Source organism: Amycolatopsis sp. NPDC026612, from assembly GCF_040638285.1.
GTDB lineage: Bacteria > Actinomycetota > Actinomycetes > Mycobacteriales > Pseudonocardiaceae > Amycolatopsis.
The window spans coordinates 55,943-110,412 of record NZ_JBEZYB010000020.1 but is presented as its reverse complement, the minus strand read 5'-3'; the positions used below and the strand labels follow the sequence as shown (position 1 = coordinate 110,412).

Below are 54,470 nucleotides of genomic sequence, written 5' to 3'. Positions count from 1 at the left end.
ACGACGTGACGGGGTGGGCCGGGAAGGTCGGCAGGATCCGGGTGATCGGCACCGGGGTGATGGGCCGCGGAATCGTCCAGCTGGCCGCGACCGCGGGGGTGACCGTCGAGCTGGCCGACGTCCGGCGCGAGGCCGTCGCCGAGGCCATCGCGTACGTCGGCGGGATGGTGGACAAGCTGGCGGCCAAGGGCAAGCTGAGCGAAGACCCAGAAGCGGTCAAGGCCCGGCTGGTACCGGTGGACGCGCCCGACGCCGCGGCGGACGGCGTCGACCTCGTCATCGAAGCGGTGCGGGAGGACCTGGCGACGAAACGCGCCCTGTTCGCCGGTCTCGAGCGCGTCTGTCCGCAGGAGACGGTGTTCGCGACGAACACGAGTTCGCTGTCGGTCACCGAGATCGCCGCTGAACTGGCCGATCCCCGGCGGCTCGTCGGCCTGCACTTCTTCAACCCGGTGCCGCTGATGCGGCTGGTCGAGGTCGTGCCGGGCGCGCGCACGCACGACTGGCTGCCCGGCCAGGCGCTCGAGCTGGTCCGCGGCTGGGGCCACGAGCCGGTGCTCGCGAAGGACGCGCCCGGCTTCCTGGTCAACCACGCCGGCCGCGGCCTGAACACCGAGGCGCTGCAGATCCTCACCGAGGCGCTGGCCGAGCCCGCCGACGTCGACCGCATCGCCCGTGACGTCCTCGGCCTGAAGCTCGGCCCGTTCGAGCTGCTCGACCTCACCGGCCTCGACGTCTCGCACGCCGTGCTGGAGAGCATCTGGAGCGGCTTCCACGGCGACCCGCGGCTGCGGCCGTCCTGGCTGACCCGGCCGCGCGTCGCCGCCGGGTTGTTCGGGCGCAAGAACGGCGAAGGCTTCTACTCCTACGCGGACGGCCGGGCGCAGTTCGCCGACGAGCCGACGGCCCCGCCGAAGCCCTCGAGCCCGGTGTTCACCGCGGACGAGCCGCTGGCGCACGTGCTTTCGTCCGCGGGCGTGCACGTGGTGTCCGACGCCTACCCGGACGCGGTGCTGCTCGTCCCGCTCTACGGTGAGTCCACTGTGGACGCCGCCGTCCGCGCCGGGCTGCCGCCGGACCGCGTGGCGGGCGTGGACCCCCTCGGCGGCTACGAACGCCGTCTGACGATGTCGGTGCACCCCGGCCTCGACCCGGCGGCGGCCCGGGCCGCCTGGGGCGCGCTGGCCGCGACCGGCCGCCCGGTGACGGTCGTCCGTGACGGGCCCGCCCCGATCGCGCAGCGCCTGCTGGCGTCGATCGTCAACACGGCGTGTTTCATCGCGGGCCAGCACCTGGCCACGCCGTCGGACATCGACACGGCGGTCCGCCTCGGCCTCGGCTACCCGCGCGGCCCGCTGGCCTGGGGCGACCTCGTCGGCGGCGACGTGGTGCTGCGCATCCTGCGCGGCCTGACCGCGGCCACCGGCGACCCCCGCTACCGGCCGAGCCCGTGGCTCACCGAGCGCGTGACCCTCGGCCTGCCGTTGACAGCGGCCGGGACGACGCCGGCGGGTCTGCTCAACTGACGACCTGGACCTCGTCGCCCTTCGTCAGGGAGGTGTAGAACTTCAGCGACGCCGCGTTCGAGAGGTGCACGCAGCCGTTGGAGTACCTGCTGAGGCTGCCCTCGTGGAACGCGACGCCGTTGTAGAAGAACACCGAGTTCGGCATCTCCGCGTTGTCGAACTCGTGGCTGAGGTGCATCTTTTCCTTGTAGAGCACCTGCCACGTGCCCAGCGGCGTCGTGCTGCCCTTCTTGCCGGGCATGATCTTCACCGGGCCGTAGACGATCTTGCCCTCGTCGAGCAACCAGGCCTGTTTGTCCGAAAGGGACACACAGGCCTTCGCGGTGATCTTGCACGGCACCCCGGCCGCCATCACGGGCTTCGCCGGAGCCGGTTTCGTCTTGGCCGGCGCCGAAGCCGGGGCAGACGTCTCCGGGGCAGACGCCTCCGGGGAGGCGGACGGCGTGCCGGCCGCCAGCCGGACATCCGCGGTCCCGCCCGCCGAACAAGCGGTCAGCACGGCCGCCGCGACCAAAGTGGACAGAACAGCCAGAACGCGCCGGACGCGCATGTGGTCCCCCAGGACTTCGTGTTTCCGCTTTCTGCCCACCAAGACGTGCGGATCGGCCCGGGGTTGGGCGGGCGGGGAAAATCTTCGTGCCGCGAAACGGCGCAGGCCGCCTCCGGGTCCCGGAGACGGCCTGCGCCGGCTTGTTCAGTGCGTCCGGTCGCCCGTCACCAGGGGTAGTCCCGGGCCCCCGTGGCGTTGGTGTACGTGATGTAGCCGCCTTCGAAGTCGCTGCGGTACATCCCGTTGGTCACGTACTCGTCGGTCTTCGGGTAGTGGAGGTAGGAGTACTCCCACCCCATCGCCGCCCACTTCTTCCGGATCTCGCCCTTGACCATGTGCGCACCGGTGGTCGTCGTGTAGTAGATCGAGCCGCCGATGGTGAAGTGGTTGTAGCGGCCGCGGCCGTCCGGCGTGCCGAGCTCGTCGGTCGTCGGGTAGCCGAGACCACGCTCGAAGTCGAGCGCCGCCCACTTCCGCCAGATCTCACCGTAGATCGCGTGCGCACCCGTCGCCGCCGTGTAGTAGATCGACCTGGTGGTGTTGCCGTTCTTGATGAAGTGGTTGTAGCGAGCCACCCCGTCCGGCGTCCCGAGCTCGTCGGTCATCGGGTAACCGAGACCACGCTCGAAGTCGAGCGCCGCCCACTTCTTCCGGATCTCACCGTAAATGGCGTGCGCACCCGTCGCCGTCGTGTAGTAGATCGACCCGACGTTGCCGTTGTTGACGAAGTGGTTGTACCGGGCGAGACCGTCCGGGGTGCCGAGCTCGTCGGTCGTGGGGTAGCCGAGACCACGCTCGAAGTCGAGCGCCGCCCACTTCTTCCGGATCTCACCGTAGATCGCGTGGGCACCCGTCGCCATCGTGTAGTAGATCGACCCCACGTTGCCGTTGTTGACGAAGTCGTTGTGCTGGGCCACGCCGTCCGGGCTCGTCGTGGTGTCGGACGTCGGCGGGCCGAGCACGCTGTGCCCGCCGGACGCGAGGTACTTGTCCAGCACCGGGCCGGTGACGTACTGGGTGCCGGTCGCGGCGCTCCAGTACAGCCGGCCGTTCGCGTAGACCCGGTAGTGGACCGAACCGTCGGTGACCTCGGCCGCCGTCGGCGCCCCGAGCTTCGCCCGCAAGTCCGGGTCGGCGTCGTAGCGCTGGTCGATCGGGGTCGCGTAGTTCGCCGTCAGAGTCAGGTCGGCCGTGCCGACGGTGATGACCCACTTGGTGTCCCCCGGACCGTCCTGCCAGCCGGCGAACTTCGAGACACCGTCGATGGCCAGCGGCGCGGCCTCGACGTCGAAGCTGGCGCCTTCGGTGACCGTGGCCGAGTTGACCCCGCCCTCCACCGGGATGCTCAGCGCCGCGGGCTGCGTGCCGAGCAGGGTGATCCGGTGCTGCCGCGGCAGCGCGGTGTAGGTCTTCGACGTGCTGACGCCCGCGCTGTCGGTCACCGTCGCGGTGAACTCCATCCGCGAGTCCGGGTGTTCGGTGAACGGCTGTGAGAAGCTCGCCCCGGTCCCGCCGATGCCCGGGTGGGCGTGGCAGGTCGCTTCGCTCGGGCAATGCCGCACCGCCGTGGTCCAGGTGACCGGCAGCACGCCGTCCTCGGCGTCGGTCGCGGTGGCGCTCACCGCGACCTCCTGCTTCACCGCGAACGTCGCCGTGGTCCCGGGCGAGGTCAGCGTGAGCTCCGGGGTGTGGTTGCCGGGCGCGACCGCGATGGTGGTGTCGCCGGTCAGCCCCAGCGGATCCCGGACCGTCAGCTTCGCGGTGAACGACTCGGTGCCCGCCGCGTAGGCGTGCGACACCGTGGGGCCGGCATTGGCGGCGGTGGTCCCGTCCCCGAAGTCCCAGTCGTACTTCAGCGCGTCGTTGTCGTAGTCGACCGAAGCCGAGCCGTCGAACGACACGGTGCGGGTGTCCGGGTTCGTCGACGTCGTGGCCTTCGCCACCGGCGCGGTGTTGTTGGCCGAATAGCTCAGCCGGCGCAGGTTTCCGGACAGGATGTCGGAATAGACGATGTCGCCGTTCGGCGCCGCCGCGAACTTCGTCGGGCCGCCGATGGCGGTGAAGACCGGCGGGTTCTCCGGGGCCTGCGTGAGCTTGCCCTGGTCGTCGTACCGCATCGTCCAGATCTTGTTCGCCACGTAGTCGCCGAAGAAGTACGAGCCGCGGTAGGCCGCCGGGTAGCTGGATCCGCTGTAGACGATGCCGCCGGTGACGCTGTTGCCCGTCATGACGCCTTCGCCGTGCGGGAGCTCGAAGATGGGCGGCTGGTTCGCCACACCCGCGCAGGCCGCGAGGCCGCTGAAGCCGGGAGTCGGGTGGTTGCCCTCCCAGCACGGCCAGCCCTGGTTGGCGCCGCGCTGGACGACGTCGACCTCTTCCCAGTTGCTCCAGCCGACGTCACCGGCGACCGGCAGGCCGAGGTTCGGGTCGATGCTGAACCGGAACGGGTTGCGGAACCCGCGCGCGAACACCTTGCTCGCGGTCGAGCCCGGGTTGGCCGGGTCGTAGTACGGGTTCCCCGGCACACCCTTGCCGTCGGCGGTCAGGTGGAAGATCTTGCCGTACGGCTGGTTGATGTCCAGGGCACGCAACGAGTTCGTGTCCATCTGCCGGAAGTCGCTGTTGTCCCCCATGGACATCCACAGCGTCCCGTCCGCGGCGGCGATGACGCCGTTGATGGCGTGGACGTTGAAGACGCCCGGCACTTCGAACAACGTCTGCTCACCGGTCAGCCCGGCCGGCGCACCGGCCGCGTCCACGGTCACCGTGAACCGCGCCATTCGCATGACGAAGCCACCGGTGATGTTGATCGACCGCGTGAGGTAGATGGCGTGCGACGTCGCGTAGTCCGGCGCTACCGCCAGCCCGACGAGACCGAGGTCCTCGTCGGTGCGGACCGGCAGCGTCGCGATCGTCTTGCCGGCCCCGGTGACCGGCAGCCAGCGGACGCGGCCGTCCTTGCCGGTGGCGAGCACGGAGTTGTCCGGCAGGTAGGCGAAGTCCGTGAGCTGGTACTGCCCCAGTCCGGAATCGGTGTCCCGCAGGACGAACCCCTGCGGGAGTGTTGTTGCCGCCGCCGCCACCCCCGTGGACACGACGGGCAGTAACGCCCCGGTCATGACTGCCGCCACCAGAGCGTGGCGCAGTGCGCGAAGCTTTCCCAAGGCCATGTGGCCCCCCTTCCCAAGCGATCACTTATCGCCGGAAGAGGGGGGCCAGTTGCACTCGGCCGGGTGTTTTTACCCGAATGTGACCTACAGCCCGTAACGGGTCCTGACTCGTTACGGGACAACCTGCACGACGTCACCGATGTGCAGCGTGTTGAAGAACTTCAGGGACGCGCCCGCCGACAGGTGGATGCAGCCGTGCGAGTACACCGAAAGGCTGCCGGTGTGGAAAGCGTCGCCCGGGTAGAAGAACACCGAGTTCGGCATCTCCGCGTTGTCGAATTCCTTCGACAGGTGCACCTTTTCCTTCGACAGCACGTGGAACGTGCCGGTCGGGGTCTCGTTGCCCTTGCGGCCCGGCAGCATCGGCACCGGACCGTAGACGACCTTGCCGCCCTCCAGCAGCCACGCCTTGTGCGCGGAGATGTCGACGCAGGCGGCGGTGCCCGACGCCGCGGCCGCCGCCGCGCACGGGACGTCCGGGTTCGGCGCCGGTTGCGGCTTCGGCGTCGGCTTCGGGGTGGGCTTCGGCTTCGGCTTGGCCGAGGTGCTGGTCGGCGCCGCCTTCGAAGTCGACGTGGGAGTCGGCGTCGGCGTCGCACTGGTGGTGGCGGGCGCGGAGGTCGTGCTGGAGGTCGTCGGCGTCCCGCCGCCCGTACCCGCGGCGGCGACGGCGCCACCGCCCGCGTTCGGGCCTGCGGCCGAGCCCCCGCCGGAGCAGGCGGCCAGCACGAACGCAGTGGCCAGCGCGGCCGCTCCCGCCAAGAGCCTTTTCACGATCCGGTACCCCCAGCTGTGTCGATCATCGCGTTTGGACATCGATAAAGACGGCGGTCACCCGGTCGAGGTTCGTCCCCGAAGGTCACGATTGGGTAGCTGCTCACCCTCCGCTCCACCCGCGGGTGGAGTCCGGGATCCACCCGGGCCCGATCCGCGGGCCGACGAAACCGGGCCGCCGGTCGCCGAAACTGGCTGCACCTTCGAACCAAGGGGAGCCCCGGAAATGCCCAGCGCCGCGAACGTCCTGCTCTACGCCGCCATCGCCGGCCTCGTCCTGTACAGGGTCGTCTACCAGCAGATCCGCGGCACGCTGCTCACGCGCAAGGCGCTGGTCACGATGCCGCTGCTGCTCGTCGCGGTCGGCGGCTACCTCACGCTGAAAGCGCTGCCCGGCGCGTCCGCGGCCGAACTGGGCCTGCTCGGTGCCGACCTGCTGGTGCTCGCCGGGCTCGGCGTCCTGCGCAGCACCACGACCACTCTCACCGAGCGCGACGGCACGACGTTCCAGAAGGGGTCGGCGGTCACGATCGGGCTGTGGGTGCTGACCGTCGCGGTCCGGATCGGTGTGGTGGCGCTGGGTACCGCACTCGGTGTCGCGGGGGCACTGACCTCGGCGTCGATCGCCCTCGCCCTCGGCATCAGCATCGCGGTGCAGAACGCGACGACCTACCGGCGCATCCGGCGCCGCGGCCTGCCGCTCGCCGGCCGGCGCCCGGCGCTCAGCCGCTGACGCGCCCCAGCATGCGCGCGTACATCCGGCCCGGGCTGGGCACCGACGCCGGTACCAGGAACCCCGGAAGCGGCGGCAGCCCGCCGACGAACGCGCCGAGCTGCTCGTACAGCGCGGCGGCACCGGCCGGGCGGGCTTCCGGGTCCTTCGCCAGCATCTCGGCGAGCAGCGTGTTGAGCGGCTTCGGGACGCCCGCCACCGGCGGCGGCAGTTCCTTGACCTGCCGCTCGAACACCGCGTACGCCGTGGGCCCGTCGAAGAGCCGCCGCCCGGTGAGCATCTCGTGCAGCACGCACCCCAGCGCGTAGAGGTCGCTCCGCGGTTCGGCACCGCCCCGCTGGATCTGCTCGGGAGCCATGTACGACGGCGTCCCGAGCAGCTGCCCGGCCCGCGTGAACTGCGCCGCGTCGGCTTCCCGGAGCACGGCCAGCCCGAAGTCCATCACCTTCACACCGCCGTCGGGCCCCAGCATCAGGTTGGACGGCTTGAGGTCGCGGTGGCAGACCGCCAGCGCGTGGGCGGCGGTCAGCACCGCGCACGCCTGCGCCGCGATCGCCGCGGCCCACGGCACCGGCAGCGGCCCGTGCTCGGCGAGCAGGTCGGCCACGGTCACGCCGTCGACGAACTGCATGACCTGGAACAACCGGTCGTCGTGGGTGCCGTAGTCGTACAGCGTCGGCACGCCGGGGTGGTCGAGCGTCGCCAGGATGCGGGCCTCCCGCGCGAAGCGGGCTTCCAGCTCTTCGTCGCGGCCCGGCAGCCTGAGCAGCTTGATCGCCACGCGCCGGCCCAGCCTGCGGTCGTGCCCGCCGTGCACCGCGCCCATCCCGCCGCGGCCGAGCGGCAGCTCGTCGAGCTCGTAGCGGTCGGCGATCAGCATCCGTTCCCCTCCGGCTCACTGCCCTCCGGGGCGCAGCCGTCCTTCGACGAGTCCGGCAAAGCCTAGCCGGACCAGGTCACGGCCGATTTCGGCCGCCTGTCGCAGGACGTCGTCGAACTCGGCGAGTTTTCCGAAGACCTGGCCGTATTCGCGCTGGACGGCGAGCGGGACGCGCGGGATCCGCACCCGCCTGCCGTCGATCCGGGTGGACGCGGACGTCGCGGGCAGGTCGGCCGCGCGCAGGCAGCCGGCCAGGAAGCCCGCGTCGAGCCGGTCCGCGTCGACCCGGTACACGGTCAGGCCGGCGCCGACCGGCCGAGACGGTCCACTGTGGACATAAGCGATGCCGGTCACCGACGCGACGACGTCCCCCTCCTCGGCGAGCGGGTACTCGGCGTCCACGCGCACCGCCGCGTGCCTGACCTCGACGACACCGGCCTTGACCAGCTCGCCGATCGTCGTGAACGCCGGTTCGGCGTCCGCCGCTTCGAGCGGCGGGAGCTGCGGGGCCAGCTCGGCGAACCGGGCCCGCACGGCCTGGAACGCCTGCCCGGGGTCCTCGTCCCTGGCGCGGCGGTGGGCCGGGGTGAGATCTACGTCGTCGTCGAGCAGATCGATGATCCGGACGCCGGATTCGGGCCGGGCCAGGAAGGCCCGCCAGCTCTCTTCGACGGTGGACAGTTCGTCGCCCGCTTCGCCGAGCAGCACCGTGGACGGCGCACGCTCGCCGGGAGCCGGCCGCCGCAGCAGCCAGAGGTCAGGGCCCGCCGAGGCCAGCGTGACGACCGCGCGGACCGCACCCGCGCGCAGCAGGTTGCCGCGGATGCGCTTGCCGCTGCGCCGGCCGGCCGCCGCGCCGGGCATCAGGATCGCCACCGTGCCACCGGGTTCGACGTGCGCGAGGCAGTGCTGCACCCAGGCGAGCTCGGGTTCGCCGCGCGGGGGAAGGCCGTACTCCCAGCGCTCGTCGCCCACCAGCTCGTCGTGCCCCCACGCGCGTTCGTTGAACGGCGGATCGCACAACACCGCTTCGGCGGCCCGGCCGGCGAAGGCGTCTTCGCGCAGCGCGTCGACCGCGTAGATCTCCGCCTCGATGCCGCGCAACCGCAGCCGCAGGGCCGCGATCGACGCCGTCATCGGATCACTGTCCTGCCCCAGCACGGTTTTCGCGCCGCTCGCCAGCGCGAGCGAGCCGAAGCCGCACGCCGGGTCGAGGATGGTCGTCACCGGGCCGGCGAGCCGGGCCATCAGCTCGGCGATCGGCTCCGGCGTGGCCGACAACCGCCGTGAATGCGCCTCGAAGTACCGGTGGCACAACAGCTCGAACGCTTCGACCGGCCCCGCCTGGTGCGTCATCTCGCTGAGCAGCGTGAGCAGCTCCGGGTCGTCGAGGGCGCTGTCGAAGGTGTCGAAGATGCCGGCCTGGAAGGCGAAGAAGACGCCCGCGCGGCTGACGCGTTCGGCGAGGTCGAGGTCGTCGCCGAGGGCCCGCAAGCGCTGCCACGCGCGTTCGCCGGCGCTCAGCTCGAACTTCTTGCCGCGCGCGGCGAACCAGCCGGCGACGGCGGAAAGGCCGAACAACGGGCTCGACGCCGTGCCGCCGACCGGCTGCGGGAAGTCCGGGTAGCGGCGGCGCCAGTTGCTGACCGCCGCCCGGCCGACCCCGGCGAGCCGCGCGATGTCGGCCGCGCTGACCGTGGCGTCGTCGTCCATGGCGAGGACTCTATCGGAGGATGGTCCCGTCAACCGACCTGCTTGTGAACTCAGTCAACCAATGCTTTCATGGGGGCATGACACACGATCGGTACGTCCTGCGGTACGCCGCCGGGTCGGACGTCGGCAAGCGACGCCGGGTCAACGAGGACGCGGTCTACGCGAGTTCCCGTCTGCTCGCCGTCGCCGACGGCATCGGCGGTCAGCCGCACGGCGAGGTCGCCAGCGCGACGGCGGTCGACGTGCTCCGTGAACTCGAAGTCGACCTGCGACGGGTCGATCTGACGAACGTGGACCTGGCCGCGACCCTGGCCGGCGTGGTCAAGTCGATCGACGAGCGGCTGCACGAAGTGGTTTCCCAGGAGCCGACGACCGACGGCATGGGCACCACGCTGACAGCCCTGCTGTTCGACGGCGCCGAGTTCGCGGCCGCCCACATCGGCGACTCCCGCGGCTACCTCCTGCGCGACGGCGGCCTGCGCCGGCTGACCCGCGACCACACGCTCGTGCAGGCCCTGGTCGAGGACGGCCGCGTCGCCGCGGAGGACGCCGAGTCCCACCCACGGCGTTCGCTGCTGATGAAGGCGTTGCAGACGGCGGGTTCGGGCGACCCGGACATCTGGACGTTCAAGGCGAAGCCCGGCGACCGTTACCTGCTCTGCTCCGACGGGCTGAGCGGCCCGGTCTCCGAAGCCAAGATGCGCGACGTGCTGGCGGCCGGTTCACCACCGGCCGAGGTGGTCCAGGAGCTGATCGACCTGGCCAACGAAGGCGGCGGCCCGGACAACATCACCTGCGTGGTCGCCGACGTCACGGCCTGAAGCCCGCTGCTCAGACCCACCTTCCGGGTCGCTTGAGGCCATCCGGTATCGTCTTCTGCGGAGGATTGGCCGAGCGGCCTAAGGCGCACGCTTGGAAAGCGTGTTGGGTTCACGCCCTCGCAGGTTCGAATCCTGTATCCTCCGCCGCAGTAACCAGGCGAACGCCGGGCAGCCTTCACGGGCGGCCCGGCGTTCGTCGTTTGGCCCCTTCGCCCGCTCGCGCCCGAGCCGCCCGCGTGGACCCACCGTCGGTATGTCCGGGCGCGTTCGCGCGGCACTTTCGGCCGCGGGGAAGATGAAATGCCTTCAGTGCTGCGGAATTCTCGCCCCGTACGAGGAGTTACGAAGAGGGCTGAACGAAGGGCGTTACGCCGGTCGCGCTAGTCTCGTCCTCACCTCGCCCGCCCCTGTCGAGAAAGGCCGGTAGTGGCACGAAAACCGCTCTGACCTGGGGTAGCGCTGGCCAGCGACTTCAGTGTGCGGCATTGGTGGCGGGACAACCCCCGCACAGACCGTAATCGGCCCGGCCCCGGACGTTCCCACGTCCGGGGCCTTGCTGATTCCGGACCCGCGATCACTCGGCAAAGTCTGATGATCACGCTGAGTCGCTGGATCTGTTTCAATGGAATCCGTCCCCGTACGACACCAGAATTCGAGGAGTAGAGGCCCGATGGCCGGAGTCGAAGAGATCCGCGCTGGCATCGCGCTCGCCAACGAGAAGGCGTCCGCGAGCATCGCCGCCCTGCAGCAGGCAGCGCAGTCTCTCGAAGAAGCTCAGCAGTCGCTCGCACAGGCGACCCAAGGGAGCAGCCAGCACGAAGTGAGCCAAGCGCACGGACTGCTGGCGGAGGCTCTGCAGGGCATCAACGGCCTGCAGAGCACCGTCCAAGCCAGCATTTCCTCCGCCGACTCCTACTCGGCGCGTCTCTAGCCGGATGACGCTCGCCGAACTCCACCAGCTGCTCACCGCTGCCGTCACCGGGCTCGCCGACGCGCGAGCCCACTCCGAACGGGCCACAAGCCTGCTCGGGGAAGCCCGGCAAGCTCTCGTGGACGCCCAGGCCAAGGCCGATCCCTGGCTTCCTTCGCAATACGCACAGGCCGGCGAGGGGCTGGACCAGCTCCTCGTCCGGCTGCACGCTGCCGAGGATCTGGTGAGCGGATACCGGTCGCGCCTGTAATCCTTTCTTGGGGACCACTTTTCTTGGGGACGCCGATGGCCAACAAGTCAGCCGAGCAACGCAACCGCGTCGAAACCGCACTCGACCGGGTCCGCCATCAGATCGGACTGGTACTGGGCGCGGCGGCCGGGGCGCGCCAAGCCGCGGAGGCCGATCTCGCCAAACTCCAGCTGGAGCGGGACATCGTCCGCGTCGGCATGAACCACGCCAGCGCCGAGCAGCAGAACGAGTGGTCCCGCCACCCCGCCGCACACGAGGTGTTCGGCGCGCTCGGCAGCGTGCGAACCGCTTTCTACACCGACTGGAGCCAAGGTCCCGCCACGCTGCGGGAGCTGGTCGCGCAGAACGCACCCGGGCCGGCCGGGCTGCCGCCGGGCGACTGGCTCGGCAAGGTCGGGCACAACGCCGGCCTGACGTCGCCCGGCCTGTGGCGCGTCGGCTCCGCGACCGCCGCGGGCGGCGACGCCACCCGCACGTTCGACGTCGCCGTCCCGTTGCTCGACGAGTCGCACCTGGCGATCACGTCGGCGCCGAAGACGCGGCCCACGATCGACGGCATCGTGCAGAACCTGCTGGTCCGCGTGCTCTCGACGTTCGAGCCCGGCGCGGTGCGCGTGCACCTGTGGGACATCGGGCAGCTGACCGCGATCCTGCCCGACCTCTACCCGCTCAGCCACACCAGCGCGCTCTCGCTGTACGACCCGGGACGGCTCGAGGACCTCCTCGACGAGCTGGCCGGGCACATCCGCCGCATCCACGCCAGCTGCATGTCCGCCGGATTCACGTCGCTGCGGGAAATGCGGAACAAGACCGAGCAGCGGGGCGAGCCGTTCCGCGTCGTCGTGCTGTACGGCAACGGCGAAACCCTCGAGCCCGAACGCGCCCGCGACCTCAAGCGCGTCGCGAGCGGCGCGCTGGCCGCCGGCATCTGCCTGATCATGGTGGACGTGCCGACCGCGGTGAGCGCGCCGGTCGAAACGCTGAGCCTGCTCGACGACCGGCACGCGATCAGCAGCATGACCGGCACCGACCTGGTCGTCGACCTCGATCCCGCGATGCCGTCCGCGCAGGTGATCCGCGCGATCGACACGATCGCCAAGGCACTGATCGCCAAGCAGGGCGGCCCGCGGTCGTTCGACGACCTCCTGCCGGCGGAGCTGGGCCAGGAGAACTCGGCGCGGGAACTGCGGGCCCCGGTCGGGTTCTTCGAAGGCGAGCCGGTCGAGGTCGTGATCGGCGACCCGAGCCCGCACGTCCTGATCGGCGGCCCGTCCGGTTCGGGCAAGACGAACTTCCTGTACGCGCTGCTCGGCAGCCTCGCGGCGCGCTACACCCCGGAAGAGCTGGCGCTGTACCTGCTGGACTTCAAGGAAGGTGTCTCGTTCGCCGGTCTGGCGCCGGGCCGGAAGGACGCGAGCTGGCTGCCGCACGCCCGGCTCGTCGGCGTCAACGTCAACACCGACCGCGAGTTCGGCCTGGCGCTGCTGAGGTTTCTGGCCGACGAGCTGCGCCGCCGGTCCGCGGCCGCGAAGGAGCACGAGGTCACGAACCTCGCCGATCTCCGCGAAGCCGACCCGGGCGGGCACTGGCCGCGGATCGTCGCGGTGATCGACGAGTTCCAGTACCTGTTCGCCGGCCGTGACCAGGTGACCGCCACGGCGACGCAGCTGCTGGAGGACATCGCCCGGCGCGGCCGGTCGCAGGGCATCCACCTGGTGCTGGCCAGCCAGGACGTCGCCGGCATCGAGGCGTTCTGGGGCAAGCCGGCGGTGTTCGAGCAGTGCACGCTGCGGATCGCGATGCCGAAGGCGCGGCGCGTGCTGGCCGAAACGAACAACGCGGCGGTGTCGGCGCCGAAGTGGCACGCGGTGATCAACCACGACTCCGGCGTCGCCCACGGCAACCAGCTGGCCCACATCCCGGACGCGAGCAGCAAGAACGTGTTCGTCCGGCTGCAGCACCGGCTGTGGGAGGAGTACGCGGGCCGCTTCCCCCGGCCGCGCCTGTTCGACGGCGCGCATTCGCCGATCCTGGAACAGTTCCCGGCGTACCTCGACCTCAAGCCGACTTCGAAGCCGCGGGCCCTGCTCGGCCAGTCGATCGACGTCACCGAGACGGCGTGCGGCGCCGACCTGCCGCGGGCGCCGGGCCGCAACGTCGCGGTGCTCGGCTCCGCCACCGCCGAGGCACTGTCCATCATGGACTCGTCGGCGCGGTCGCTGTCCCGGCAGTACGAACCCGGCGAAGTCGAGTTCGTGCTGAGCTGCCCGATCGAGGCGTGCGCCCCGGCCGCCCTGGAACTGACCGAGCGGCTGCGCGCGGACGGCCACGCGGCGTCGCTGGTGGACGACCTGACCGGCGTCCTCGAGTCGATGAACGGCTCGATGTCCGGCGGCGCGAAGGTGCTGCTGCTGTACGGGGTGGACGCGGCACTGCCGGTTCTGGAGACGAAGGGCGTCGGCCAGCTGAAAAGCGGGCTCGACCACCTGCGGGTCATCCTGAAGCAGGGACCGGGCCACGGCGTCCACACGATCGGCTGGTGGCGCAGCATCGCCCGGCTCAAGGACACCCTGGGGTTCGGCGGCACCGACGACATCGGCACTTGGGCGGCGCTCGACGTCCAGGGCAACGAGCTGTCGCCGTTCGCGGCGGGCCAGGTCGTGCACTGGTCGCCGCGCCCGGGCCGCGCGTTGTTCTTCGACCGCACCACCCACGGCGCGCCCGAAGTGATCATCCCGTTCCAGCGTCCGGAGAACGACCGATGACCGATGACGGTGCCACCGCGGCCATGCGGTACAAGGAGATCATCGCCCTCTCCCGGGGGTCGGCGGACAACCTGCGTGCGTGGGAACGGGCGCGGGCCGAGGCACTGGAAGCCGAGCTCGAGGCGGCCCAGACCGCGATCGAGGTGGCCACCGACCGCGAGGCGAGGGCGGCCGAGCGCGCGACGCGCTGGTGGAAGATGGCGCTGCACAACATCCAGGGCCTGACCTGGCTCCCTCCGGGCGACCACCCGCGCCCGGTCACCACGGCGCGCGCGGCCTACCTGGAGCGGTACCTCGAGGAGGTCAAGCCGAGTTACCAGGAGCTGGTCCAGGCGGTGCTGGCGTTGGGGTGGCGGGCCAAGCGGGCGGCCGCCAAGCGGGGTGAGCAGCCGCCACCGGCCTAGATGTCGAACACGGTGTCGCAGGGATCGTCGTCGGCCGGAGCCGGTCTGCGCGGCCGCGGCGCTTGACGCTGCGCCGGAGACGGCCCGGCCGGTTCCGGCCCTTTCCCGGCGGCGACGGCTTCCCGGACGGCGGCGGTGATGGTGCGGCTGAGCGAGACCGCGTCGAACCGCATGGCCTCGGGCGCGAGCCGCACCTCGCTGACGATCCCACCGGGTCCGGCGAGCACGGTGACGCTCCGATCCGGCGAGACGACGGTCGTGTGGTCACTCCCGGCGATCCCGGCCAGGAGGCGCTGGTTCTCGGCCTTGCGGTGTTCGATCTGCCTGAGCTGCCAGCGCAGTTCCTCGACCAGCTGCGCGTTGTTCATGGTCTCCCCTGCCACGGTCCCGGGCTCCCGGGCGGCGCCTGGGGTGGTACGCGGACGAACTCGTAGAACCTGCTGAAGGCGTGCTCTGTCACGCCGTAGCCCCGGCCGTGCGCGACCCAGCGGAGGTCTGCTTCGGACAAGCCGAATTCCACCGTCCGGATGCAGACCCGGTCCCGGCCGTCGAGCTGTGCGGCCAGGCGGGCCAGCTGCAGTTCACGGCGTTCCCGGCCGCGCGCGATCCGGATGATCCGCACCGTCATCGAAGCTGCGAAGAGACCACCGAGCACGAACAGCATCGGCAGGACGATCAGTGGCGAGAAAGAGTTGCCGGCGCGGGCGGCCAGGTCCGTCATCGCGCTGCCTCCCCGCTGCGGAGGCTCCAGGCCACCTTCGCCGTCGCTTCGGCGACCGCCGGCCAGGCGTCTTCGGACTCCGCGATGACCGACAGGATCACCACGGACCGGCCGTCCGGCAGCGGGATCTGGTACTCCGCCTTGATCTGCGTCCGGACGTCCCCTTCGGGCAGGGGGAATTCGCCACCGCTGATGGCGACGACGGCCGGCCCGATCGGCAGCCGCACCGGCTGCACCACCGCTCGCTTGTGCCGGCCGCGGTACTCCTCGGCCATCGCGGCGACGAGGGCGTCCCGGCTGCCGGGCGCGGTTTCCGGCCAGAGCGCCACGCCGAGCGTCAGGGTGGCCACGTCACCCTTCCGTGGGCCGACGGCGAACTTGCCGAACACGCGGACGCCGTTGGCCTGCATGGCCGGCACCAGGGCCATCAGGTAGCTGCCGAACTGTTCGACGCTGGTCCCGGACGCCACGTTTTCGGCGACCATCCGGGCGTGCCCGCGGTTGAGCTGGTCGTCGGTGCCCACCGGCAGGCCGGCGAAGCCAGGCGGCAGGTCGATTTCGAGAGGCATCAGTTCCACACCTCGTCTTCCGTCCGCTGACGTCGGCGCGCCGGCGCGTTGTCGGCCTGTTCTCCGGCATCGGCCGCGTTTTCCGCCGCCACGATCACCAGCGGAGCAGGCCCGGCGACGAGCGCTGAGCTGGTGACCGCCAGCTGGCCCACGTCCTTCGGGACCCAGTAGTTGAGCAAATCGCCGATCGGCCCCTCGAAGTCCACGCCGATCACCCGGGCGCCGGCGTCGGCCTGGAGCTGGGCACCGACGGCCCCGTAGCCGAGGGCCTTCGCGACCGCCGCGCCGCCCGTCGGCAAGAAGCCGCCGATCAGCGAAGTCCCCGCCCCGATTCCGTCGAAGATCAAGGTTTCCCCGGCGACGTCGGCGCCGGCCAGCTTGGCCGCGGCGTGGCCGGCCAGCGCCGCTATCCCGAACGTGGTCGCCACCGCACCCGCAACCTCCTTGAGCGGATCGGGGAGGAACTCACCGGCCAGGCCAAGGGCATTGCCGATGTCACCCACCACGTCCGAGGTCTTGCCCAGCAGTTCCGCGTGGTCCTGGACGAAGTTCAACGCCTCGTCGACCCCGTCGGCGAGGGTGGCCGACAAGTCGACAAGGGCCCCGCCGACGGCGTCGCCGAGCTTGTCGAGGACGTCCGGCTCGTCCGGGGCCGGCTCCTTGGCCCGCCGCAGCTGCTCGGCGACCCGGGCGGCGGCGTCCGTGTGGTCCTGCTGGAGCTGCTTCGCCGCGTCTTGGACGTTCTGGCAGCCGTCGATGGCCGTCTGGAGCTGCTGGCCCGCGTTGTCCAGGAGACGCTGGGCGATCTGCAGGGACGACTGGTCCGGGAACGTCCGGTTGGCCAGCGCGAGGTCCGGGTTCGCCCGCGCCTGCTCGGCCGCCCGGGCCGCGGCTTCCGCGCGCGCTTCCAGCTCGGCCGCGCGTTTCTGCAGGTCACCGAGGTTCTGCGCCCAGCCTTCGAGCGCGTCGGCGGCGCAGGTCATCGACTTGGCCGCATCGTCGAGGTAGTCCGGCAGCGGACCGAGGCGGCGGGCGAAGGCTTCGCTGGCCTCGCCCTGCCAAACGCCCTGCTTCCGGACGATCCGGCGGAGCGAATCGTCGGCCTCGGCCAGGTCGCCGCCCACGGCGCGGTACTTGCCGGCCAGATCGGTGATGCCGTCGAGGTCGCCGGGCGCCGGGTCGAAGCCCAGGGCCGGGAAGTCGCGGGCGCTCACCGGTCGAGGCCGTTCAGGAGGCCGGTGATGCCGCCGGTCGCGCCGCCGCCGACCGGCCCCTCCCCGCCGGTGACACCACCGCCGACCGGGCCTCCGCCCGGCTGCCCGACCACGGGGTAGTGTCCCCGCGCGCCGCCCGGCTGGCCGCTGTCCGGGAGGTCACCCAGCACCGCCGAGCCGAACTTCCCCAGCTCGCCGCCGAACTGGGCCTCGATCTCCTCGTACTTCCGCTTGGCCGCCTCGAGCCGCTCCGTCACCCCCGAAGCCGCCTCACCCAGCCGGCCGATGCCGAAGCTCCAGGCCTCTTCGAAATCTACTCCGGCCTTGCCCAGCTCCGTCGTGCCCAGCGAGCCGAACGCCCCACCGCCGCCGAGCTTCTTGTTCGCGTCGGCCATCCTGCCCGCCGCCGTGCCGAGGTCGTCGATGAGCTTGCCCAGCTCGTCGACCTTCACCGCATACCCGTGCCCGTCCACGCCACCCTCCCCTTGTGGTCCCGTCCACCGTAAGACGGCCGTCGACGCTCCGCGGTTTCGTCGTCACCCAAAGGTGTCAAAAACGAAAAGGGCCACTCCCGGGCAATGCGCCCGGAAGTGGCCCCACCGCAAAGAGAACTACTTAACGAAGACCTGCTCCAGCCAGTCGAGGAAGTCGCAGAGCGCGTCCTCGAGCGGGTTGCCCGCGCCCGGCCGGAACCGGATCACCTGCGGGTCGTGGTCGCTGGCCTGGTCGGCGAACTCCGCGTTGATGTGGACGACGTCGTAGTCGACCCCGCGCGGCGCCTTCGACGCCAGGATGTGGTCCAGCACCTGGGACTGGCCCTCGAAAACGTAGCTGTACCGCTCGGCTTCGGGCACCGACGCGATCAGGTCCTTCAGTGCGCCACCGGCGGTGAGCGTCTGGACCGCGGGCGAGAACGGGTAGTCGTTCAGGTCGCCCGCCACGACGATGTTGGCGCTGCGATCGGCCGCCAGCAAGGAATCGACGAATCCGCGCAGCACCGTGGCCTGCTTCGCCCGCTGCACCTCGGAACTCCGCGACGGCGGCTGGAACCGGCCGTGCGTGGGCTGGTCACCGCCCTTGGAGTTGAAGTGGTTGGCGATGACGAACACCGTGCGGCCCTTGAAGACGAACTCACCGGCAAGCGGCTTCCGGCTGGTGGTCCACGCTTCGTTCGTGGGGTCGACGCGGCCCGGTGACGCCGTCAGGTGCACCTTGCCGTGTTCGCGGACCACGCCGACGGCCGTCGTCGACGTCCCACCCGGACGATCCACAAAGGACACGCGGGCCGGGTTGAACAGGAACACCACGCGGATGTTGCCGCCCGGCTGGCCACCGTCCTGGTCGTTCACCGGGTCGATCGAGCGCCACTGGTAGCGCGGACCACCCTTGGCGACGATGGCGTCGGTGAACTTCTGCAGCGTCTGGTCCGCCGCCACCGTGCCGTCGTCGGTCGCGCCCGTGTTGTCCTGGATCTCTTCCAGGTTAACGATGTCCGGCGTCGCGAGGTGCGTGACGATCGCCTCGCCGAGCCGGTCGTACTTCGCCTGCGGGTCGCCCGGCGCCAGGTTCTCGACGTTGTACGTCGCGACGGCGAGCTCGCCGGAGCGCTGCTTGCGCGTGGTCTCGCCCTGCAGCCCGTTGTCCTTTTCCGTGCCGAGCACGCTGGCGAACAGCGTGTAGCCGCCGAAGTTGCTGTACTCGACCGGGCCCGAGGTCGTGCCGGTCAGCACGTCACCGACGTTGAGCTTCGGGAACGGCCGCTGGTCGAACGGGATCAGCGACGACACCTTCGTGACACCGCTGTTGAGCTGGTCGTAGCCCAGGTAGACACTGCCGCCGCGGACGGACTTGTGCTGGTCCGGCTTGGTCGTCACGTACAGCTCGTTGAACGAGTTCGACGGGCCGACGACGCGGGCGTCGGTGACGCTCACGATCTCGCTCTCGTGCGCCTCCCAGAAGTCCAGGGCGTACTTCGACGGCTCCAGGGTGAGCGGTTCGATGTTCCCACCGGGCGACGGCGCGTACGTCTCCGGCACGGTGTCCGGGTTCAGCACCGTCGGCGCAGGGAGGGCGTTCCCGTGGGAGTCGACCGTCCACTGTGCACTGCCCAGCTCGGTGAGCGACTGGTAGTTCGACGTCGCCGGGGCGTCCGGGTAGAACTCGCGGACGGTGCCGGTCGCGGTCACCGCGTCGCCGACCGCGACGGCCGGGCTCGTCGAGCCGGTGAAGACGAACAGGCCCTCGCTGGTGCGCGGGTCGGCGTCCGGGTTCGGGTCGGTGACCCAGAAGCCGCGCGACGAACCGAACGCCCGGGTCGCGGTGACGACACCGGTGACGCCCGAGACCTTCTTGTCCTTGAAGGGCGAAATCCTCGTGGTGCCCTGGATGTCGTGGATCTTCGCCGGGGTCGGCGCCGGGCCGGGGTCGCCGCCCGTCGACTCACCCGCGGTGTTGGTCGGGGTCGGCTCGCCGACGGTGAAGTCGGCGGCGTTGTCGTCGGTGTCGGCGAGGGCCGTGCCGCGCGCGACGGACGTCGTGTTCGACGGCGCCGCAGCCGGGTTGCCTTCGCGCACGGTCGCCGTGCCGAACCCGGCGAGGTCCTTGATCCGGGGGTCGGCGGCGCAGTCCGCGACGGTCTTGCAGGTCAGCGCGGTGGTGCCGGAGACGAGGGCGATGGTGCCGGCGGTGGCCGACATCGCGATCGCGCCGGTCGCGTCCGGCGTGGGCAGCGCGACGGTGCCCCCGGCACCCTTGCCCTCGGCCACGAGGTAGCGCCCGCCCGGCGCGACACTGCCGGCCAGCGGCGTCACCTGCCAGGTGCTCGACGGGCCGGCCGAACCGGACAGGTACTGGACGCTGAAGCCGGCCAGGCTCGCGGCCGCCGCTCCGCGGTTGGCGAGCTCGACGAAGTCGCTGGTGAGCGTCGCTCCCGAGTTGCCACCTCCGCCGTAGACCTCGGCGATGACCGCGTCGGCGCTCGGTGTGGCGAGCGCGGCCGGTGCGGCCACGCCCCCGAGCACCAGGCCCGACGCGACGGCCACCGTGAAGACGGCCTTGGATCCGTGGGTCTTGGTCACCCTGAGTCCCCTTTGTGCTTGAACAGTCGTGGCATAGTCCCCCGAACAAGTGAGGAGGAGGAAGACAAAGATGCAACGATTCGTAACAACTACTTTCGTCGTCACCCACTCGGCAGAGCAGGTTTCGTGATCACGCTCGTCCTCGGCGGAGACGTCAACATCCAGGGCCGCACGACCCCCTCGACCGCGTTCGACCGGCTGGATCCGCTGCTCGAGGGCGCCGACGTCCGGTTCGTGAACTTCGAGGGACCGATCCACGCGGCGATGGTCGAAGCGCTGAAGTCGGCGGGCATCGACGTCGTTTCGTGCGCCAACGACGCCGCCCACCCGCCGGCCGCGGTGCTGGCCGGCCTCGCGGTGCTCGACGACGCCGGGATCGCCCACTGCGGCGCGGGCGCGAACCTCGACGCCGCGCACGCACCGGCGGTGCTCGAGCGGTCCGGCGAAAAGGTCGCGTTCCTCGCGTACAGCTCACTTCGCCGCCCCTACAGCCAACCCTCTCCGGGGGTTGCGCAAGCGTTTGCGACCACCGCGTACCAGCCGGATCCCCGGGTCGCCGAAGTCCCGGGCCGGCCCCCGGTCGTCCGCACGGCACCGGTGCCCGAGCACCTCGAGCGGCTCGTCGCCGACGTGCGGCAGGCCAAAGCCGGCAACGACCACGTCGTCGTCTCCATGCACTGGGGCCTGCCGGGGCCCGACCTGACCGAGTACCAGGTCACGTACGGGCGCGCCGCGATCGACGCGGGCGCCGACCTGGTCGCCGGGCACGGGCCGCACACCATCCAGGCCGTCGAGGTGTACCGCGGCCGTCCGATCCTCTACAGCCTCGGCAACCTCGTGTTCGACTGGCCGGCGATGCGCGGCCGGCACGTCGACGGGCTGCTGGCCGGCTGCATGCTGGGCGCCGAACCCCGGCTCGAGCTCATCCCGGTGCGTCGGAACGCCGACAACGAGTGCGAACCGCTCGCGGGAGACGAAGCGGCCAAGGTGCTCCGGTACGTCGCGGAGATCTCGGCACTGCGCGCCACGACCGTGACCGTCCAGCACGGAATCGCGTCCGTAGCTGTTGGTGTGTAACGGATCGCGTGCAGCGTGTGACAAGCGCGCACCGGCTTGTCACCCATCCGGCGCATCTGCCTTAAATGCACCTCAAGGACCGGAACAACCTGCGCGAAGCGGCGGTACGGTCTGCGTGAGCCGCCGGAAAAGTGGCACAGACCACTCCCCGACAGCTCTCGATCGGCACGACGCGGGGGGAGGGAGAACGATCATGTGGGGGCTGATTGTTCTCAGCTGCGTGTTCGTGCTGGTGCTGGGGATAGCCGCGGTCGTGGACCTTCGGGACCACGACCGCGGCGAGCACCGGGTCTAGCGCACCGCCCGCCTCCCCTTGTACCGGTCGAGGAGCGTGCGCGCGCCGGCCACCGCAACCCGCCCGGCGCCCTTCGCGCTCGCGGCCAGCACCGTCGTCCAGTCGAAGTAGTCGCGCCACAACACGATCCGGCCCGCCTCGACCTCGAACGTGCCACACACCCAGAACTCCGCTTCCCACGCTCCGCGGCGCAGCACGTCGGTGCGTTCGGTGAGGACGACGTTGCCGTCCGCGGCGATGTGGTGCGTCCGCGCCTCGAACCCGGAGCCGAACCGGGCCATCACGCGCAGCTGTTTCTCGACCGCCGCGATGCCGCGGGCGGGCGGCAACGGCACGTTCTGGTACACGATGTCGCTCGCCGCGAACGTCAGTGCGCGGTCGACGTCCAGTTCTTCCAGAGCCTTCAGGAAACCGGTCACCACTACCCGGGGTTCGTCGGTCATGACTCCAGGCTAAGGCTCAATGCGGCCGGTCGCCCGCGATGGCGACGCGCTCCGCGATCCGGACGTGGGGGTGGTAGTCGTTGACCGCGTAGTGCTGCGTCGCACGGTTGTCCCAGAACGCGACCGAGTTCGGCCGCCAGCTGAACCGGACCTGGAATTCGGGCGTGTGTGCCTGCAGGAACAGGTACCGCAGCAGCCGGTCGCTCTCGGCCCGGTCCAGTCCGACGATGTGCGTGGTGAACGCCTGGTTGACGAACAGGGTGCGCCGCCCGGTCTCCGGGTGCGTCCGGACCACCGGGTGTTCCACCGGCGGGAAGCGCTCCTGCCAGCGGCTCAGCAGTTCCGGGTCGGAGAACCGGTCGAAACCGGGGAGGTAGTCGTGCACCGCGGCCAGCCCGTCGATGCGGGCGCGGACGTCTTCGGGCAGGTTGTCGTAGGCGGCGGCCATGTCGGCCCACATCGTGTCGCCACCGACGGGCGGCACCTCGATCAGCCGCAGCACCGAGCCGAGCGCCGGCTCCGGCCGCCAGGTGACGTCGGTGTGCCAGATGTTCTCGTAGCCGGGCATGGCCGCGGTGCGCTCGAAGCGCGTGACCGCTTCGTCGTCACCCCGCGGGATGAACGGGTTGGTCTCCAGTTCGCCCCAGTTCGCGGCGAACGCGCGTTGCTGCGCCGAGGTGATCCGCTGGTCGCGGAAGAAGAGCACCTTCCACTCGAGCAGGGCCCGATTGAGTTCGTCGCGCAGTTCGGGGCCCAGCGGCGCACCCAGGTCGACGCCGTCGACCTCGGCGCCGATCACCCGGCTCAGCGGGCGGAGGGTGAACAGTTCGTACTCCTCCTGCGGTTCTCGGAGGATCCGGGGGCCTTCGACGATGCCATCCGCGGGCGTAAGGGCCTCGCGCAGCTGAATCCGAGCAGGCAGATCTACGGACATGGTTGTGCTCCAAGGGTTTTCGGGGAGTTCGGACGCCGGTTCGCGTCAGGCGGGCGGCGAACCCAGACGACCGCGCCGCAGCAGGAGCGCCGCGACACCCTCCCCGATCGACCGCACGAAGGCCCGGATCGGCGTACTTTCCGAGGTGGCGGGCATGTGTTCATGGTCGCTGCCTTCCCGGCGTGCGGTCAAGACGTCCACCTGGTGGAACGTCGGCAACGCCGCAGGTCACCGGGATGCGGACGGCTCAGGACCATGAGGCAAGATCTTCCACGATCGGGTGAGCGCCCTTGATGACGGAGGTCCCCATGCCGGAAGGCAGAGGCTCGCGGATCGGTAGTGACAACCCGGAGCTCCGCCCCGAGACCGGGGGCTCCGCCACCCGGACCCCCCCGAAGCGGAGTGACCGGCTGCGCGCCGGAGCCGACCTGCTCGACCAGGCGGCGGCCGCCGACGACAAGGCAGCGGGCCGGTTCGCCGAAGCCCGCGTCGACTCGACGCCGTTCGGCATCTCGCCGCAGGCCCGTGAACTCGCGGCGCGCTGGGCGGCGGCCCTCGCGGCCCGTGAAGCCGACGCGCGCGTCCTCGGTGACGAGACGTCGGATCTGGCGGGCCGGCTGCGCATGGCGGCGGAGAGCACCCGGAGCACCGGTTTCCGGGGGCGGTTGGCGGTGGCGCCGTGACCGCTCTCGGCGAGGTCTTCGAGCACCCGGCCCTGACCGCGGCGGCGGCGCGCCTGACGTCGTTGCGTGCGGCGGCCGGGCGTCTCGGCGTTCCCGACCCGGTCGCGGCGCTGCGGCACCTCGACTGCGCACCGGCGTCGATCCGCACGTCCGCCTCGGCGGTCGACACCGGCGCGCTGGCGGTGACCTCGGCCCAGGCAGAGTTCCGCGCCGGTGTCGACCACGCCGAAAACGGAGGCAGCGCCGAAACGTTCGGCACCTGGGCGGACACAGTGGACGGTCAGTACGCCGCGGCGGCCCGCGTGGCGGCCGAGACGGCGGCGTTGGGTCTCCGGATCGCCGACCGGCTCGACGAGCTCGCGGTGGCTGCGGCCGCGGAGGTTTGCGCGCTGGCCACCGGCGCGCAGGACGCGGCAGCGGCGGTCCTGACGGGCGACCGGTCCGCCGAAGTCGTGAGCGAGGTCAGCGTCGCGTGCACAGCGGTGGTCCGCGCGATCTCCACGAAGATCGCGGCCTTGTCCTCGCTGGCCGAGGAGCTGGAGCCGTTGACGACGCCGATCGTCCAGCTCAGCTGAAGTGCTCGCGGGCCCATTCGCCGAAGGGCCGCGCGGGATGCCCGGTGACCCGGGCGACGTCCAGCGAGACGGGTTCCGGGTCCTCGACGAGCGACGCCCAATAGTCCACCGCACCGGCCGCGAATTCCGCACCCAGGTGGGTACTCAGCTGTGCTTTCGCTTCCTCCGGCGGCTGTTCTTCCCACACGACAGGCTTTCCGAGAGCTTCGCCGATGAGCCGGACCTGTTCCGCCTGCGCAACGGATTCCGGACCGGTGACGAGGTAAACCTGCTTCGCGTGGTCCTCGGTGAGTGCCTTGACGGCCATGTCGGCGACGTCGCGTTCGTGGACGACCGACCGCTTCGCTTGCCCGTAAGGCGCCCGGACCACCCCGGTGCCGGCTTGCGGCGCCCAGGCGAGCGCGTTGGTGGCGAGACCGGTGACGCGGAGGAAGGTCCAGTCGTCCGTGACCTTTTCGATGGCGGCCTCGACGTCTCCCCACACGCCCCCGTCTTCGGCGGACATGGCGGAGAGGTAGACGATTTTCTTGCCCCTGAAGGGTTCCACGGCTTTCTCGATGCCGTCGGCGGCGAAGAAGGGCCAGAGCAGGTAGACGGCGTCGACCCCGGCGGCGGCCTCGGCGGGATCGGTGAGGTCGCCCCGGACGACGTCGACACCTTCGGGCGCCTTCGCGGAATCCCGGACAAGGACTCTCGTATCCACGCCCGCGGCCTTCAGGCCGGCGACGACGTGCCGTCCGGTGTGGCCGGTGGCCCCGGTGACGAGAACGGTCATGGTGCGCTCCTCAAGATCAGCTGGTGCCGACCACCGTCACACTTCAAGAGCACTTCAAGTCAAGCGGACGGCTCTTGCCGTGGCTTCCTGAGGTCCGTCTGCGCCGCATGACCGCTCAGGACACGGCGCGGGCGGTCAGCGGTCTGGGGACCAGACGCCGAGCCATTGTTCGGCGCCGTACTCCACATACCGCTTCACCTCGGTGAAGCCCAGCTTCGCCGCGAGCCGGAGGGAGGCGGTGTTGGCGGTCTGGGTGCGCAACGCGACCGACTCGCCGGGTCGTGTGGAAGCGAACCAGGCAAGCGCTCCCACGCACGCCTCCGTCGCGTACCCCTGCCCCCACGCCGAGGGCAGGAACAGGTAGCCGATTTCGGTTTCCCCCGCATCGCCGCCGTCGAAGGTGATCATGCCGATCATCGCGCCGTCGAGCTCCGCCACGAACGAGCCGAAACGGCGGCCGGGCAGCTCCGATACCGCCCTCTCGACGTCCGCTCGCGGCTGTGATCCGCCGATGTACGTTCCCACTTCCGGTGAAGCGAACAGCTCCACGTACGCCGCGCGGTCGCGGGCCTCGGACTGCCGCAGCACGAGCCGCTCGGTGACGATCGGAGTGGGCGGCCAGGTCACATTCGCCAGCCTAGCGGGCCGGCGTCGCCGGTTGCCACAACGCGCGGGACGTGACGAAGCGCGGGTCAGGGGCCACCGACCGCTGCTCCAGCCGTGCTCAAGCACAACCGGGCGTGAAAGCGTTGCTGCGCCTGGCAAGCGTCCGCAACGCGCTTCCACGACGCACGGCACACGGCCTCCACGGTGCGGCTCGAACTCAAGGTGCCCTTGCCTGATCCGGACGACGAAGACGACGGCCCGGAAGGCACGCTCGTACGCACCTGATCAGGGGGCGTCTGAGACGGAACAGCAAAACGCCCGGCAACCCCATGAGGGTCGCCGGACGTTTTGCGGTAAGAGCGGTGGCGGTGGGATTTGAACCCACGGACGGGGATTAGCCGTCACACGATTTCGAGTTCCGATGCGCCCTGTTCGCACAGGTGTCATGGGGTACTCCCGCCCAGCTCAGAGGCTCACCGGAACAAGGCTGGACTGGTTTGAACACGGGCGAACTGAGACGGGGACTGAGACGGCGTGAGCTGGGACGCAGCAGTACCGCGCAGAAAGCAGACAGACCGCCGACGGGCCAGCTCTGCTTTGACCACTGCTTCCGAAGGGATGGGCTGTAGCGGGGCGGCGCGTGGTTCTGACCTGCAGGTTGTCACGTCCCTGCGATGGTCGCGAAGTCGGCTTGCACACGCATTGCACACCTGTGGTCAAAAGAGGCGGAAACAGCATCATGTGGAGAGCACCTCCACTTTGTCGCTGTTTCAGCCTCTTTCTCGTCTCTCAGTGACTACTGAGACCAGCGCTAGTAGCACGCTGACGAAGAGAAGGGGAGCAATCGTCAAGACTTGTGGATGAAAATCTTTGATCAGGCTGCGACCGGACCTTCCTGCTCGGACAAAGCCTCCTCCATGCCGTCAACGCCCTGCTGCTGGGCTTCCTGCTGTACAGATCGCGCCTGGTCCCACGAGTTCTCCCGCTGCTCGGATTCATCGGAGCGCCCCTGCTCGTCGCCTCCTGCACCGCCGTGCTGTTCGACGTCTGGGGACGAACCTCCGCGCAGTCGGGGCTCGCGGCACTTCCGATCGCACTGTGGGAGCTCTCACTGGGCGTGTGGCTGATCGCCAAGGGCTTCGAGCCCTCACCTGACGACGCGGGTTGAGCGATTGTTCGGAACAGGGCGGTGGGTCAACGGGGACCGACCTGGCGCAGGTACCTCGGTACCTGCGCCAGGTGGGTCCGCACCCGGACTACCGGCTCACACGCGCTGGAGGGCGAAGCGCTGGTTGGCACCGCCGCCCGGGGTCCACTGCGAGATGCGGGCGCCGTCGGCGGTCGACGCGTTGAACACGTCCATCGCCAGGCCGCTCTGGCGGTTGACCAGGCTCACCGTGCCGCCGCCCTGGTCCACCACGCGCCACTGCTGGCTCGCGGCGTTGGAATCGGGTTGCTGGCTGATGTCGGCGCCGGTGCTCGAACTCGCGACCTGCAACACCAGGCCGCTGTGCCGCGCCCGAATCCGGTAGTAGCCGCTACCCGAGTCGACGAAGTCGAACTGCTGGTTGAGCCCGCTGGACACCGACCACTGGATCATCAGCGCGCCGGCCGCGGTGGACGCGCCGTTGATGTCCGCGGCCTTGCCGCTGTGCTGGGCCACCAGCCGGTAGTACACGCCGGTCTGCGGACCGCTGCCGCCGCCTGCCGTCTCCACCGGTCGCCGGGACATCGCCAGGGCCTGGCCGACATCCGGCAGGGGCCGCAGCCGGTAGGTGTAGGAGTAGTCCCGGTTGGCGAACAGCTTGTACTGGTCCAGAGTCTGCGCGCCCCAGCTGTCGTTGCCGCCGACACCCATCTGGCGGTGGTTGAGCCGCAGCACGACCTCCGACCGCCGCGTCAACTGGTAGTCGTGCCGGGCACCGGTCGACAGGTCCTCCGGGGTGAAGTGCGACGCGTTCACCTCCAGCAGCGGTTCGCCGAACGCGAGCAGGCCACGGCCGCTGCCGTTGACCAACGCTACCCACCGCACGTCGGTCTTGTTGCCGTTCTCCTGCGGCCGGATGTAACCGGTCCACTGCCCCGAGACGGTCGAGGAGTACACACCGACGTCGGACCCGCTGTTGCGGTCCCAGTGGTTCTCCTCCGGCCCACGGCCGTAGTAGCGCACCTGTTCCAGGTCCGCGGGCAGGAACAGGATCGTGCCCACCTCCGGGATGTACGGCAGGCTGGTCGCCCCGGGGTGCAGGGTGTTGTCCACCTTGATCTCCCCGTTGCCGTACACCGTGTACGTCGTGGTGTACGTCGACGTGGTGCTGGTCGGCAGGGTGCCGGTGACCGCGATCCGGACGGCGCGGTCCGACGGCTTGCTGACGGAGAACCCGGTCACGGTCCGGTCCAGGCCGGCACGCCGCCAGGTGCCGTTGCGGCTGGGCTGGCCGTTGCCCCGGTCGTTGTCCGTGGGCGCGCGCCAGAAGTTCGGCACCGGGCCGGAGTTGACCAGCCGCACGCCCATCGCGTCGAACGAGCTGATCGTGCCGGTCGCCTTGGCGAAGACGACGGTGAAGTCCGTGCCCGCGACGGTGACGCGGTCACTGGCCTCCGTGACCGTCAACGCCGGCACGTCCGCCACCGGCGTCGGCACGACGGGCGGGCTGGAGAAGTTCACCGGGAGCTGTTGCCGCGCCACCTCGTACCCCGCGTCGGCCCAGGCCGTGGTGGTCGTAAGGGTGAACGACAGTTCGAGGAAGTGCTCCTCCCCCGGCGCCGGGGCGGTCGGCCGCTGCACGGGCAGCTGCACGGTCTTGCTCGTCAACGGCGCGATGTCGAGCTGCGCGGCGGTGAGCGCTCCACTTTGGACGGCTGTGCCGTCGGCGACCAGCGTCCACCGGCCGGTGAACTCGTTGACGTTGGTGAACAGGTTCTCGTTGGTGATCTTGACGACCCCGCTGGTGACGTCCGCGCCCGCCGAGACGGTGATCGCCTGGTAAACCCGCTTGACCTCGGCCGCCTTGCCGGACGGCCGCCGGTCCGCGGTGACGATGCCGTTGGCGCAGAAGTTGCCGTCGTTGGGGTTGTCGCCCCAGTCGCCGCCGTACGCGAGGTAGGTCCCGCTGCCGCCCGAGGGGATCGGCCGGCGCAGGCCCTGGTCGACGAAGTCCCAGATGTACCCGCCTTGCAGGATCGGATAGCGCCGGACGATGTCCCAGTACTCCTTGAAGTTGCCGGTGGAGTTGCCCATCGAGTGCGAGTACTCGATCATCACGTACGGGCGGGTGTCGGAGGTGTCCCTGGCGCGGCCCTCGACCGTGGACGGGCTCTCGTACATCCGGGACCGGATGTCACTGACCTCGCGCCGGTTGTCGCCCTCGTAGTGGACGATCCGGGTCGGGTCGGCCGAGCGGATCGCGTTGCGCATCGATACGAAGTTGCTGCCGCCGCCCGCCTCGTTGCCGAGCGACCAGATGACGACCGACGGGTGGTTCTTGTCGCGGTGCACCATCTGGACGGCCCGGTCCACGACGGCCGCGGTCCAGGCGGAGTTGGAGTCGGGGTAGTTGTCCCGCACGCCGTGGGTCTCCAGGTTGGCCTCGTCCATGACGTAGATGCCGTACTCGTCGGCGAGGTCGTACCACACCGCGTTGTTGGGGTAGTGCGAGGTCCGGACGGCGTTGATGTTGAGCCGCTTCATCAGCTTGATGTCGGTGACCATGTCCTCGCGGGTCAACGCCTGCCCGCGGTCGGGGTTCGTCTCGTGCCGGTTGGTGCCGCGCAACGACACGGGCTGACCGTTGATCCGCATCAGGCCCCCCGAGAGCGTGAACTCGCGGAAGCCGACCCGTGCCGACGCGGTCTGGGTGACCGCGCCGGCCGCGTCGCGCAGTTGCAGCACGGCGGTGTAGAGGTTCGGGTGCTCGGCCGACCAGAGCTTCGGGCCCTGGACGGCCTGGGAACCCTGCGCCGTCGCGTCCTGCCCGACCGGCACCGCGCCCACGTTCACCGGTACCCGCAGGGGCGACGGCCAGACGGCCTGCCGGTTGGCGTCGTAGAGCTGGACCTCCACCGAGTACGTCCCCGACTGCTGCGCGCCGCGGTTGCGCACCGCGACCTTCACCGCCAGGTCGGCGTTGGTGTAGTTGTCCCGCAACGGGGTGGTGAGCGTGAAGTCGCGCAGGTGCACCGCGGGCACCGAGTACAGGAAGACCGGCCGGAAGATCCCGGACAGCCGGATCATGTCCTGGTCCTCCATCCAGTCCCCGTCCGGGAACCGGTAGACCTCGACCGCGACCAGGTTGGAGCCGGCCCGGAGGTAGTCGGTGACGTCGAACTCGGCCGGCGTGTACGAGCCCTCGCGGTATCCGACCTTCGTTCCGTTGACCCACAGGTAGAACCCGGACTTGACGCCCTCGAAGTGCAGGTGGACCCGCCGCCCCTGCCAGGCGGCCGGGAGGTCGAACCGCCGGCGGTACTGGCCGACCGGGTTGAACCGCGTCGGCGCGAACGGCGGCTGGGCGTTCTCGTTCTGCCCGTTGGCGCCCCACCAGGGGTAGGTGTAGTTGGTGTAGATCGGGAAGTCGTAGCCGTGCTGCTGCCAGTTGGCGGGCACCGGGATGGTCGGCCAGGCGGTGTCGTCGACGTCGGTGCGGTGGAAGTTCAGGTCACGGTCGGCGGGCTTGGCAACGTGCTTGAACCGCCACGGCCCGGTGAGGTCGAGCCGGTACGGCGACGTGGTGCGGTCGGCGTCCAGCGCCTGCTGGAGGTCGGCGTACGGCATGGAGGTCGCGTGCGGCGGCTCCGAGTTGACCTCGAAGATCCCGATGTTGTTGTTCCACTCGGGGTAACCGTTGGGCGGGTCCACCCACGCCGCCGCGGCTTCGGGTGCCGCGTCGGGCGCGCCCGACGCGATCCCGCCTGGCAGGGCCACGGCCCCCAGAGCGGCGAGCCCCCCGCCGAGAACCGTGCGCCGGCGGATGGATCGTCCTTGGTCCTGCGGGTCGATCATCATCGTCTCCCGTGAGTGCGTGGAACTGTGGTGGCGGCGTCAGGTCCGCAGCTTCCGCTGCCGGTTCAGTCCGGGCTGTGCTTCGACATCGCCCAACGCGGGCACCACCAGCGGCACCGGGATCGTCGGTGCGGGGTGGGTGCGAGGTGGCCGACCGCGCGACATCCGGCTGGGGCGCGGGCTCTTCAACGGTCGGGAACCCCGACCGCTGATCGGAGTAGCTCGTGTTGTCGATGTGCAGGTACATCACGTACGTCCGGGTGGTGGCGTTGTAGATGACCTTGGGCCGTTCCGCGATGCGGGTTCGGTCTGAGGTCGCCACTGGCCTGTTTCGCCAGCACGATCCCCTGGTGGGTCCAGTTCGCCAGATCGGTCGAGGTGTAGCAGGGGATGTCCCGGAAGGCGGTGTTCGCCGTCGTCTGGCCGGCCTTGTCCTCACCGAAGCCGTACCAGGTGGTGCCGACCTGGACGATGCCGAGGCCGTGCAACTGCAGCGCGCGACCGGCGGTGTCCGTACGCCGGGCTCCGAGGGTGAAGGTGCTCGCCGCCGCGTGGGGCCGCGCCGCCGGCACCAGCACCCCGGCCAGGACGACGAGCAGGGCGAGCGGCCGGTTCGCCTGGCACCTCGGAACCTGGTGCGGTGAGCTGGACATCGGTGCCCTCTCCACGGGAGCAGTCGGCGTCGAACCGGTTCGCTCGATGGGTTCGCCAGGATGGTACGAACCCGGTCGGCGGCAGGTCAACGACGTCTTGCGCCCGACGGCGGCAGGTGATCATCCGCCGGACGTCGCCGCGGCCCGGGGATCGCCATGGATACCTTGTGCCGTCTCGATATCGGCGAGCGTGACCGAGCCGATCCGGCATCCACTCCCCGACGGCGAGACCCGCGCGGGACGTGAAACTTACGCCGCAACCGAGCAGGCCGTCGAATCGGATCGAAGAGGGTCGGTCACTGGTTGCGCAGCACGATCTCCACTCGTGCGCCACTTCCTCCGTCAGTGGGTCTGCGGCTCGAACGCCTTCAGCTTGCCTGCGCTGGTGCTGCGCCCGACCGACAAGCAGACCGTCGAGCGGACGTTCGGCGCGATCCGGTCGCTGCTGTTCGAGGCGCTACCCGGCTACACCGGCGTCGACGTCTACGACCGCGGCGCCGATCCCGAGGCCGACGCGACTCACGGTCGAGGCGATGGCGAGCCTGATCGCGACCTGGACCGTCGGAGTGTGGCAGAACCGGCGCCTCGGCGAGCACTCCCCGGCTTGGGACCCGGGTGAGGTCCACAGCCCCGAACATGGGACTTAAGTAGCGTCCGTCGTCCGGAGCAAGCGCGATGCCTTCTGGTGAGTGCAGCGAGCATGCTGGGTCTCCGGTTGGCCGGGTCGTCGTGACTGCAGATCGACAGGGGAGACGTCTGCGTGGCCCGGTGATCCTTTCCTCAATGACCGGCGCGTGGTTACGGGGCGGGGGCCTTGAGGCGTTCGAGTCCCTGAGTGGCGAACGGGTTGTCCGGCTGCTTCGTCACGACCTCGTTCCAGTGGCGGCGCGCTTCTTCGGTGTCGCCCAATTCGAAGTTGGCCAGCGCGAGGGCATTGCGGGCTTCGACGTCGAGCGGGCACCAGTGAACGACCGCGGCGAACAGGTCACGCGCGCGGGCGAGCCGTCCGGCGCGGGCTTCGGCGAGACCGCGGTTGAACAGGTATGCCGGGTACGCGGCCAGGCGGGCGTGGTTGGACAACGGGGTGTCACATCCGGCGCACACTTCGGCCCTGGCCGCGTTCATCGTTTCGCAGCCGGATATCGGACATCTGACGGCCGTTGGTGGTTCCGGGGCGTCAGCGGCGGGCGCCTGGCCCCCCGCCGTGTCCGTTGTGGGCAAGGCGGCCGCCGAGTCCACAGTGTCCGCATCGGGCTCCCGCGGTTGCCCTCCGAAGAGCGAATAGCTGTATACGACCAGTACAATAAACTTCTATACTGGCGAAATCGCCACCGTGCGAATCGGTCACCTCCGCAGGGTTCCAGCCGCGGCACTCGCGGCCTACGTCGACCAGCTCACTTCCGTCGCGAACGCAGCCTGAAGGGAACCTAAATGGCACGCAAAAAACGTCCTGAGGGCACCCGCGCCCCGAACGGCGCGAGCAGCATCTACCTCGGCAAGGACGGGAAGTGGCACGGCCGTGTCACGATGGGAATTAAGGATGACGGTAAACCGGACCGGCGACACGTCGAGCGGAAGACGGAAACGGAAATCATCGACGCGGTACGCGAGCTTGAGCGTCAGCGCGATTCCGGCCGCGTCCGGAAAGCGGGCCGGAGTCTGACCGTCGAGCAATGACTTACCCACTGGGTCGAGAATATCGCGGCACCAACGGTTCGCCTCACGACGATGGTCGGATACCGAGCGTCGGTGTACAAGCACCTCATTCCGAGCATGGGAGCGCACCGGCTCGACAAGTTGCAGCCTGAGCACCTGGAGGTGGCTTACCGGAAAAATTCTCCAAAAAGGACTCAAGCCGTCGACCGCGCACCTCGCACACCGGACCGTCCGAGCTGCGCTCAACGAAGCGGTACGGCGACGGCACATCGTCGAGAATCCCGCACGCATCGCGAAAGCGCCGCGTGTCGAAGAGGAAGAGATCGTGCCGTTCTCGCGCGACGAAGCGCGACGCCTGATCATGGCCGCCGGGGGGATCCGGAACGGCGCTCGGTTCATCGTGGCGCTGTCGCTCGGACTCCGCCGCGGTGAGTCGCTTGGTCTGAAGTGGTCCGACGTCACGATCACGTGGAAGCACGGGTGCGCGCGCGGTGAAGCCTGCCGTCGGAAGCTCACCGCCGTCGAGTGCCCGGCGCGGCGCGGCTCCGGCACGCTCACCATGCGCCGCTCGATCCAGCAACTGAACTGGCAGCACGGGTGCACGTCCGACAAGCCGTGCGGGCACGAGCACGGCGCGTACTGCCGGAGCGCTACGGCGGCGGCCTGGTCGTCGGCGAGGTGAAGTCGCGGGCCGGACGCCGCGTCATCAGCCTTCCCCGACCGGTGATCGAGGCCCTGGAGGCGCACCGCGTCCAGCAGGCCGAAGAGCGCGAGGCGGCGGCAGACCTCTGGGAGGAAGGGGACTGGGTGTTCGCCACGCCGATCGGCCGGCCGGCGCACCCGACGCCGGACAACCGAGCGTGGAAAGCGTTGCTGCGCTTGGCAGGTGTGCGCAACGCGAGGCTTCACGACGCGCGGCACACGGCCGCCACGGTGCTGCTTGAGCTCAGGGTGCCGCTGCCCGCCGTGATGGAGCTGATGGGCTGGTCCAACGCGGCCGTGGCCAAGCGGTACATGCACGTCAACACCGAGCTTGTGACGTCGGTGGCGGAGCAGGTGGGCGCCCACATGTGGGCCGATCCGGAGGACGAAGACGAGGAGGACGACGGCCCGGAAGGCGCGCTGGTGCCCGCCTGATCAGGGGGCATTTGAGACGGAAACTGAGACGGGACAGCAGAACGCCCGGCAACCCCATGAGGGTCGCCGGGCGTTTTGCCTGTTGAGAGCGGTGGCGGTGGGATTTGAACCCACGGACGGGGATTAGCCGTCACACGATTTCGAGTCGTGCTCCTTCGGCCGCTCGGACACGCCACCGCCAAGAACAATACCCGAGGGCCGATGCGGGTCTCACGAGGGGTCGGCTGCCCGCCCGTGAGGCGGCTGCGCCGGCCTTCTCGCGAATCAGCGACGCGTCGCGAAGTACGTCTCCAGGAGCCCGGCGCACTCGTCCACCAGGACGCCGCCGTGCACCTCCGGACGGTGGTTGAGCCGCTGGTCGCGCACGACGTCCCACAACGAGCCCACCGCGCCCGTCTTGGGCTCCCACGCGCCGAACACCAGCCGCGCGATGCGCGCCAGCACCAGCGCGCCCGCGCACATCGTGCACGGCTCCAGCGTCACCGCCAGCGTGCAGCCTTCGAGCCGCCAGCCGTCGCCCACGACCTTGGCGGCCGCGCGCAGCGCCAGCACCTCCGCGTGCGCCGTCGGGTCGCCCAGCTCGATGCGCGCGTTGCGGGCCGCGGCCAGTGGGACGCCGTCGGGGCCGAAGACCACCGCCCCGATCGGCACGTCCGTGCCGGGGGCGCGCGCTGCTTCCAGCGCCGCCTCCACGGCCTCGGTGTCGGACGGGCGTCTCAGAGCTCGTCCAGGAGCTTGGCGAACTCGGTGCCGAACCCGCACCGCTGCGCGACCATCTGCAGCTGCTCGTCCGGGTAGAGGTCGACCTCGCCGACGATGACCTCCAGTTCCGGCCCGGGCAGCCCGAGATCCGCCAGGATCTCCAGGTCGCCTTCGGGCCAGACGGAGTCGTCCTCCTCGTCCGGCGGATCGACACGCAGGACGTCGAGGACGTCCGCCGCGATGTCGTAGTCCAGCGCCGCCGCCGCGTCCGAGAGCAGCAACGACGGCCCCCGCGGGCTCGGCCGGACGATCACGAAGAACTCGTCGTCGACCGCCAGCAGCCCGAAGGACGCGCCGGTGGAGCGTAGTTTGCCCAGTTCCGTGATCGCCGCGTCGAGCTCGGTCAACGCCCCCGGGTCGAGCGCACTGCACCGCCACCGGCCCTCTTCCCGGACCACGGCCACCGCGAAGCCCGTGACCGGCTCATCCACCGCCATGCGCACACCGTATTCCGCCGCTCGATCCGGCGCACGCACGGTGCGCCCGAAGCGCCGCATGGGCCACTATCGGGAGCATGACCGGACCCACTGACCTGCCCACCTTGCCCGGCACCCCGTTCGCCGGCCTCCTCGACGACGCGCGGGCCCTGCAAGGCCGGACGGTCGCGCTCCGGCGCGCCGTGCACCGCAGGCCGGAACAGGGCCTCCAGCTGCCGCGCACGCAGGCGGCGATCAGGGAAGCCCTCGCCGACCTGCCGCTGGAGATCACCGAAGGCAAGTCCACGACGTCGCTGACGGCCGTCCTGCGCGGCGCGCGGCCGGGTCCGGCGGTGCTGCTGCGCGGCGACATGGACGCCCTGCCGCTGACTGAGGAGACCGGCGTCGACTTCGCGTCCGAGGACCCGGAGTCGATGCACGCGTGCGGGCACGACACGCACGTCGCGATGCTGGCCTCGGCGGCACGGCTGCTCGCGGGGCGCACGGACCAGCTGGCCGGCTCGGTCGTGTTCATGTTCCAGCCGGGTGAGGAGGGTCACCACGGCGCCCGGTTCATGATCCACGAGGGTGTCCTCGACGCGGCCGGGACGCGGGTCGAGCGCGCGTTCGGCGTGCACATCCTCGCCAACGCGCGCAGCGGCCTGCTGCAGCTGCGGCCCGGCCCGCTGATGGCGTCGGCGGACTCGTTCCACGTGCGCGTCACCGGCAAGGGTGGCCACGGCTCCTCGCCGCAGCACGCGATCGACCCCGTGCCGGCCGCCGCGGCCATGGTCGGGGCGCTGCACACGATGATCACGCGCCGGGTCAGCGTCTTCGACCCCGCGGTGCTCTCGGTGACCCGGATCCAGGCCGGCACGACGTCGAACATCATCCCCGAGACCGCCGAGCTCGAAGGCACGATCCGCACGCTGTCCGAGCACACGCGGGCCCTGGTCCGCACCGAGCTGCCCAAGGTGTGCGAGCAGGTCGGCGCGGCCTACGGCTGCCGCGTGGTCGCCGACGTCGAGCCGGGCTACCCGGTGACCGTCAACGACGACCGGGTCGCCGCCGAGGTGCTGCAGCTCGGCGCGGCCGTGCTCGGGCCCGGCAACGTCGAGCTGCTCGCCGACCCGCTGATGGGCGCCGAGGACTTTTCCTACGTCCTGCAACGCGTGCCCGGCGCCTACGCGTTCCTCGGCGCGTGCCCGCCCGGCGTCGACCCGGCCGAGGCGGCGGCGAACCACTCCAACCGCGTCGTCTTCGACGAGGACGCGATGCCGAGCGGGGTCGCGATGCTCGCCGCCTTCGCGCTGGACGCCCTGAGTCAGGGCCCGGTCCGCGACGGGCGGCCGTCTTCCAGGTGACCGGCGAAGCGGCGGCGCCACCCCGGCGTCTCGAACGTCACGTCGTACCAGCCGTTCTTCGCCGGGACCGGGAACTCGTGCGAGCCGCCCGGCGCGAGGGTGACGTCGTTCAGCGTGACCGGCGAGGGCCCGCTGTTGGTCACCGTCACCCGCAGTGCGGGCGTGCTGACGAACGTGACGGCGGCGTCGAGGCCCACACCGCCCGAAGCCTCGACGACGAAGCCGTTCGGACCGTGGATGGCGACGTCGTAGGTCCCGCCGTGCGGAACTTCCCCCGTCACCGAGCTGCCGGGGCCGACGTCGAAGCGCTGCGACGCCCCGCCCGCGTGGTAGGCGTACGCGGCCAGCTGCAGCGCCTGCGTCCCGTGGTTGGCCAGGTGCAGCTTGAGGACGGCCGGCTCGGCCGCGGCCCAGGCGACCGGCTGGTACGGCAGCGGGCGCGCCTTCGCCGTGCCCGGGTCCTGCACCAGCGCGTCCGGCCCCAGCCCGGGCTTGGGCAGCCGGGACTGCGTCCGGTCGGCTTGGGCGCGCAACGCGTCCGCGTCCGGCAGCAGCGGGATGGTCGTGTCGGGCGAGCGGAAGTCGAAACAGCTGGTCAGGTCGCCGCAGATGGCCCGGCGCCACGCCGAGATGTTCGGTTCACGCACGCCGGTCCACGTCTCCAGGAAGCGCAGCACCGACGTGTGGTCGAAGACCTGTGAGTTCACCCAGCCGCCGCGGCTCCACGGCGAAACGACCGTCATCGGCACGCGCGGGCCCAGCCCGATCGGAGCGGGCGGCCCGGACGGCCGTCCCTTCTCCGGCCGGTTCCCCGGCAGGTACTCGCCGGGCGTGCCGGGCGGCGGCGTCGGGGGGACGACGTGGTCGAAGAAGCCGTCGTTTTCGTCGTAGTTGATGAAGACGACGGTTGATTCCCACAGCTCCGGCCGGTCCCACAACGCTTTCAGCATGCGCTGGAGGTAAGCGGCGCCGTCGACCGGCCGCGCGGCGGGGTGCTCGCAGTAGCCGTACGGGGCCACGACCCACGAGACCGCGGGCAGTGTTCCCGCCGCGCAGTCGGCGATGAACTCGGCCAGCACGTGGTCGAGGTTCTTCCCCTGGCCCGAATCGGGCTTGAGCTTCTTGCGCAGGTTGGCGCGGTCGGCCAGCCGCCGTTTCACCGGATCCATCGAGTACAGGGCGTCGTGGAAGTTCTGGAACAGCCAGAGCGGGTTGTCGCCGTAGTCGCCGACGAAGTGCTCGGGAACGCCGCGCTCTTCGTCGTTCGCGTAGATCCGCCACGAGACACCCGCCGCCTCCAGCCGCTCCGGGTACGTCGTCCAGCGGAAGGAAGGCTCGTAGTCGGGCGCGTTGTGCGTCGCGGGACCGCCGGCGATGCCGTCCGGGTCGATCGTGCCGGTCCAGTGGTAGAGCCGGTTGGGGTGCGTCGGGCCCTGGATCGAGCAGAAGTAGTTGTCGCACAGGGTGAAGGCGCTCGCCAGCGCGCGCTGGAACGGGATGTCCTCCCGCGTGAAGTACCCCATCGTCATGGGGCTCTTCGCCGCGATCCAGCGGTCGTACGCGCCACCGTTCCACGCTCGGTGCGTGCTGTTCCAGTCGTGCGGCAGCTCGCCGAGGTCCTGACCGTCCACAAGCGACGTGTCGATCCGGAACGGGAGCACCGGACCGCCGTTCGCGCGTTGACGGAAGACGTCGCGCAGCGCCGCGCGGTCACCGAAGCCGCGTACGCCCGCCATGGTGCCGTAGTAGTGGTCGAACGACCGGTTCTCCTGCATCAGCACGACGACGTGGCGGACGTCGTCGACCGTGCCCTTCCGCGGCACCGGAGCGCACGCCACGGGCAGCGCGCCGGCGACGGTCGCCGCGGCCGCGCCGCCGAGCACCGTGCGGCGCCGGATCCGGCCCATGCCCACCTCCTCCCCGCAGCTTCCCCACGCCGGCACCCCGGCACAAGGAGTACCTTCGCCGCCGAGAGAGGTGGTTCCCCATGCTCGACTCCGCGGATCTGGTCGCCTTCGCACCCTCGACCGACCTGGAGCGCTCACGCGCCTTCTACACGGACGTCGCCGGGCTCGAGTTCATCGAGCAGACCCCCTTCGCGTGCGTGTTCCGCAGTGGCGCGACCATGCTGCGCGTCACCGCCGTCGCCGAATTCACGCCACAGCCGTTCACGGTGCTCGGCTGGGCGGTCGCCGACATCCGGGTGGCGGTGACCGGGCTGCGTGGCCGTGGCGTCGAGTTCCTCACGTTCGACACGCTGCCACAGGACACCGACAAAATCTGGACCACGCCCGGCGGGCGGATCGCGTGGTTCCGCGATCCGGACGGCAACGTGCTGTCACTGACCGAGTTCACTGGTAATTAAACAACGCTGTTGATTTAATAGCCCCATGACCGAAGCCGACCGCCTCGCGCAGCTCGCCGACCAGGAGGAACGCCTCCAGTTCACGAAGTTCGACAACGAGACGGCCCTCGCCCTCGGCCGGCAGATGCTGGACGCCGCCCGGGAACGGGGGCTGCCGGTGACGATCTCGATCCGGCGCAACGGCCAGCGGCTCTTCCACGCCGCGCTGCCCGGGACCTCGGCCGACAACGACGCCTGGATCGACCGCAAGAGCCGCGTCGTCGACCGCTACGGGCACAGCTCCTTCTTCGTCGGGACGCAGTTCCGGGCGAAGGGCGGCTCGTTCGAGGAGCACTCCCGCCTCGATCTGGACCGCTACGCGGCGCACGGCGGCGTGTTCCCGGTGCTGGTGCGCGGGGTCGGGCCGGTCGGCACGGTCGGCGTGTCCGGGCTCCCGCAGGCCGACGACCACGCGTTCGTCGTCGAGCAGCTGGAGCTGTTCCTGAACTCCTGAAAATCCGTAGCGGCGCCCGCTAACCTCGATTCCATGAAGCGCGCTGCACAGACGACGCCGGAGAGTGTCCCGGCGCGCTGAACGATGTTCCAGCCCGGGGCGGGTGCCCCGGGCTTCGTCTTGTGGTGACCCGCCTCGCCGTCCACGAGGGAGTCCACCATGCACGACCACCGCAAGCTCGGCCGCGAACTCGGCCTGTTCGGCACCGACCCGCTGATCGGCTCCGGCCTGCCCTACTGGCTGCCCGACGGCGCGCTCGTCCGCCACGGCCTGGAGGAGTACGTCCGCGACCTCGAACGGCGCGCGGGGTACCGGCACGTGCATTCGCCGGTGCTGGGCAAACGCGAGCTGTACGAGCTCTCGGGGCACTGGGCGCACTACCGGGACGACATGTTCCCGCCCATGGACGTCGGCGGCGAGCAGCTCGTGCTGCGGCCCAGCCTGTGCCCGCACCACGCGCTGATCTACCGTTCGCGCGGCCGCAGCTACCGCGAACTGCCGCTGCGGATCGCCGAGCTCGGCGGGATGTACCGGGCCGAACTCTCCGGTGTGCTCGGCGGGCTGAACCGGGTGCGCGCCATCCAGCTCAACGACGCGCACATCTTCTGCACCCTCGACCAGGTCGAAGACGAGGCCGTCGCCGCACTGGCCCTGATCCGGCGAGCCTACGACGCGCTGGGCATCAGCGCGTCGCGTTACCGCCTGTCCCTGCCCGGCGACGGCGGGAAGTACGTCGCCGGGGAGTGGGACCGCGCCGCGGGCATCCTGCGTTCGGTCCTCGACCGCAGCGGGCTCGCCTACGACGCCGTCGAGGGCGAAGCCGCGTTCTACGGACCCAAGATCGACGTCCAGATCGCCGACGGCGCGGGTCGTGAATCGACCCTGTCCACCGTCCAGGTCGACTTCCACCACCCCGCGCGGTTCGGCCTCGAGTACGTCGGCGCCGACGCGGCGAAGCACCGGCCGGTCATGGTGCACCGAAGCATCATCGGCAGCGCCGAGCGCGCCGTGGCCCAGCTGGTCGAGGTCCACGGCGGCGCGTTCCCGGCCTGGCTGGCGCCGGTGCAGCTCCGGCTGCTGCCGGTGTCGCCGTCGGAACGTCCGTACGCGCGGGAAATCCTGGACCGGTGCGGCGATCTGCGCGCGGAGATCGCGTCGGACGGCAGCCTCGGCGCGCGGATCCGGGACGGACGGCTGGTCCCGTACCAGGCCGTGCTCGGCCCGCAGGAGGTCGCCGCGGGGCAGCTCTCCGTGCGGCTGCGCGACGGAAGCCGGCTCGACCCCGCCCCGGCGGACGTCGTCCTGGCGCGGATCGGTGCGGCGGTCAGGAAGCCGTAGCCGCGGTCAGCCAGTCGAGCGCGGGCGTCAGGCTCTCCGGCGGGGCCCAGCCGTTGATCACCGCGAGCAGTTCCAGGTACCGCTCGCGGCGGGGATCGTGGACGGCACCGAGCCAGGCCCGCAGCTCGCCGGGGTCGCGGCCGAGGCCGTCGACGATCGCCGCGGCCTGCGGCGAGCCGGGAGCGATCCCGGCCGCCAAGGCCGGCGTGACGGCGTCGCGCACCTCGGCGGCCAGGTCCCGGCGGAGACCACCTTCGTGCTGGTCCGCGAGGCGGCGGAGGGCGGCGCGGAAGCCGGTGTCCTGGGTCAGCTCGGCCAGTTCGATCCAGGCGTCGAGCTGGCCGGGGCTCGGGTCGGCGGGCAGTTCCGGGGTCAGCGTGCGGGCGAGCCCGGCGAGGGCGGGGCGGTCACCCAGTGCTTCGGCGAGGAAGTCGCCGACCAGGCGACGGCGTTCCTCTTCGGACAGTCGGGCCAGCTGGTGCACGAGTCTCGTCTCCTCGGTGGTCGAGCCGCGAGCGGCGATGGCCGTCAACACCGCTTTCCGCAGCCCCAGCACGCGGATCTCCACGGCCAGAGCCTCGGCGTGCCTCGCCGCGATGTCGGCGACGGTCGCTTCGCCGTCGAGGATCCGGCGGATCGAGGCGAGGCCGAGACCCAGCTCGCGGAGGGTCCGGACGAGGTCGAGCCGGGCGAGCGCGGCGTCGTCGTACTGGCGGTGACCTGCGGCGTTGCGGCCGGACGGTGGCACGAGGCCGCGGTCGGAGTAGAACCGGACGGCCTTGATCGTCAACCCGGTCCGGCGGGCCAGGTCGCCGATCGAATAGCGCATGCCGTCAGCGTGACACCTCCCCACGGGGGAGGGGCAAGGGTCGATTCGCCCGATCGTGTCGATCAGGTGTTCGACGTTTCGCGGTATTGTCGATCACATGAGCGAACGGACTAGGTCTCCTCCCGGATCCGGGTGACCAGCTGGGTCGGGTTCACGAACCGCAGCGCGACGAGAAGGAGCACGATCATGGACGCGGTGTAGATGGTCGCCATGGCGTCGACCGACTGGTTGGCGCGGATGCCCGCGGCGAACACGGAGTTGTACAGCGCCACCACGAGGGTCGTCGAGTCCGGGCCGGCGGTGAGGAACGTCAGCTCGAACATGCCCACCGTGCGCACCAGCACCAGGATCGACGCGGCCAGGATGCCCGGCAGCAGCAGCGGGCCCAGGATCCGGGTGAACACCGAGACGGTTCGCGCGCCGGACATGCGGGCCGCGGCTTCGATCTTCGGGTCGATCTGCTCGATGAACGGCGTCATCGTCAGCACCACGAACGGCACGGAGGGCACCAGGTTGGCCAGGATGACGCCGGTGATCGTGCCGGCCAGGTGGAACTTGTACAGCACGGTGGCCAGCGGGATGCCGTAGGTGATGGGAGGGATCAGGATCGGCAGCACGAACAGCAGCATCACCAGGCGCTTGCCGGGGAACGAGCGGCGGGCCAGCGCGTAGGCGGCCGGGACGCCGACCGCCACCGACACGGCGATCACCACCAGCGCGACGATCGCCGTCGTGAGGAGGACGTCCGGCAGACCGAACTCGCGCCACGCGTCGGCGTACCAGTGGGTGGTGAAGCCGTCCGGGAGCCAGCTGCCGAACCACTGGGTGCCGAACGAGTCGACGACCACCGAGAGCACCACGCCGGCGAGGTTGACGAAGAAGAAGACCACCACGGCCCAGACGACCCAACGTCCGGGACGCGCGACCCAGCCGGTCATCCCTTGCCTCCGGTCGCTCCGCGGTACAGCGTGCCGCGCCACGCCATGACCAGGCCGATCACGATCAGCATGACCACCGCCATGAGCATCGCGACGGCCGAACCCATCGAGTAGTCGTACTCCTCGAACGCGGCGTGGTAGGCCGCGATCGAGATGACACGGGTCTCGTTCGCCGGGTCGCCGACGAGCTGGGCCGAGGGGAACACCGAGAACGCCATCACGAACGAAAGGCAGAAGGTGATCGCCAAGCCGGGCGCCAGCAGGGGCAGCGTGATCCGCCGGAAGCGCTGGACGCCGTTCGCGCCGAGCGTCGCGGCCGCCTTCTCCAGGGAGGGGTCGATGCCCGAGAGGTAGGACAACGTCAGCAGGAAGGAGAACGGGAAGCCGGTGATCACCAGGGACAGCAGCACGCCGGTGTAGTTGTGGATCAGCGGCAACGGCTGGTCGGTGACGCCGAGGACGGTGAGCACCTTGTTCAGCCAGCCCGCCGGTCCGCCGTACATGATCAGGCCCTGCGCGGTGAGGACCGTGCCGAGCGTGATCGGCACGACCAGGATCGTCGTCAGGAGGCGTTTGCCGCGGACGCGGCCGCGCATCACGTAGGCGATCGGGATGCTGGCGAGGACGTTGACGAAGGTCGCGGGCAACGCGATGCCCAGCGTCGTCCAGATGGTGTTGCGCAGGTACGGGTCGCCGAAGAACCGCGCGTAGTTCGCGAAGACCCCGCCCTTGCGCGGCGCGAACGACAACTGGAGGCCGTAGAGGAAGGGGTACAGGAACAGGCAGGCCGTGACCAGCAGGCCAGGCACCAGGAGCAGCAGGGTGCGGTCGATGCCGCGTTCGGCCAGGCGGTGCCGTAGCGCGGGGCGGGCGGTCGTCGCAGCGGCGGTCGAGGCGGTCACGGCGCGAACACCAGGACCCGCTCGGCCGGGACGGCGATCTTCACGGTGTCGCCGGAGGCGAGGCGTTTGTCGGTCCGGAAGTAGACCGGCACCCCGGTCGCCAGCCGGGCCGAGACCGACAGCTCGCGGCCGTGGTACTCGACGATCTCGACCGTGACGTCGAGTGCGTTCTCCGTACCGTCGCCGACGACGAAGTCCTCGGGGCGGATGGCCACCTTCGCCGGGCCTTCGGTGAGCGAGCCGCGGTTCGCGCCGGTCAGCCGGATGCCGTCGCCCTCGACGGTGGCCGAGGAACGCGCGGCGCCGGTGACCGTCAGGTCGAGGAGGTTGCGGTAGCCCATGAACGACGCGACGTAGCTGTTCACCGGCTGGGCGTAGACCTCCTCGGGGGTGCCGATCTGCTGGACCGCGCCCTCGCGCAGCACCACCAGGCGGTCGGCCAGTGACAGGGCCTCCTCCTGGTCGTGGGTGACGTACACCGTGGTCAGGCCGAGCGTCTGGTGGAGGCGGCGGATCTCCATCCGCATCTCCAGGCGGAGCTTGGCGTCCAGGTTGGACAGGGGTTCGTCCATCAGCACCACCGGCGGCTCCAGCACCACGGCGCGGGCGATGGCGACGCGCTGCTGCTGTCCCCCGGACAGCTGGGCGGGGAACTTCGCCGCGTGCTCGGTGAGCTGGACGAGCCGGAGGGCCTCGTCGACGCGCCGGCGGGCCTCGGCGCGGCCGACCTTGCGCATCTTGAGGCCGAACCCGACGTTGGCGCGGACGGACATGTGCGGGAACAACGCGTAGTTCTGGAAGACCATCCCGAACCCGCGCTGCTCCGGCGGCTGCCCGTCGATCCGGGTGTCGTCGAGCCAGATGCTGCCCGCGGTGAGGGGCAGCAGGCCGGCCAGGCAGTTCAGCGCGGTCGACTTGCCGCAGCCGGACGGGCCGAGCAGGGCCACGAACTCGCCGCGGGCGATGGCCAGGTCGAGGCCGCGCAGGGCGTTCGCGGTGCCGAAGCTGCGCGAAACGCCGTCCAGCCGCAGTTGCTCGAACTTCACTTCTTGCCGACCTTCGAGCCGCCGACCAGCTGGTTCCACTTGTCGAACGCCTTGACCTGCTGCTCGGCGGGCAGCGAGGTCTCCTTGGGGTACTGCGCGATCCACTGCTCGTACTCCGGGCGGCCGAACTGCTGGATCGTGGCCTGGCTCTTCTGCGGTGCCATCTGGAGGGTGACGTCCTTGACCGCCGGGCCGGGGTAGAAATAGCCGTCGTCGTAGGCGATCGCCTGCTGGTCCGGCTTGAGCATCCACGCGATCAGCTGCAGGATCGCCGACTCCTGATCGGGCGAAAGGCCCTTCGGGATCAGGGCGTATTGGGCGTCGGTGACCCAGTGCATCGGCTGCATCATCGCGGTCTTCACCGTGTTGGGCACCGTGCCGAGCTTGCGCGGGTTGAGGTCCCAGCCGGTCATCGACGTGACCATGTCCACCGCACCCGACGCGAGGTTCTTCATCGTCTCCGTGGTGCCCGACGGGTAGTACTTGACGTACTGGCCGAGCTCCTGCAAGAACGCCCAGGTCTTGTCCCAGCCCTTGTCCGGGTCCTTGGGGTCCTTGTCGCCGAGCAGGTACGGCAGGCCCATCAGGAAGGTGCGACCCGGGCCGGAGTTCGACGGCTGGGCGTACTGGAACTTCTCCGGGTGCGCCTTCGCCCAGTCGAGCAGCTGCTGCGGGGACGCCGGGGCGGCGGCCACGGCGCCCGGGTTGTACTCCAGCAGCGGGCCGGCCGGGGAGTAGACGAGCTCGACGCCGTAGCCGTTGGCCAGCTCCTGCATCTTCGCCGCGGGTTCCTGGTAGTTCTGCATCAGGTTCGGGAACCGGCCGGCGAAGTCCGGGAAGACCTTGGCCAGCGTGCCGTTCGCGATGCCGGCGGAGAGGCCGTCGGTGCCGCTGAGGACCAGGTGGGTCTGGGCGACGCCGCCGTCCTGCTCGGCCTTCAGCTTGCCCGCCATGCTCGGCGCGGGCGCCGTCGAATAGGTGACCTTCGAGAGCACTTCCGGGTGGGCGGCCTTGAAGTTCTCGATCATCTGCTTGGTGAGCTGCAGGTTGCCGGCGACGTCGAGGATGTTCAGCTCGACCGGCTTGCTCGGTTTGTCCGGCACGGCCTGGGGATCCGCCGCTTGACCGCCGTCGCCGCCGGGGGCACCGCACGCCGTCAGACCGGCGGCGAGACTCACCGCCAGCAGCACTCGTCGGAATCGGAAGCCGGTGCAACGCCGCATGGCTGCTCCCTAGGTCCGTGATAATGTTGTATGTCGCATCGTATATCAGATCGGACATGCCAGTGGCGAGCACTTCTTCGGCCCGGAGGCCGCCGCCGCCCGTTTCACGGACGGATTTCGTCCGTGACGCGATCAAGGAAGCGATCTTGAGTGGCGAGTTCCGGCCGGGTGAAACGCTCGTCGAAGCCGAGGTCGGCGCCCTGCTCGGGGTGTCGAAGACGCCGGTGCGCGAGGCACTGCGGATCCTGGCCGGTTCCGGTTTGGTCACGATGAGCACGTACAAGGGGGCGGCGGTCCGGGTCATGGACGCCGAAAGCGCCTACGCGGTCTACGACCTGCGCGTGCTGCTCGAGCCCGAAGCCGTCCGGCGTGCTGTCGAGCGCGGTGCGGACTTCGGGGAAGCGCGGCAAGCGCTCGCCGGGGTCGAGACCGGCGCCGCGGCCGGCGACCGCGCGAAGGCCAGCCTGACCAACCGGCTGTTCCACCGGGCTCTCTACGCCGGGTGCGGGAACCCGCTGCTGGTCGAGGTCCTGGACGGGTTGCGGGACCAGGCCGCGCTGATCACCGTCACCGGCTGGGGCATCAGCCCGACCTGGCAGGGCGAAGCGGCCGAACACCGGGCGATCCTGAACGCCGCCGAGAGCGGCAACGCCCGGCAGACCGAACACCTGCTGCGCAAGCACATCACCGATTTCATCGACCGGGTCGCCTTCGGGTTGTCCGGCGAACGCACCACCGAGACCGGCGATTCGAAGGGGACCCGATGACGTTCGAGGAGCAGAAGCGGCGGCTGTCCGGGGTGGTGGCCATCCCGGTCACACCGTTCGACGCCGACGGCGCCGTCGACGGCCAGACGTACGCGAAGCTGGTGGACCGGCTGATCACCGGCGGCATCGAGGTCGTGACGCCGAACGGGAACACCGGCGAGTTCTACGCACTCGACGCGAGCGAAGCCCGGCAGTGCCTGGAGGTCACCGTCGAGGCCGCGGCCGGCCGAGCGAGCGTGCTCGCCGGGATCGGCCACGACGTCGCTTCGGCGACGCGGGCCGCCGCGCACGCGCGGGACGCCGGCGCCGACCTGATCATGATCCACCAGCCCGTGCACCCGTACATCTCCGGTGACGGCTGGGTCGACTACCACGCGGCGATCGCCGCCGCGGTGCCGGAACTGGGTGTCGTGCTCTACGTCCGCAACCCGGCGATCGCCGGCGAGCAGCTGCGCGCGCTCGGGGAGGTGGCGCCGAACGTCATCGGCGTCAAGTACGCGGTGCCGGACCCCGTGCGGTTCGGCTCGGTCGCGCGCGACGCCGGCTTCGACCGGTTCGTGTGGATCGCGGGACTGGCCGAGCTTTCGGCACCCGGCTACTTCGCCGTTGGTGCCACCGGTTTCACCTCCGGGCTGGTGAACGTCGACCCGGCGATTTCACTGGAAATGTTCCACGCACTGTCCACAGGGGACTATCCGGCGGCGATGACCGTCTGGGAGCGGATCCGGCGGTTCGAGGAACTTCGCGCCGCCAACGGGAACGCCAACAACGTCAGCGTGGTCAAGGACGCACTCGGCCGGCTCGGCCTGTGCCGCCCCGACGTCCGCCCGCCGAGCCGGCTGCTGACCGGAGCCGAGGGGGAGCAGATCACCGGGCTGCTCACCTCGTGGGGCCTCCTGTGACTGATGGCTCGTCGGCGGGCCGGGGCACGGTGACGCCGAACCCCGGCTCGTCGACGAGCCATCCATGACAGGGATCTCCCGGACGCGAACCGCGTAGTAGCAACCTGATCGGGCGCCCCGGGCGTCGCTCTGCGCGACTGCGGGCGGCTGCTCGCCGGTCGATCGGCCGGCACGGCTGCGAAACGAACGGGTTCACGAACCCGGGTTCAACTCCTGTCTCCGGCCAGGCGGACCGGCCGGACACTCTCGGGTGTGAGGCAGGTCACCGTCATCCCGATGTGGCTGACTGTACACCTCTTCGGTGGCCGGCGGGGAATTGCCATCGAGGGCCCCGGGTGGGACGCTGAGCGCATGCCGCGGAGCAAACCCGCGGCCAGGCACCAGTGCCCTTCTCCCGGATCGGACCGGCTCACGATCGCCGGAAGCCGTTGTTGGACAAGCATTCAAGCTGACCAGAACGGCGGACATGACTTCGCTTCAAGTTCCGGAAACTTCGCACGGCAGTGACTTCGCCGAGCTCTCGCGGCTCATCAAGGACGCGGGACTCCTGCGGCGCCGGCGCCGCTACTACGCCGTGCGGATGGGGCTCAACCTCGCCGCGTTCGGCGGCGGCTGGGTCGCCTTCGCCTTCCTCGGCGACTCGTGGTGGCAGCTGTTCCTCGCCGCGTTCTTCGCGATGGTGTTCGCGCAACTGGCGTTCATCGGCCACGACGCCGGGCACAAGCAGATCTTCAGCAGCCGCAAGGCCAATGACGCCACCGGATTGGTCCACGGTGGACTCACCGGGTTGAGCTACGGCTGGTGGATCGGCACGCACGCGCGCCACCACGCGAATCCCAACAACGAGGACGAGGACCCGGACGTCGACATCGCCGCACTCGCGTTCAGCAAGGCGCAGAGTTCGCAGAAGCGCGGTTTCCTGCGCTGGGTGGCGAAGTACCAGGCGTTCCTGTTCTTCCCGCTGCTCCTGCTCGAAGGCCTCAACCTGCACGTCTCGAGCGTCAAGGCGGTGTGGCGCAGGGACGTCCGCAAGCACAAGCTGGAGTCCGCGCTGCTGATCGCGCACCTGGTGGCCTACCTCGCCGCGGTGTTCGTCGTGCTGTCGCCGCTGACCGGGATCATCTTCATCCTGGTGCACCAGTTCCTGTGGGGGCTGTACATGGGCTGTTCGTTCGCGCCCAACCACAAGGGCATGGAAATGCTGTCGGCCGGGCACAAGCTGGACTTCCTGCGCAAGCAGGTGCTGACCTCGCGCAACGTCCGCGGCGGCCGGGTGACCGACTTCGCCCTCGGCGGGCTGAACTACCAGATCGAGCACCACCTGTTCCCGAGCATGGCCCGGCCGAACCTCAAGCACGCGCAGGTGATCGTGCGGGACTTCTGTGCCCGGCAAGAGATTTCCTACGCCGAATGCGGCTGGGGCCGCTCGTACGGTTACGTGCTTCAGCACCTCCACGCCGTGAGCGCACCCCTTCGAATGGCGAAGGTGGCAGTGTGACGGCCCCGGTGCCCGGCGCGGCGGAGGAACCCCGGTCCGGCACGCAGTGCCCGAGCTGCCCGCACCCGCTCGGCACGCACGACGCGATCGCGCGCCGCTACTGCGCCGCGACGACGACCGGGCAGGCGACCGACCGCGGCTGCGTGTGCAGCGCTGCGGCCGGCAAGACCCGCTGAGGCCGGCCAGGACGCGGCGGCCGGGGCACCCACTGCCCGGCCCGCTCGCGAACTGCGCAGGTCAACCGCGATGTGGCCGAAGTTACTCGCGCGTCAACAACGAGTAAGCGGCTGGTCGAAACCCGTCAAGGCGGTGTGCCCGAGCAGGCCGGCCGAGCTCCGGCGGAGTGTCCTGACGGAGTCCGATCCGCCGTGATGCCCGGAGGCACCCGTGACACTCAGCGAGCTTCTTCCCAGCCTCGGCTGCGCAGCCGTCGATCACCTCGAGCCAGGAGTCTGGCCGCGAAGCACCCGGCTCGGCGAAGACGGCGAACTGGTCTTCGCCGGCGCGCCGGTCAGCCACCTCGCCGGCCGCTTCGGGACGCCGTCCTACCTCATCGACGAGCAGCAGGTCCGCGACACCGCCCGTGAGTACCGCGAAACGCTGCCGGACGTCGAAGTCGCGTACGCCGGCAAGGCGCTCTGCACCCGGACCGTACTGCGTTGGGTCGCCGAGGAGGGGTTGTCGCTCGACACCTGTTCCGCCGGCGAGATCGCCGTCGCGCGCTCGGTCGGCTTTCCCGCGGAGCGCATGCTGCTGCACGGCAACGCGAAGACGCCCGAGGACCTGAAGGCCGCGCTCGGCTACGGCGTCCGGCGGATCGTCGTCGACTCGCTCGACGAGATCGAGCAGCTCGGCGCGCTCGCCACCGGCGCGCAGCAGGTGATGATCCGGGTGATGCCGGGCGTCGCGGCTGGGGCGCACGCGGCCATCCGCACTGGCGCGGAGGGCCAGAAGTTCGGCTTCTCGCTGCTCGACGGGGTTCCGGACAACGTCGACGCCGCCGTCGAAGCAGTGAAGAAGCAATCCGGGCTGCGGCTCCAAGGGCTGCACTGCCACATCGGCTCGCAGGTGTCCCGGGTCGACCGGTACGAGGCAGCCGCGCGGCGGATGGCCGAGGTCCTCGTCCGGATCCGGGACACCCACGGCGTCACGCTGCGGGAGCTCGATCTCGGCGGCGGGCACGCGGTGCCCTACGTCGGCGGCGAGCCCGCGTTCGACCTCGGCGGCTACTCGCGGCGCCTGCGCGTGGCGCTCGCCTACGCGTGCGCGGCGCACGGATTCCCGCTGCCCCGCCTGACGATCGAGCCGGGCCGGGCGATCGTCGGGCCGGCCGGGATCACGGTGTACCGCGTGTGCGCGGTCAAGCGCGGCAGCCGCACGTTCGTCGCGGTCGACGGCGGCATGAGCGACAACGCGCGCCCCTCGCTCTACGGCGCGCGGTACACCACGCGCCTGGTGGGACGGCGTTCGACGGCGAAGCGCAGCCTGATGACCGTGGTCGGCAGGCACTGCGAAGCAGGCGACGTCCTCGCCGACGGCATCAGCCTGCCCGGCGACCTGCACGCCGGCGACCTCCTGGCCGTGCCGTGCACCGGCGCGTACCACCACTCGCTGGCGTCGAACTACAACCAAGTCGGCCGGCCACCGCTGGTCGGCGTCAAGGACGGCGTCGCGACGCTGCTGGTGCGCCGTGAGACCGAGGAGGACCTGAGCCGCCGGGACGTCGGCTAGACCGGCTCGATGCGGTCGCCGCCGCGGCGGACGAACCCCCGCCGCAGGCGGCGGCCGGCGAAGAAGTCGCGGCAGGCCCGGTGGACCGCGAACATCAGCGGCACCCCGAGCACGATCGACACCACGCCGATCACCGCGACGCCGCCGATGCCGAACACCGTCGTCTCGCCCGCGTCCGGCCGCGCGTACTCGAGCAGCGCGAACACCAGCACCGCGAGGAAGAACACGCCGCCGATGAACGGCAACAGCCCGCGGAGCACGAAGTTGCGCACGCTCGTGAACAACGTCCGGCGGAACACCCAGACGCAGGCCAGTGCCGTCATCGTGTACTCGATGGCGATGGTCAGCCCGACCGCGTCGACCGAGTCCGCCAGCACGTTGCCGCTGACCAGCGCGAGGAGCACGTACCCGGCCAGCGACACCAGGCCGAACGCCCACGTGGCCACCGAAGGCGTCCGGTACCGCGGGTGCACCCGCCCGAAGACGCGCGGCAGGGCGCCGTGGCTGGCCATCGACAACGTCGTGCGCGCCGCCGGCATGATCGTCGCCTGGCTGGTGGCCGCGCCGCTGGTCAGCACCGAGACGATCAGCAGCACGCCCAGTACCTTGCCGCCGGTGCCGTCGCCGAACACCGCGCCACCCAGGCCGGCCAGGACGTCCTCCGAGTTGGCCTCGTTCGCCAGGCCGATCCCCTCGGTGCCGACTCCGGCGAAGGCCAGCGCGGCCACCGTCACGAGCAGGTAGTTCAGCACCAGCAGCACCGTCGAGAGCACCGCCGCCCGTCCCGGCGCGTGCCGCGGGTCGGCGGACTCCTCGTTGACCGACAGCGAGCTTTCCCAGCCCCAGTAGATGAACACGGCCAGCAGCACCGCCGAAACCGCGGTCCCGGCGGAGACCCCGCCCGGCCACAGCCAGTCCGGCCGCGGCACCGACGCCTGCGGACCGGCCGTGCCCCCGAAGACGCGGACCAGCGCGACGACCGAGAAGAGCACCAGCACGGCGAGTTCCACGCCGAGCAGGATCCACTGCACCCGTGCGGACACCTCGATCCCCCGGTAGCAGAGCCAGCACAGCGCCAGCAGCCACGCGGCCCCGATCGCCGTCGTCACCCACCGGTTGTCCGCCGCGCCGGACGCGCCGAACAGCAGCAGCGTGTACCGGCCGGTGAGCGCGGACTGGCTGCTCATCACCAGCAGCTGCGCGACCGTGACGACCCAGCCGGTGAACCAGCCGGCGTGCGGGCCGAACGCGCGCACCGCCCAGGTGAAGTTGGTGCCGCAGTCGGGTTCCGCGGTGTTCAGCTCGCGGAACGCGAAGGCGACGAACAGCACCGGCACGAACGACAGCAGCACGAACCCCGCCGCCTTGAACCCGGTGCCGGCCAGCACGATCAGCCCGAGCGTGGCCGCGATCGAGTACGCCGGCGCCGTCGACGACATGCCGATGACCATCGACGACACCATGCCCAGCGCACCGCCGCGAAGCCCCTTCTCGGGAACGGCGGGGGCGACGCCGAGCGCCACGGCCTCCGACATGCGTTGGTCCTCCTGGGGTTGCTTCGGACGAGAGAGCCGCCAGACGGTACCCGGCGGGGCCCGGTGTACGCGTCCGGCTGTGCGCGGGCGCACAAAACCGCCTCGGAAAGCCTCGTCACTTTCGCCCCCCGCCACCGATTCCTCGGCTGAACGCGGTCCTGGCGTCGAATCGCGCGAAGCTGGCGCGAGGGTCTCGCTTTCTCCGCAGGTCTCGATACGCTGCGCACTTGACAAATCACATGCCGAAACACAGGGAGGGACGGCATGGGTGACGAAACACGTGCGCGCGCATTGGACAATACGGACAGATCACTGATCGCCCTGCTCCAACAGGACGGCCGGGCCTCGTTCACCGCACTCGCCAAAGCGGTCGGGCTTTCGGAGGGAGCGGTCCGCCAGCGCGTGCAGCGGTTGCTGCGCGACGACCTGATGCAGATCGTCGCGGTGACCGACCCCGCCAACGTGGATCTGACGCGGCAGGCCATGGTCGGCATCAACGTCGACGGCGTGGATCCCCGCGAAGTCGCGGAGAAGCTCTCCGAGCTGGACAACGTGCACTACGTCGTGCTGTGCGCCGGGCGCTACGACCTGCTGGCCGAGCTGGTCTGCAAGGACGACGACCACATGCTCGAGGTGCTCGGCGAAGAGGTGCGGAAGATCCCGGGCGTGTCCGGGACCGAGCTGTTCGTGTACCTGAAGCTGGCCAAGCAGAACTACTCCTGGGGCCGGCTCACGGCGTAGCGGCCGGGGATGACGGGCGGGTCGCCGCCCGCCACCCCCGTTCGCTACTGGAGCCGCCGGTGCCCGGACCGCACGGGCACGCCGGCCTCGGCGAGGCCGGTCAGCGCGGCCGGGAGCGGATCCCGGTGCAGCACCCCGAGGCGCTGCGTGGCGCGCGTGAGCGCGACGTACAGCTCAGCCGCGCCGCGCGGGCCCGCGGCCAGGATCCGCTCCGGCTCGACGACGAGGACCGCGTCGAACTCCAGCCCCTTGGCGGCCGACGGCGGGATCGTGCCCGGCACGCCCGGCGGACCGAGCACGACGCTGGTGCCTTCGCGGCCGGCTTCGTCGCGGACGAAGTCCTCGATCGCGTCCGGCAGCTCGTCGGCCGCCACTCGTCTGGACCACGGCCGCACCCCGCACGCGCGCACCGATTCCGGCGGCCGCGCGGCCGGCGCGAACCGCGCCAGCAGCGCACCCGCGACGGCCATGATCTCCGCCGGGGTCCGGTAGTTCACGGTCAGCTCGCGGTACAGCCAGCGGTCGCCGACGTACGGCGCCAGCATCGGTCCCCACGCCGTCGCGCCGGCCGCCGACCGGCGCTGGGCGAGGTCGCCGACGATCGTGAACGAGCGGTTGGGACACCGCCGCATCAGCACCCGCCAGTCCATTTCGGACAGTTCCTGCGCCTCGTCGACGACGACGTGCCCGTACGTCCAGTCCCGGTCCGCGGCCGCCCGCTCGGCGAGTTCGCGCGGGTCGCGTTCGACGAACCGCGCCGCCAGGTCTTGGCGTCGAGGAGATCCTCGGCCACCAGCTGGACGTCCTCGTCCAGCTCCTCGCGGTCCAGCTTCATCAGCTCCATGACGCCGGAGGCGTACTCGGCCTCCGCCGCCGCCCGCCGGCGCGCGGCGGCGCGTTCGACGGCGTCGTCCCGGCCGAGCAGGTCGACCAGCTCGTCGAGCAACGGCACGTCCGACACGGTCCAAGCCGGGCCGTCCGCGCGGAACAACGCCGGATCGGCCCCGGCGGCCTCGAGCCGGCGGGGAGACTCGTACAGCGGCGCCAGCAACGTCTCCGGCGTCAGGTACGGCCACAGCTCGTCGAGGGCGGTTTCGAAAGTTTCGTGGTCCGCGAGTTCGGCGAGGACCTCGGCGCGGAGGTCCGCCCACAACCCGCGGTCCGCCCGCGTCAGCCAGCCTTCGCCGATCTTCGCCACGGCACGCTCGGCGACGAGCGCCACGACGCGCTCGCGGAAGACCGGCCGGGCTTCGTTGTGCGGCAGCCCGGTCTCGCGCGCTTCGAGCCGGGCCTCGGCCGCGAGGTCTTCGTCGAGCTCCACGGTGACGTCGCCGAGGTCGATCGGCACCGGCTCCGCGGGCACCTGCCGGCGGTCGGCGACCGCGGCGGCCAGCACGTCGAGGATCTGCAGCGATCCCTTCAACCGCGCCACCTCCGGCCGGTCCTCGGCGGTGACCCGCAGCCCGGGCACCAGGTCGCCGGTGGTCAGGAAAACGACGTCCGACTCGCCGAGCGACGGCAGCACGCGGCCGATGTGGTCGAGGAACAGCGGGCTCGGCCCGACGACGAGCACGCCGCTGCGCGCCATCCGCTCGCGCCGGGTGTAGAGCAGGTACGCCACCCGGTGCAGGGCGACGGCCGTCTTGCCGGTGCCGGGGCCGCCTTCGACCACCAGCACCCCCGCGT

General features: G+C 70.5%; 53 protein-coding genes, 2 tRNA genes and 2 pseudogenes (1 of these 57 cut by a window edge). 27 read left to right on the top strand and 30 right to left on the bottom strand.

Translation table 11 applies throughout. The annotated features are described in order from the left end of the window. Positions 1-5: 5 nt before the first annotated feature. On the top strand, positions 6-1,526 hold the full coding sequence (locus AB0F15_RS20545; RefSeq protein WP_360272313.1) for a 3-hydroxyacyl-CoA dehydrogenase: 1,521 nt from the start codon (positions 6-8) through the stop codon (positions 1,524-1,526). Here AB0F15_RS20545 and AB0F15_RS20540 read toward each other — a convergent pair. The 3 genes from AB0F15_RS20540 to AB0F15_RS20530 form a co-directional block, all read right to left on the bottom strand. Then, a complete protein-coding gene (locus AB0F15_RS20540; protein ID WP_360272310.1) occupies positions 1,519-2,076 on the bottom strand; it encodes a L,D-transpeptidase family protein in 558 nt (185 codons plus the stop codon). The two genes, AB0F15_RS20545 and AB0F15_RS20540, sit on opposite strands and share 8 nt — an antisense overlap. Positions 2,077-2,240: 164 nt before the next feature. Beyond that, complete coding sequence (locus tag AB0F15_RS20535; RefSeq protein WP_360272307.1) at positions 2,241-5,195, bottom strand: PQQ-dependent sugar dehydrogenase; 2,955 nt, start codon at positions 5,193-5,195, stop codon at positions 2,241-2,243. 162 nt (positions 5,196-5,357) lie between these two features. Next, the gene (locus tag AB0F15_RS20530) at positions 5,358-6,020 is read right to left on the bottom strand and encodes a L,D-transpeptidase (protein WP_360272305.1); all 663 of its coding nucleotides are present in this window, start codon (positions 6,018-6,020) and stop codon (positions 5,358-5,360) included. Between the two features lie 226 nt (positions 6,021-6,246). On the opposite strand from AB0F15_RS20530, the gene AB0F15_RS20525 reads away from it, so the two are divergent. Continuing rightward, a complete protein-coding gene (locus AB0F15_RS20525) occupies positions 6,247-6,753 on the top strand; it encodes a hypothetical protein (protein WP_360272302.1) in 507 nt (168 codons plus the stop codon). Here the strand turns inward: AB0F15_RS20525 and AB0F15_RS20520 are convergent. Then, positions 6,743-7,633, bottom strand: a complete 891-nt coding sequence (locus tag AB0F15_RS20520) for a serine/threonine-protein kinase (RefSeq protein ID WP_360272299.1) — start codon at positions 7,631-7,633, stop codon at positions 6,743-6,745. The two genes, AB0F15_RS20525 and AB0F15_RS20520, sit on opposite strands and share 11 nt — an antisense overlap. A gap of 15 nt (positions 7,634-7,648) precedes the next feature. Continuing rightward, a complete protein-coding gene (locus AB0F15_RS20515; protein WP_360272296.1) occupies positions 7,649-9,346 on the bottom strand; it encodes an N-6 DNA methylase in 1,698 nt (565 codons plus the stop codon). 77 nt (positions 9,347-9,423) lie between these two features. Between AB0F15_RS20515 and AB0F15_RS20510 the strand changes: the two genes are divergently transcribed. From AB0F15_RS20510 to AB0F15_RS20485, 6 genes are all read left to right on the top strand, one after another. Continuing rightward, the gene (locus tag AB0F15_RS20510) at positions 9,424-10,167 is read left to right on the top strand and encodes a protein phosphatase 2C domain-containing protein (RefSeq protein ID WP_360272293.1); all 744 of its coding nucleotides are present in this window, start codon (positions 9,424-9,426) and stop codon (positions 10,165-10,167) included. A gap of 59 nt (positions 10,168-10,226) precedes the next feature. Beyond that, a tRNA-Ser gene (locus AB0F15_RS20505) sits at positions 10,227-10,311 on the top strand. A gap of 526 nt (positions 10,312-10,837) precedes the next feature. Further along, complete coding sequence (locus AB0F15_RS20500) at positions 10,838-11,098, top strand: hypothetical protein (protein WP_003056176.1); 261 nt, start codon at positions 10,838-10,840, stop codon at positions 11,096-11,098. A gap of 4 nt (positions 11,099-11,102) precedes the next feature. Continuing rightward, positions 11,103-11,348 (top strand): hypothetical protein, encoded by a 246-nt coding sequence (locus AB0F15_RS20495; RefSeq protein ID WP_003056173.1) that lies wholly within the window; start codon positions 11,103-11,105, stop codon positions 11,346-11,348. 35 nt (positions 11,349-11,383) lie between these two features. Beyond that, a complete protein-coding gene (locus AB0F15_RS20490) occupies positions 11,384-14,113 on the top strand; it encodes an FtsK/SpoIIIE domain-containing protein (protein WP_360272284.1) in 2,730 nt (909 codons plus the stop codon). Then, the gene (locus tag AB0F15_RS20485; RefSeq protein ID WP_360272282.1) at positions 14,110-14,517 is read left to right on the top strand and encodes a hypothetical protein; all 408 of its coding nucleotides are present in this window, start codon (positions 14,110-14,112) and stop codon (positions 14,515-14,517) included. Before AB0F15_RS20490 ends, AB0F15_RS20485 begins: the two co-directional genes overlap by 4 nt. On the opposite strand, the gene AB0F15_RS20480 is transcribed toward AB0F15_RS20485, so the two are convergent. From AB0F15_RS20480 to AB0F15_RS20455, 6 genes are all read right to left on the bottom strand, one after another. After that, positions 14,514-14,885, bottom strand: a complete 372-nt coding sequence (locus AB0F15_RS20480) for a YbaB/EbfC family nucleoid-associated protein (protein ID WP_360272279.1) — start codon at positions 14,883-14,885, stop codon at positions 14,514-14,516. The two genes, AB0F15_RS20485 and AB0F15_RS20480, sit on opposite strands and share 4 nt — an antisense overlap. Beyond that, positions 14,882-15,238: a hypothetical protein gene (locus tag AB0F15_RS20475; RefSeq protein WP_360272276.1), complete on the bottom strand. Its 357-nt coding sequence runs from the start codon at positions 15,236-15,238 to the stop codon at positions 14,882-14,884. The genes AB0F15_RS20480 and AB0F15_RS20475 overlap by 4 nt, the downstream gene beginning before the upstream one ends. Continuing rightward, entirely contained in the window at positions 15,235-15,807 is a 573-nt protein-coding gene (locus tag AB0F15_RS20470) for a hypothetical protein (protein ID WP_360272273.1), read from the bottom strand. Before AB0F15_RS20470 ends, AB0F15_RS20475 begins: the two co-directional genes overlap by 4 nt. Next, positions 15,807-17,021 carry a putative T7SS-secreted protein gene (locus AB0F15_RS20465; RefSeq protein WP_360272270.1) on the bottom strand — a complete coding sequence of 405 codons (1,215 nt, stop codon included), beginning with the start codon at positions 17,019-17,021 and terminating at the stop codon, positions 15,807-15,809. The genes AB0F15_RS20470 and AB0F15_RS20465 overlap by 1 nt, the downstream gene beginning before the upstream one ends. After that, the gene (locus tag AB0F15_RS20460; protein ID WP_360272267.1) at positions 17,018-17,494 is read right to left on the bottom strand and encodes a hypothetical protein; all 477 of its coding nucleotides are present in this window, start codon (positions 17,492-17,494) and stop codon (positions 17,018-17,020) included. The genes AB0F15_RS20465 and AB0F15_RS20460 overlap by 4 nt, the downstream gene beginning before the upstream one ends. A 138-nt stretch (positions 17,495-17,632) precedes the next feature. Continuing rightward, entirely contained in the window at positions 17,633-20,098 is a 2,466-nt protein-coding gene (locus tag AB0F15_RS20455) for an endonuclease/exonuclease/phosphatase family protein (protein ID WP_360272264.1), read from the bottom strand. 126 nt (positions 20,099-20,224) lie between these two features. Between AB0F15_RS20455 and AB0F15_RS20450 the strand changes: the two genes are divergently transcribed. Beyond that, on the top strand, positions 20,225-21,175 hold the full coding sequence (locus AB0F15_RS20450) for a CapA family protein (RefSeq protein WP_360272261.1): 951 nt from the start codon (positions 20,225-20,227) through the stop codon (positions 21,173-21,175). Between the two features lie 291 nt (positions 21,176-21,466). On the opposite strand, the gene AB0F15_RS20445 is transcribed toward AB0F15_RS20450, so the two are convergent. From AB0F15_RS20445 to AB0F15_RS20435, 3 genes are read right to left on the bottom strand one after another with little or no spacing between them, the layout of a single operon-like run. Beyond that, positions 21,467-21,913, bottom strand: coding sequence for a limonene-1,2-epoxide hydrolase family protein (locus tag AB0F15_RS20445; protein ID WP_360272258.1), 447 nt, complete (start codon positions 21,911-21,913; stop codon positions 21,467-21,469). 16 nt (positions 21,914-21,929) lie between these two features. Next, positions 21,930-22,847: a TauD/TfdA family dioxygenase gene (locus AB0F15_RS20440; RefSeq protein WP_360272255.1), complete on the bottom strand. Its 918-nt coding sequence runs from the start codon at positions 22,845-22,847 to the stop codon at positions 21,930-21,932. Between the two features lie 45 nt (positions 22,848-22,892). Further along, entirely contained in the window at positions 22,893-23,048 is a 156-nt protein-coding gene (locus tag AB0F15_RS20435; protein ID WP_360272253.1) for a hypothetical protein, read from the bottom strand. A 107-nt stretch (positions 23,049-23,155) separates the two neighbouring features. Here AB0F15_RS20435 and AB0F15_RS20430 point away from each other — a divergent pair, with 107 nt between their 5' ends. Both AB0F15_RS20430 and AB0F15_RS20425 read left to right on the top strand, forming a co-directional pair. After that, positions 23,156-23,530 carry a hypothetical protein gene (locus AB0F15_RS20430; protein ID WP_360272250.1) on the top strand — a complete coding sequence of 125 codons (375 nt, stop codon included), beginning with the start codon at positions 23,156-23,158 and terminating at the stop codon, positions 23,528-23,530. Further along, positions 23,527-24,105 (top strand): hypothetical protein, encoded by a 579-nt coding sequence (locus tag AB0F15_RS20425; RefSeq protein WP_360272247.1) that lies wholly within the window; start codon positions 23,527-23,529, stop codon positions 24,103-24,105. The genes AB0F15_RS20430 and AB0F15_RS20425 overlap by 4 nt, the downstream gene beginning before the upstream one ends. Here the strand turns inward: AB0F15_RS20425 and AB0F15_RS20420 are convergent. Further along, a complete protein-coding gene (locus AB0F15_RS20420; protein WP_360272245.1) occupies positions 24,098-24,880 on the bottom strand; it encodes an NAD(P)H-binding protein in 783 nt (260 codons plus the stop codon). The genes AB0F15_RS20425 and AB0F15_RS20420 overlap by 8 nt on opposite strands. Positions 24,881-25,015: 135 nt before the next feature. Next, positions 25,016-25,507, bottom strand: a complete 492-nt coding sequence (locus tag AB0F15_RS20415; protein WP_360272242.1) for a GNAT family N-acetyltransferase — start codon at positions 25,505-25,507, stop codon at positions 25,016-25,018. A gap of 874 nt (positions 25,508-26,381) precedes the next feature. Here AB0F15_RS20415 and AB0F15_RS20410 point away from each other — a divergent pair. Then, on the top strand, positions 26,382-26,654 hold the full coding sequence (locus AB0F15_RS20410) for a DUF4386 domain-containing protein (protein ID WP_360272388.1): 273 nt from the start codon (positions 26,382-26,384) through the stop codon (positions 26,652-26,654). 96 nt (positions 26,655-26,750) lie between these two features. On the opposite strand, the gene AB0F15_RS20405 is transcribed toward AB0F15_RS20410, so the two are convergent. Further along, on the bottom strand, positions 26,751-30,488 hold the full coding sequence (locus AB0F15_RS20405; protein WP_360272240.1) for a glycoside hydrolase family 2 TIM barrel-domain containing protein: 3,738 nt from the start codon (positions 30,486-30,488) through the stop codon (positions 26,751-26,753). A gap of 185 nt (positions 30,489-30,673) precedes the next feature. Further along, a complete protein-coding gene (locus AB0F15_RS20400) occupies positions 30,674-31,141 on the bottom strand; it encodes a hypothetical protein (protein ID WP_360272237.1) in 468 nt (155 codons plus the stop codon). A 325-nt stretch (positions 31,142-31,466) separates the two neighbouring features. Here AB0F15_RS20400 and AB0F15_RS20395 point away from each other — a divergent pair, with 325 nt between their 5' ends. Continuing rightward, the gene (locus AB0F15_RS20395) at positions 31,467-31,760 is read left to right on the top strand and encodes a hypothetical protein (RefSeq protein WP_360272234.1); all 294 of its coding nucleotides are present in this window, start codon (positions 31,467-31,469) and stop codon (positions 31,758-31,760) included. 179 nt (positions 31,761-31,939) lie between these two features. Here AB0F15_RS20395 and AB0F15_RS20390 read toward each other — a convergent pair whose 3' ends face one another. Beyond that, on the bottom strand, positions 31,940-32,266 hold the full coding sequence (locus AB0F15_RS20390) for a tetratricopeptide repeat protein (protein WP_360272232.1): 327 nt from the start codon (positions 32,264-32,266) through the stop codon (positions 31,940-31,942). Between the two features lie 306 nt (positions 32,267-32,572). On the opposite strand from AB0F15_RS20390, the gene AB0F15_RS20385 reads away from it, so the two are divergent. Genes AB0F15_RS20385 through AB0F15_RS20370 form a run of 4 tightly spaced genes read left to right on the top strand, consistent with a single transcriptional unit; the run spans position 32,573 to position 33,934 of the window. Further along, complete coding sequence (locus AB0F15_RS20385) at positions 32,573-32,818, top strand: hypothetical protein (protein WP_360272229.1); 246 nt, start codon at positions 32,573-32,575, stop codon at positions 32,816-32,818. A 51-nt stretch (positions 32,819-32,869) separates the two neighbouring features. Next, positions 32,870-33,229 (top strand): hypothetical protein, encoded by a 360-nt coding sequence (locus AB0F15_RS20380; RefSeq protein WP_360272227.1) that lies wholly within the window; start codon positions 32,870-32,872, stop codon positions 33,227-33,229. Beyond that, a complete protein-coding gene (locus AB0F15_RS20375; RefSeq protein WP_360272391.1) occupies positions 33,123-33,479 on the top strand; it encodes a hypothetical protein in 357 nt (118 codons plus the stop codon). Before AB0F15_RS20380 ends, AB0F15_RS20375 begins: the two co-directional genes overlap by 107 nt. Continuing rightward, positions 33,413-33,934, top strand: coding sequence for a tyrosine-type recombinase/integrase (locus AB0F15_RS20370; RefSeq protein ID WP_360272385.1), 522 nt, complete (start codon positions 33,413-33,415; stop codon positions 33,932-33,934). The genes AB0F15_RS20375 and AB0F15_RS20370 overlap by 67 nt, the downstream gene beginning before the upstream one ends. 89 nt (positions 33,935-34,023) lie before the next feature. On the opposite strand, the gene AB0F15_RS20365 is transcribed toward AB0F15_RS20370, so the two are convergent. The 3 genes from AB0F15_RS20365 to AB0F15_RS20355 form a co-directional block, all read right to left on the bottom strand. After that, positions 34,024-34,111: transfer RNA gene (locus tag AB0F15_RS20365), tRNA-Ser, on the bottom strand. 87 nt (positions 34,112-34,198) lie between these two features. Next, positions 34,199-34,627: a nucleoside deaminase gene (locus AB0F15_RS20360; protein WP_360272224.1), complete on the bottom strand. Its 429-nt coding sequence runs from the start codon at positions 34,625-34,627 to the stop codon at positions 34,199-34,201. A gap of 23 nt (positions 34,628-34,650) precedes the next feature. After that, complete coding sequence (locus AB0F15_RS20355) at positions 34,651-35,133, bottom strand: tRNA adenosine deaminase-associated protein (RefSeq protein ID WP_360272221.1); 483 nt, start codon at positions 35,131-35,133, stop codon at positions 34,651-34,653. Between the two features lie 77 nt (positions 35,134-35,210). Between AB0F15_RS20355 and AB0F15_RS20350 the strand changes: the two genes are divergently transcribed. Beyond that, complete coding sequence (locus tag AB0F15_RS20350) at positions 35,211-36,476, top strand: M20 family metallopeptidase (RefSeq protein WP_360272219.1); 1,266 nt, start codon at positions 35,211-35,213, stop codon at positions 36,474-36,476. Here the strand turns inward: AB0F15_RS20350 and AB0F15_RS20345 are convergent. Continuing rightward, entirely contained in the window at positions 36,437-38,383 is a 1,947-nt protein-coding gene (locus AB0F15_RS20345; RefSeq protein ID WP_360272216.1) for a phosphocholine-specific phospholipase C, read from the bottom strand. The two genes, AB0F15_RS20350 and AB0F15_RS20345, sit on opposite strands and share 40 nt — an antisense overlap. A gap of 80 nt (positions 38,384-38,463) precedes the next feature. On the opposite strand from AB0F15_RS20345, the gene AB0F15_RS20340 reads away from it, so the two are divergent. The 3 genes and pseudogenes from AB0F15_RS20340 to thrS all read left to right on the top strand — a co-directional run. After that, a complete protein-coding gene (locus tag AB0F15_RS20340) occupies positions 38,464-38,841 on the top strand; it encodes a VOC family protein (RefSeq protein WP_360272213.1) in 378 nt (125 codons plus the stop codon). 25 nt (positions 38,842-38,866) lie between these two features. Next, the gene (locus AB0F15_RS20335) at positions 38,867-39,334 is read left to right on the top strand and encodes a heme-degrading domain-containing protein (RefSeq protein WP_360272210.1); all 468 of its coding nucleotides are present in this window, start codon (positions 38,867-38,869) and stop codon (positions 39,332-39,334) included. A 156-nt stretch (positions 39,335-39,490) separates the two neighbouring features. Next, positions 39,491-40,672 (top strand): annotated as a pseudogene (thrS, locus tag AB0F15_RS20330) (threonine--tRNA ligase); the annotation flags it as partial. On the opposite strand, the gene AB0F15_RS20325 reads toward thrS, so the two are convergent. The 5 genes from AB0F15_RS20325 to AB0F15_RS20305 form a co-directional block, all read right to left on the bottom strand. Then, positions 40,659-41,501, bottom strand: a complete 843-nt coding sequence (locus AB0F15_RS20325; protein ID WP_360272206.1) for a MerR family transcriptional regulator — start codon at positions 41,499-41,501, stop codon at positions 40,659-40,661. The pseudogene thrS and the gene AB0F15_RS20325 sit on opposite strands and share 14 nt — an antisense overlap. A gap of 110 nt (positions 41,502-41,611) precedes the next feature. Then, positions 41,612-42,439 carry an ABC transporter permease subunit gene (locus tag AB0F15_RS20320; RefSeq protein WP_360272203.1) on the bottom strand — a complete coding sequence of 276 codons (828 nt, stop codon included), beginning with the start codon at positions 42,437-42,439 and terminating at the stop codon, positions 41,612-41,614. Further along, entirely contained in the window at positions 42,436-43,341 is a 906-nt protein-coding gene (locus tag AB0F15_RS20315) for a sugar ABC transporter permease (RefSeq protein ID WP_360272201.1), read from the bottom strand. Before AB0F15_RS20315 ends, AB0F15_RS20320 begins: the two co-directional genes overlap by 4 nt. Then, a complete protein-coding gene (locus tag AB0F15_RS20310) occupies positions 43,338-44,387 on the bottom strand; it encodes an ABC transporter ATP-binding protein (RefSeq protein ID WP_360272198.1) in 1,050 nt (349 codons plus the stop codon). The genes AB0F15_RS20315 and AB0F15_RS20310 overlap by 4 nt, the downstream gene beginning before the upstream one ends. Then, positions 44,384-45,610 carry an extracellular solute-binding protein gene (locus tag AB0F15_RS20305; protein WP_360272196.1) on the bottom strand — a complete coding sequence of 409 codons (1,227 nt, stop codon included), beginning with the start codon at positions 45,608-45,610 and terminating at the stop codon, positions 44,384-44,386. Before AB0F15_RS20305 ends, AB0F15_RS20310 begins: the two co-directional genes overlap by 4 nt. 62 nt (positions 45,611-45,672) lie before the next feature. Between AB0F15_RS20305 and AB0F15_RS20300 the strand changes: the two genes are divergently transcribed. The 5 genes from AB0F15_RS20300 (at position 45,673) to lysA (ending at position 50,508) form a co-directional block, all read left to right on the top strand. Continuing rightward, positions 45,673-46,377 (top strand): GntR family transcriptional regulator, encoded by a 705-nt coding sequence (locus AB0F15_RS20300; protein ID WP_360272382.1) that lies wholly within the window; start codon positions 45,673-45,675, stop codon positions 46,375-46,377. Next, complete coding sequence (locus AB0F15_RS20295) at positions 46,374-47,279, top strand: dihydrodipicolinate synthase family protein (protein WP_360272193.1); 906 nt, start codon at positions 46,374-46,376, stop codon at positions 47,277-47,279. Before AB0F15_RS20300 ends, AB0F15_RS20295 begins: the two co-directional genes overlap by 4 nt. A 466-nt stretch (positions 47,280-47,745) precedes the next feature. Further along, entirely contained in the window at positions 47,746-48,777 is a 1,032-nt protein-coding gene (locus AB0F15_RS20290) for an acyl-CoA desaturase (RefSeq protein ID WP_360272191.1), read from the top strand. After that, positions 48,774-48,953: an RGCVC family protein gene (locus tag AB0F15_RS20285; RefSeq protein WP_360272188.1), complete on the top strand. Its 180-nt coding sequence runs from the start codon at positions 48,774-48,776 to the stop codon at positions 48,951-48,953. The genes AB0F15_RS20290 and AB0F15_RS20285 overlap by 4 nt, the downstream gene beginning before the upstream one ends. A 211-nt stretch (positions 48,954-49,164) precedes the next feature. Further along, positions 49,165-50,508: a diaminopimelate decarboxylase gene (gene lysA, locus AB0F15_RS20280; protein WP_360272186.1), complete on the top strand. Its 1,344-nt coding sequence runs from the start codon at positions 49,165-49,167 to the stop codon at positions 50,506-50,508. On the opposite strand, the gene AB0F15_RS20275 is transcribed toward lysA, so the two are convergent. Next, the gene (locus tag AB0F15_RS20275) at positions 50,505-52,043 is read right to left on the bottom strand and encodes an APC family permease (RefSeq protein WP_360272183.1); all 1,539 of its coding nucleotides are present in this window, start codon (positions 52,041-52,043) and stop codon (positions 50,505-50,507) included. The two genes, lysA and AB0F15_RS20275, sit on opposite strands and share 4 nt — an antisense overlap. A gap of 264 nt (positions 52,044-52,307) precedes the next feature. Between AB0F15_RS20275 and AB0F15_RS20270 the strand changes: the two genes are divergently transcribed. After that, positions 52,308-52,784 (top strand): Lrp/AsnC family transcriptional regulator, encoded by a 477-nt coding sequence (locus AB0F15_RS20270; protein ID WP_360272179.1) that lies wholly within the window; start codon positions 52,308-52,310, stop codon positions 52,782-52,784. A gap of 44 nt (positions 52,785-52,828) precedes the next feature. On the opposite strand, the pseudogene helR reads toward AB0F15_RS20270, so the two are convergent. After that, positions 52,829-54,470: pseudogene (helR, locus tag AB0F15_RS20265) on the bottom strand (RNA polymerase recycling motor ATPase HelR); it runs 607 nt beyond the window's last position.

What these genes read in the sequence shown, in the direction of transcription:
- AB0F15_RS20490 (WP_360272284.1), top strand. Translation starts at nt 11,384, where the DNA reads ATGGCCAACAAGTCAGCCGAGCAACGCAACCGCGTCGAAACCGCACTC.
- AB0F15_RS20350 (WP_360272219.1), top strand. Translation starts at nt 35,211, where the DNA reads ATGACCGGACCCACTGACCTGCCCACCTTGCCCGGCACCCCGTTCGCC.
- AB0F15_RS20385 (WP_360272229.1), top strand. Translation starts at nt 32,573, where the DNA reads ATGGCACGCAAAAAACGTCCTGAGGGCACCCGCGCCCCGAACGGCGCG.
- AB0F15_RS20485 (WP_360272282.1), top strand. Translation starts at nt 14,110, where the DNA reads ATGACCGATGACGGTGCCACCGCGGCCATGCGGTACAAGGAGATCATC.
- AB0F15_RS20445 (WP_360272258.1), bottom strand. Translation starts at nt 21,913, where the DNA reads ATGACCGACGAACCCCGGGTAGTGGTGACCGGTTTCCTGAAGGCTCTG.
- AB0F15_RS20270 (WP_360272179.1), top strand. Translation starts at nt 52,308, where the DNA reads ATGGGTGACGAAACACGTGCGCGCGCATTGGACAATACGGACAGATCA.
- AB0F15_RS20470 (WP_360272273.1), bottom strand. Translation starts at nt 15,807, where the DNA reads ATGCCTCTCGAAATCGACCTGCCGCCTGGCTTCGCCGGCCTGCCGGTG.
- AB0F15_RS20495 (WP_003056173.1), top strand. Translation starts at nt 11,103, where the DNA reads ATGACGCTCGCCGAACTCCACCAGCTGCTCACCGCTGCCGTCACCGGG.
- AB0F15_RS20480 (WP_360272279.1), bottom strand. Translation starts at nt 14,885, where the DNA reads ATGAACAACGCGCAGCTGGTCGAGGAACTGCGCTGGCAGCTCAGGCAG.
- AB0F15_RS20515 (WP_360272296.1), bottom strand. Translation starts at nt 9,346, where the DNA reads ATGGACGACGACGCCACGGTCAGCGCGGCCGACATCGCGCGGCTCGCC.
- AB0F15_RS20520 (WP_360272299.1), bottom strand. Translation starts at nt 7,633, where the DNA reads ATGCTGATCGCCGACCGCTACGAGCTCGACGAGCTGCCGCTCGGCCGC.
- AB0F15_RS20345 (WP_360272216.1), bottom strand. Translation starts at nt 38,383, where the DNA reads ATGGGCCGGATCCGGCGCCGCACGGTGCTCGGCGGCGCGGCCGCGGCG.
- AB0F15_RS20325 (WP_360272206.1), bottom strand. Translation starts at nt 41,501, where the DNA reads ATGCGCTATTCGATCGGCGACCTGGCCCGCCGGACCGGGTTGACGATC.
- AB0F15_RS20475 (WP_360272276.1), bottom strand. Translation starts at nt 15,238, where the DNA reads ATGACGGACCTGGCCGCCCGCGCCGGCAACTCTTTCTCGCCACTGATC.
- AB0F15_RS20295 (WP_360272193.1), top strand. Translation starts at nt 46,374, where the DNA reads ATGACGTTCGAGGAGCAGAAGCGGCGGCTGTCCGGGGTGGTGGCCATC.
- AB0F15_RS20320 (WP_360272203.1), bottom strand. Translation starts at nt 42,439, where the DNA reads ATGACCGGCTGGGTCGCGCGTCCCGGACGTTGGGTCGTCTGGGCCGTG.
- AB0F15_RS20440 (WP_360272255.1), bottom strand. Translation starts at nt 22,847, where the DNA reads ATGTCCGTAGATCTGCCTGCTCGGATTCAGCTGCGCGAGGCCCTTACG.
- AB0F15_RS20305 (WP_360272196.1), bottom strand. Translation starts at nt 45,610, where the DNA reads ATGCGGCGTTGCACCGGCTTCCGATTCCGACGAGTGCTGCTGGCGGTG.
- AB0F15_RS20405 (WP_360272240.1), bottom strand. Translation starts at nt 30,488, where the DNA reads ATGATCGACCCGCAGGACCAAGGACGATCCATCCGCCGGCGCACGGTT.
- AB0F15_RS20525 (WP_360272302.1), top strand. Translation starts at nt 6,247, where the DNA reads ATGCCCAGCGCCGCGAACGTCCTGCTCTACGCCGCCATCGCCGGCCTC.
- AB0F15_RS20420 (WP_360272245.1), bottom strand. Translation starts at nt 24,880, where the DNA reads ATGACCGTTCTCGTCACCGGGGCCACCGGCCACACCGGACGGCACGTC.
- AB0F15_RS20380 (WP_360272227.1), top strand. Translation starts at nt 32,870, where the DNA reads ATGGTCGGATACCGAGCGTCGGTGTACAAGCACCTCATTCCGAGCATG.
- AB0F15_RS20500 (WP_003056176.1), top strand. Translation starts at nt 10,838, where the DNA reads ATGGCCGGAGTCGAAGAGATCCGCGCTGGCATCGCGCTCGCCAACGAG.
- AB0F15_RS20275 (WP_360272183.1), bottom strand. Translation starts at nt 52,043, where the DNA reads ATGTCGGAGGCCGTGGCGCTCGGCGTCGCCCCCGCCGTTCCCGAGAAG.
- AB0F15_RS20290 (WP_360272191.1), top strand. Translation starts at nt 47,746, where the DNA reads ATGACTTCGCTTCAAGTTCCGGAAACTTCGCACGGCAGTGACTTCGCC.
- AB0F15_RS20390 (WP_360272232.1), bottom strand. Translation starts at nt 32,266, where the DNA reads ATGAACGCGGCCAGGGCCGAAGTGTGCGCCGGATGTGACACCCCGTTG.
- AB0F15_RS20510 (WP_360272293.1), top strand. Translation starts at nt 9,424, where the DNA reads ATGACACACGATCGGTACGTCCTGCGGTACGCCGCCGGGTCGGACGTC.
- AB0F15_RS20540 (WP_360272310.1), bottom strand. Translation starts at nt 2,076, where the DNA reads ATGCGCGTCCGGCGCGTTCTGGCTGTTCTGTCCACTTTGGTCGCGGCG.
- AB0F15_RS20355 (WP_360272221.1), bottom strand. Translation starts at nt 35,133, where the DNA reads ATGGCGGTGGATGAGCCGGTCACGGGCTTCGCGGTGGCCGTGGTCCGG.
- AB0F15_RS20340 (WP_360272213.1), top strand. Translation starts at nt 38,464, where the DNA reads ATGCTCGACTCCGCGGATCTGGTCGCCTTCGCACCCTCGACCGACCTG.
- AB0F15_RS20430 (WP_360272250.1), top strand. Translation starts at nt 23,156, where the DNA reads ATGCCGGAAGGCAGAGGCTCGCGGATCGGTAGTGACAACCCGGAGCTC.
- AB0F15_RS20400 (WP_360272237.1), bottom strand. Translation starts at nt 31,141, where the DNA reads ATGTCCAGCTCACCGCACCAGGTTCCGAGGTGCCAGGCGAACCGGCCG.
- AB0F15_RS20335 (WP_360272210.1), top strand. Translation starts at nt 38,867, where the DNA reads ATGACCGAAGCCGACCGCCTCGCGCAGCTCGCCGACCAGGAGGAACGC.
- AB0F15_RS20535 (WP_360272307.1), bottom strand. Translation starts at nt 5,195, where the DNA reads ATGACCGGGGCGTTACTGCCCGTCGTGTCCACGGGGGTGGCGGCGGCG.